Source organism: Actinoplanes sp. KI2, from assembly GCF_025630775.1.
In the GTDB taxonomy this organism is placed as follows: Bacteria; Actinomycetota; Actinomycetes; order Mycobacteriales; family Micromonosporaceae; genus Actinoplanes.
The window spans coordinates 57,672-106,460 of record NZ_JAOSZE010000039.1; the positions used below are offsets into that span (position 1 = coordinate 57,672).

General features: G+C 73.1%; 27 protein-coding genes (1 of these 27 cut by a window edge). 15 read left to right on the top strand and 12 right to left on the bottom strand.

Annotation, left to right across the window (positions count from 1 at the left end; translation table 11 throughout):
- Positions 1-2,413, top strand: partial view of a CHAT domain-containing protein gene (locus tag ODJ79_RS34560; protein WP_263027853.1) — the 3' portion only. It extends 392 nt beyond the left edge of the window; the window shows 2,413 of its 2,805 coding nt (coding positions 393-2,805); its start codon lies beyond the left edge, outside the window; the stop codon is at positions 2,411-2,413.
- Between the two features lie 16 nt (positions 2,414-2,429).
- On the opposite strand, the gene ODJ79_RS34565 is transcribed toward ODJ79_RS34560, so the two are convergent.
- Positions 2,430-6,104 carry a CHAT domain-containing protein gene (locus ODJ79_RS34565; protein WP_263027854.1) on the bottom strand — a complete coding sequence of 1,225 codons (3,675 nt, stop codon included), beginning with the start codon at positions 6,102-6,104 and terminating at the stop codon, positions 2,430-2,432.
- Between the two features lie 118 nt (positions 6,105-6,222).
- Here ODJ79_RS34565 and ODJ79_RS34570 point away from each other — a divergent pair, with 118 nt between their 5' ends.
- From ODJ79_RS34570 to ODJ79_RS34605, 8 genes are all read left to right on the top strand, one after another.
- The gene (locus ODJ79_RS34570; protein WP_263027855.1) at positions 6,223-9,075 is read left to right on the top strand and encodes an ATP-binding protein; all 2,853 of its coding nucleotides are present in this window, start codon (positions 6,223-6,225) and stop codon (positions 9,073-9,075) included.
- Positions 9,076-9,102: 27 nt separating this feature from the next.
- The gene (locus ODJ79_RS34575; RefSeq protein WP_263027856.1) at positions 9,103-11,619 is read left to right on the top strand and encodes a caspase domain-containing protein; all 2,517 of its coding nucleotides are present in this window, start codon (positions 9,103-9,105) and stop codon (positions 11,617-11,619) included.
- A gap of 29 nt (positions 11,620-11,648) precedes the next feature.
- Positions 11,649-11,873: a hypothetical protein gene (locus ODJ79_RS34580; RefSeq protein WP_263027857.1), complete on the top strand. Its 225-nt coding sequence runs from the start codon at positions 11,649-11,651 to the stop codon at positions 11,871-11,873.
- A 167-nt stretch (positions 11,874-12,040) separates the two neighbouring features.
- Positions 12,041-13,051 carry a hypothetical protein gene (locus tag ODJ79_RS34585; RefSeq protein ID WP_263027858.1) on the top strand — a complete coding sequence of 337 codons (1,011 nt, stop codon included), beginning with the start codon at positions 12,041-12,043 and terminating at the stop codon, positions 13,049-13,051.
- A gap of 8 nt (positions 13,052-13,059) precedes the next feature.
- Entirely contained in the window at positions 13,060-14,856 is a 1,797-nt protein-coding gene (locus ODJ79_RS34590; RefSeq protein ID WP_263027859.1) for a WD40 repeat domain-containing protein, read from the top strand.
- A 46-nt stretch (positions 14,857-14,902) separates the two neighbouring features.
- Complete coding sequence (locus ODJ79_RS34595) at positions 14,903-17,056, top strand: CHAT domain-containing protein (protein ID WP_263027860.1); 2,154 nt, start codon at positions 14,903-14,905, stop codon at positions 17,054-17,056.
- Between the two features lie 272 nt (positions 17,057-17,328).
- The gene (locus tag ODJ79_RS34600) at positions 17,329-18,390 is read left to right on the top strand and encodes a hypothetical protein (RefSeq protein WP_263027861.1); all 1,062 of its coding nucleotides are present in this window, start codon (positions 17,329-17,331) and stop codon (positions 18,388-18,390) included.
- Positions 18,387-19,082, top strand: coding sequence for a Crp/Fnr family transcriptional regulator (locus ODJ79_RS34605; RefSeq protein WP_263027862.1), 696 nt, complete (start codon positions 18,387-18,389; stop codon positions 19,080-19,082). The genes ODJ79_RS34600 and ODJ79_RS34605 overlap by 4 nt, the downstream gene beginning before the upstream one ends.
- Before the next feature lie 25 nt (positions 19,083-19,107).
- On the opposite strand, the gene ODJ79_RS34610 is transcribed toward ODJ79_RS34605, so the two are convergent.
- Entirely contained in the window at positions 19,108-20,361 is a 1,254-nt protein-coding gene (locus ODJ79_RS34610) for a hypothetical protein (RefSeq protein ID WP_263027863.1), read from the bottom strand.
- Positions 20,362-20,892: 531 nt separating this feature from the next.
- Between ODJ79_RS34610 and ODJ79_RS34615 the strand changes: the two genes are divergently transcribed.
- A complete protein-coding gene (locus ODJ79_RS34615) occupies positions 20,893-21,999 on the top strand; it encodes a hypothetical protein (protein ID WP_263027864.1) in 1,107 nt (368 codons plus the stop codon).
- Here ODJ79_RS34615 and ODJ79_RS34620 read toward each other — a convergent pair.
- Positions 21,916-22,146: a hypothetical protein gene (locus ODJ79_RS34620; protein WP_263027865.1), complete on the bottom strand. Its 231-nt coding sequence runs from the start codon at positions 22,144-22,146 to the stop codon at positions 21,916-21,918. The two genes, ODJ79_RS34615 and ODJ79_RS34620, sit on opposite strands and share 84 nt — an antisense overlap.
- 221 nt (positions 22,147-22,367) lie before the next feature.
- On the opposite strand from ODJ79_RS34620, the gene ODJ79_RS34625 reads away from it, so the two are divergent.
- The gene (locus tag ODJ79_RS34625) at positions 22,368-23,582 is read left to right on the top strand and encodes a hypothetical protein (protein WP_263027866.1); all 1,215 of its coding nucleotides are present in this window, start codon (positions 22,368-22,370) and stop codon (positions 23,580-23,582) included.
- A gap of 24 nt (positions 23,583-23,606) precedes the next feature.
- Here ODJ79_RS34625 and ODJ79_RS34630 read toward each other — a convergent pair whose 3' ends face one another.
- The gene (locus ODJ79_RS34630; protein WP_263027867.1) at positions 23,607-24,752 is read right to left on the bottom strand and encodes a tetratricopeptide repeat protein; all 1,146 of its coding nucleotides are present in this window, start codon (positions 24,750-24,752) and stop codon (positions 23,607-23,609) included.
- 164 nt (positions 24,753-24,916) lie between these two features.
- Here ODJ79_RS34630 and recC point away from each other — a divergent pair, with 164 nt between their 5' ends.
- The 3 genes from recC to recD are packed head-to-tail and all read left to right on the top strand — an operon-like array spanning position 24,917 to position 33,173.
- Positions 24,917-28,150, top strand: coding sequence for an exodeoxyribonuclease V subunit gamma (gene recC, locus ODJ79_RS34635; protein ID WP_263027868.1), 3,234 nt, complete (start codon positions 24,917-24,919; stop codon positions 28,148-28,150).
- Entirely contained in the window at positions 28,150-31,404 is a 3,255-nt protein-coding gene (locus ODJ79_RS34640) for a UvrD-helicase domain-containing protein (RefSeq protein WP_263027869.1), read from the top strand. Before recC ends, ODJ79_RS34640 begins: the two co-directional genes overlap by 1 nt.
- Positions 31,401-33,173 (top strand): exodeoxyribonuclease V subunit alpha, encoded by a 1,773-nt coding sequence (gene recD, locus ODJ79_RS34645; RefSeq protein WP_263027870.1) that lies wholly within the window; start codon positions 31,401-31,403, stop codon positions 33,171-33,173. Before ODJ79_RS34640 ends, recD begins: the two co-directional genes overlap by 4 nt.
- On the opposite strand, the gene ODJ79_RS34650 is transcribed toward recD, so the two are convergent.
- The 8 genes from ODJ79_RS34650 to bglS all read right to left on the bottom strand — a co-directional run bounded on the left by ODJ79_RS34650 (position 33,174) and on the right by bglS (position 47,310).
- On the bottom strand, positions 33,174-34,664 hold the full coding sequence (locus ODJ79_RS34650) for an ADP-ribosylglycohydrolase family protein (protein ID WP_263027871.1): 1,491 nt from the start codon (positions 34,662-34,664) through the stop codon (positions 33,174-33,176).
- A gap of 87 nt (positions 34,665-34,751) precedes the next feature.
- Positions 34,752-39,800, bottom strand: coding sequence for an AAA domain-containing protein (locus ODJ79_RS34655; RefSeq protein WP_263027872.1), 5,049 nt, complete (start codon positions 39,798-39,800; stop codon positions 34,752-34,754).
- 105 nt (positions 39,801-39,905) lie between these two features.
- Positions 39,906-42,107 (bottom strand): putative bifunctional diguanylate cyclase/phosphodiesterase, encoded by a 2,202-nt coding sequence (locus ODJ79_RS34660; RefSeq protein WP_263027873.1) that lies wholly within the window; start codon positions 42,105-42,107, stop codon positions 39,906-39,908.
- Positions 42,108-42,376: 269 nt separating this feature from the next.
- Entirely contained in the window at positions 42,377-43,213 is an 837-nt protein-coding gene (locus ODJ79_RS34665; RefSeq protein WP_263027874.1) for a hypothetical protein, read from the bottom strand.
- A 3-nt stretch (positions 43,214-43,216) separates the two neighbouring features.
- Complete coding sequence (locus ODJ79_RS34670; protein ID WP_263027875.1) at positions 43,217-43,567, bottom strand: S-adenosylmethionine decarboxylase; 351 nt, start codon at positions 43,565-43,567, stop codon at positions 43,217-43,219.
- A 180-nt stretch (positions 43,568-43,747) separates the two neighbouring features.
- Positions 43,748-45,349 carry an MFS transporter gene (locus ODJ79_RS34675; RefSeq protein WP_263027876.1) on the bottom strand — a complete coding sequence of 534 codons (1,602 nt, stop codon included), beginning with the start codon at positions 45,347-45,349 and terminating at the stop codon, positions 43,748-43,750.
- 99 nt (positions 45,350-45,448) lie between these two features.
- A complete protein-coding gene (locus ODJ79_RS34680) occupies positions 45,449-46,462 on the bottom strand; it encodes a LacI family DNA-binding transcriptional regulator (protein WP_263027877.1) in 1,014 nt (337 codons plus the stop codon).
- A gap of 80 nt (positions 46,463-46,542) precedes the next feature.
- Positions 46,543-47,310 (bottom strand): beta-glucanase, encoded by a 768-nt coding sequence (gene bglS / locus ODJ79_RS34685; RefSeq protein ID WP_263027878.1) that lies wholly within the window; start codon positions 47,308-47,310, stop codon positions 46,543-46,545.
- Between the two features lie 214 nt (positions 47,311-47,524).
- On the opposite strand from bglS, the gene ODJ79_RS34690 reads away from it, so the two are divergent.
- Positions 47,525-48,562: a glycoside hydrolase family 26 protein gene (locus ODJ79_RS34690; protein ID WP_263027879.1), complete on the top strand. Its 1,038-nt coding sequence runs from the start codon at positions 47,525-47,527 to the stop codon at positions 48,560-48,562.
- The last annotated feature ends 227 nt before the right edge of the window (positions 48,563-48,789 follow it).

A 48,789-nucleotide genomic window follows, 5' to 3' on the forward strand; every position in this document is an offset into this window, starting at 1 on the left:
GGTGCACGAGGTCGAGGGTCTCGCCGCGACCGCGGCCGGCGTGCGCCCGCAACAGGACCTGGTGGAGATCGCCCGGATCGGGCTGACCATGCATCGCGACTTCGCCGAGGCCAGTCCCAGCGAAGTGAGCAGGATGCCCGGGCGGATCCGCGAGCTGCTGACCATGCTGGAAGGCAGCGGTGCGGCCGACACCACGACGATCCGGATCAAGGGTACGGCCATGGCCGGGGTGGCCGAGGCGTACGCCGCGGCGGTGCGGGGCGACTTCACCGCGGTGGCGCCCGAGATGCGCAAGGCACAGGAGATCATCGGAGGGCTGCCGCCGGGCGACCCCGCCCACCAGGAGATGGCCGACCTCGTCGAGAACTTCGCTTCGGTCCTGGACCTGAACGACTCCGTCACCACCGCGGTCCCGTCGCCGAACGCGAACGGGAACCTGGCCTCGCTGCGCGACCGGGCCGCGGCGCCGGGGTTGGCGCCGGCCGAACGAGCCACCCGGCTGCACAGTCTCGGCTTCGCCGAGATGGGCTACGGGCTCGACTCGGACGCCATGCTCGACTCGGCCGTCGAGCATCTGCGCGAGGCGGTCGTCCTGGCCGGGGAGGACGACCCTCGCCAGGCCTTCTACACCTCCGCGCTGGGGACCGCCCTGCTGCGCCGGGTGGAGATGCTGGCCGGCCGCGCCGACCTGACCGAGGCGATCCAGCTGCTGGAGAAGGCGCGGACGATGGCCGGCTCGGAGTTGCACGGGCACTGGACCAACCTGAGCAACCCGCTGGCGCACGCCTACCGTCTCGCCGGGCAGCGGGCGCGGTGCCGCGAGGTGGCCCTGTCCGGCCTGCGGGGTCACGCGTGGAACGTGCTGCTCCAGTCGGACACCGCGGCCGTCCAGGTGGCGGCCCGGAACGCGGCCGGCGACGCCATGGACGTCGCGTCGTGGTGCATCCAGGACAACGATCCCGAGTCGGCGGCGATGGCCCTGGACGCCGGCCGGGCCCTGATCCTGTACGCCGCCACCGAGACCCGGGACCTGGCCGCCCGCATGATCGACGAGGGCCGGCCGGACCTGGCGCAGCGGTGGCTCGCCGCCCCGGCCGACGCCGCCGAGGTCTCCGGTGAGCTGCGACGCGAGATGATCAGCGTGATCGCCCACATCCCGCTCGACGCGGCCGGCACCGCCCAGGTGCCGCTGGACGCCGGTTCGGCGCGCCTGCTGGCGCCGCCCGACCTCAACGAGGTCCGGGCCGCGCTCACCTCCCTCGGCGTCGACGCCCTGGTCTACCTGATGCCCGGCCGGGACCGCTCCGGCGCGGCGGTGATCGTGCCGGCCGCGGAACCGCCGACCTGGCTGCCGCTGCCGCAGCTGACCCGCGGCTGGGGAGCCGCCTTCGACGCCTTCCTCACCGCGGCCACCCGGACGAGTCGCCGGCGAGACGTGGACGCGGCGTATCCCGCCGACGCACAGGTCGATGCCGGCCCCCTGGAGGATCTGTGCGAACGGGCCTGGACCGCGGCGATCGGCCCGGTCCTCACCCGCCTCCCGGACGCCTCCCGGATCGTGTTGATCCCGATGGGGGAGCTGGTCCGGATCCCCTGGCACGCCGCCCGCCGGACGGTCGACGGCCGGTGGCGCTATGCGATCGAGGACGCGACCTTCTCGTACGCCCCGTCGGCCCGCCTGCTCTGCGACCTGGCCTGGCGAGGCGCACCGCCGCCCGCGGAACGATGCCTGATCGTCGCCGACCCGGACACCGCCGGCGCCGCCGTCGAGCTGAGCTCGGCCCGGGCCGAGGCGTGGGCGATCCGCGAGGCCTTCTACCCGGCGGCCCGCTACGTCGGCCGGGTCCCCGACGGCTCGACCGGTCCGGACGGCGCCGGCACCCGCAACGACGTGCTGAGCTGGCTGACCGATCCCGGCGAGGCGGGCGCCCTGCTGCACCTGGCGTGTCACGGCATGGTCGAGCCCGGCACGGACACCGCGGACACGTCCTACCTGCTGCTGTCCGGCGGCGAACGGCTGTCGGCCGAGGAGGTGGTGTCGTCGGCGGCCCGGGTCGGCCGCCCGATCGCCCTGGCGGTGCTGGGTGCGTGCAGCAGCGGGGTCTGCGGCCGCGGCGACGACGAGGCATTCAGCCTGAGCACGACGTTGCTGGCCAACAACGTGGCGGCGGTGGTGGGCACCCAGTGGAGCGTGCCCGACGCGGCGACCTCGGTGCTGATGTTCATGTTCCACCACTACCTGCGGCGGGAGGGCCTGCCACCGGCCGAGGCCCTGCGCCGGGCCCAGCTGTGGATGATCACCCCCGACCATCAGCCACCCGCCACGATGCCCGCCCAGCTTCGGTCGCTGACCGCCCGGTCAGACCCGGCGGCACCCACCGAGTGGGCGGCGTTCCTCCATTTCGGCCGTTAGTGCCGAGCCCCGGCCGTTACCAGCCGAGGTGGACGAAGCCGGCCCAGGCGTCGAGGGAGCTCCGGTCGCGCATCGACCGCTGGGTCGCCCGCAGGGCCTCGTGCGGGCGCGCGGCGCGGCCGGTCAGGTTGTCGTGGAAGGCGACCATCAGGCGGGCCGTCTCGCGGTCGGGTACCGGCCACAGCGAGCCGATCGCGGTGGTGGCGCCGGCCACGAGGAAGGCCGTGGACAGGGTGACGGCCTCGTCGTAGGCGCGCCCGGCCCGGTGGGTCGTGCACGCCGCCAGCGACACCAGGCCCGGCGACCGGCCGTCCGGGCGGGCCGCGGCGGCCCGGATGATCTCCTCGGCCGAGAGCCGGGACCCGTCGGCCAGCAGCAGGTAGGACGAGGCGGGGCCGTCGGCGCGGACCACGCCGTGGCAGGCCAGATGGAGGACGGTGGCGGGCGGTGTGCCGGTCGCGGCCAGCCAGGCGAGCACGTCGTCCGGGGTGCCGCGGCCCGTGGCGGTGACCGCCGGACCGTCCGGCCGGCCGCAGTAACGGCCGGCGGCGTAGTGCGTGCGGAAGATCGTGCTGGCCTCGGCGCCCGCGTGCGGCAGCGCCTGCCCGGGGTCGCCGGTGTCCGGGTTGCCGATCACCAGGCCCACGCCGCCGTACGCGGGGGCGGTGCGCCGGGCGACCTCGACGAGCAGGCGGGCCGACGCGATGTACGAGAACGCGGCCTCGTCGATCGCCCAGCGACCGTCGCCGTGCGTCGCGTGCCACGGCACGGTGGCCAGGGCGCCGCCGGGCACGAGCACGAGATGCGGCGTCCCGGAGTGGCCGAGCCGCCAGCGGTCGAGCAGCGGGCGGATCGCGGCGTCCCAGCCCGTACGGCACACGTCGGTGAGGGTGCGGCCGACCGTGGAACGGTCCGGCGCCGGGCCCAGGTCCCGGGTGCCGACCGCCTGCTGGACGGCCGAGGCGAGGGCCCAGTCGCCGGTGAGCGCCGGCAGGTCGAGGGCGTGGACGTGGCCGCCGGGCTCGACGACGAGGGCCAGGCCGGCCGCATCGTCCGCACCGGGGCAGAGGTACACCAGCGCGTCGGCGCCCACGGCGGTCAGCGCGTCGCCCAATTCCGACAGCGACGGTGGTTCGAGGAGCCTCGACTGGCCGCCGAGCACGCCGAGCGCCCGGAAGCGGGCGTCGCTAGGCATCGCCGGGGCGGCCGAGCGCCAGCCGGCGCCGTCCCCGGCCGGCAGCGGATCGGCGTTCCACCGGCGGGCGAGGTCGGACTCGCCCGCCCGGCGCAGCAGCTCCGGAACGGTGGCGGCCACCGTGGCCGCGTGCAGGACCAGTCCACGGCCGGTCTCCAGGGCCGACCAGGCACCGGCCGGGTCGCCGGCGCGCAGCGCGGTCCGGGCCACCCCGAGCGCGTCGGCGGCGCTCTGCCGGGCGGCGGTCATCGCGTCCTGGGTGCCGGATTGCAGCAGCACCTGCCAGGCTCGGGCGCGCAGGGCGGCCCGGCCGGTCTCGGCCGCGGCGGCCGGGTCGCCGGTCGCGTCCAGCGCGGCGGCGAGGACCAGCCCGGCCTCGGCCGCGCCCCGCTGCCCCGGTTGCCCGGCGGCGAGGTCGCGGGCCTCGCGCAGCGCCCGGACGGCCCGGTCGAGGTCGCCCGGTCGGGGTTCGCGCCGGTGCAGTTCGAACAGCGCCGTGCCGTATCCGGTGAGGTAACGGCCGCGGAGCAGGTCACTGGCCGGCTCGCGGACGGCGGCGCCGATGACATCGGTGCCCTCGCGGACCAGCCCCAGGTCGTTAGACGCCCGGCCGGCCAGCAGCAGCAGGCCGCCTACGCTCCACCGCATCAGGCCGGTGAACGGGGCGTTCGCCGGCACCGCGGCCCTCAGCTCGCGTGCGTAGCGGACCGCGTTGTCCCAGTCCTCCCGCCGTCCGGTGAGCTGAGCCCGCATCGCATGGCCGGCGGCGAGACTCCGCAGGGCCTGGACCCGCCGCGGATCGTCCGGCAGCGCCGCGGACACCACACCGGTCAGCAGCTCCAGGGTGTCGTCCGCGGGCGCCTCGCCGCTGACCTCGCACCACAATGTCTGCGCCTGGGCCAGGTTGAGGGCCAGCTCGTGGTGGTGGGGATCGTCGGCCGCCTCGCCGCGTGCGTCGGTCAGCAGCTCGAGGGACCAGCGGAGATCGGCGAGGTCGCCGCGGATCTCGTAGCGCAGCAGCAGCGCGGTGGCCACGGCGGCGGCGATCGCGACCCGGTTCATGTCGTCCGGGCTGGTTGCCCGCAACGCCTCGGACGCCTGGGTGATCGCGTTGTCGACGGCCGAGAGGCTGCCGCCGGTGTAGTAGGCGCGCGCGGCGGCCGCCGTGGCCAGCTGCGCGGTGGCGACCGTCCGCACCTTGGGCGACGTGCCGGGGCTCGCGACGACCTGCTCGAGCAGCGTGATGCCGCGCTCGGTGGCCGCCGGGTCGGCCGTCCCCGCCTCCGCGCGGGAGATCAGTTGGTACGCCAGGTGATAGCGCACCTCGGCCTGCTCCGGCGAGCCGTTGGGCAGCCGGCCGAGCGCCTCGGCGGCGAAGGTCTCCGCCTCGGCGCCGTCCCGGCGCAGGCCGGAGCGGCGGGCCCGCTCGGCCAGCACCCGGGCCAGCTGCACGTCGACGGAGCGCCGCAGCGCCGGGTTGACCTGCGGGCCGACGTCGGCAAGGTCGGCCAGGACCGGGTCGAGGTCGGCCATCCGATCGCGGGTGATCGCCGCGAGGTCGAGCCGGGCCGTCGCGCGTATCACCCGGGCCTCGGCCCGCAGGCCGGGCTCGGCGAGGGGATGCGCGATCAGACGGCCGGCCGCCTGGGCCGCGGCGCGCAGATCGGCGGCGGTGCGCCGGCTGTCCACGGCCGCGCGGCGCAGATGGGCCATCATCACCAGGTAGTGCCACTGCGGCTGGATGCTCGGCACGATCGAGCCGAGCTCGACCGTGTCCGCCAGGGCGACGACGAAATCCAGATCGGCCGGCTCGGCCGCCGTCCCGGAATTGATCACCACATCGGCGTACGACAGCGCCAGCATCGGATAGTTCGAGCCTTCCGCCCATCCCGCGCGGAGGCTCGCCAGCGCCCGCTGGTGGTCGGCGAGCTCGCCGCCGGCCCGGAACCGCTCCTCGTGGAGCGAGCCGAGCCGCAGCCAGAGGGAGGGCCGGTCGGGCCAGCCGACGTCGAACAGGGTCGCCAGGGCCCGCTCGGCGGCGGCGAAGTCGTCGGCCCGATGCTCCCGCGTGTACCGCCCGAGGTGTCCGTTGGCGAGCGAGTTCATCAGGATGGCCCACTCCCGCTCGCCGGGGTGCACGCGGTCGATTCCGGCGGCCCCGACGTCGATCGCGCGGTCCAGGTCGCCGTCGGCGTCGCGGGTCTGCAACGCCTCGGCGAGCAGCTGACTCACCGCGGTCCGCAGCTCGGGCTGGTCGTCCGCCCGCAGCCCGGCCAGTGCCCGGTCACCGGCGCGTACCACCCGATCGAGGTCGTCCGGCGCCGATCGGCGGCCGGGATCGAAGGCGGCCTGGGCATGGCGGAGCCACCGCAGCCACGCGCGCACGTACCAGGTGAACGGATCGTCGTCCAGCGTGTCGACCCGGGCGATGCCCCGGTCGATCAGCTCGGGCGGCGTCTCCATGTCGTAGTCGAGGAACTCCTCGGGGTCGTCCACATCATGGGTCTGACGGACAGGGCCATTCCGTCCGGGTGCGGGCGGCGGGTAGCTTCGTCAGTCCGGTACGGGGGTAGCCGGGAGCCGGGCCCGTGGAACTCAACGCGATGGTGGTCGGGTGCCCCAGGAAACGGCGTTCATCGGCCGTACGGATCAGTTGGCACTGCTCGGGCAGCGGCTGGAGCAGGCCCGGGAGGGACAGGCCGGTACCGTCCTGATCGGCGGCGAGGCCGGGATCGGGAAGAGCCGGCTGGTGAGCACGTTCGCCGGGGCGACCAGGGCGACCGGGGCGCACGTGCTGGCCGGGGCCTGTGAGGAGTACTTCGGGGACCCGATGCCGTACGGTCCGCTGCTCGAGATGCTGGAGGCGTTCGGGCGGGAGTACGGCGCGGCGCGGGCGACCGCGTTGGGCGGCCCGGCGTACGAGCGCCTCACCGCCTTCTTCGACCTCGGCGGCGACCCGATCAGCTCGCCGCAGCAGGTGTTCCTGGCCGTCCGCAAGATGCTGGACGCGATCGGGGCGGACGCGCCGACCGTGCTGATCCTGGAGGATCTGCACTGGGCCGATCCGTCCACCCTCGACATCGTGCGGCACCTCGGTCAGGCCGGTGCGCAGGACCGCCGCCTCCTGACGGTGGCCAGCTACCGGTCGACCGAGCTCGACCGGGGCGATCCGCTGTGGCAGTTGCTGGCCAACGCGAGCTTCCTGCGGCGCGTCGAACGGCTCGAACTGCCCGCGCTGAACCAGCGCGAGCTGCGCGAACTGCTCAGCGCCGGCCGGCGAGGCGCGGTCGACCACGACCTGGCGCGACGGTGCTTCGAGTGGTCCGACGGCATCCCGTTCTACGCCGAGCAGCTGATGGCCGCGGGCGCGCTGGAGAATCCCGAGGACGTCCGGCTGCCGCCCGACACCCGGTCGGTGGTGCTGGCCCGGCTGGGTGTGCTCAGCGAGAACGCGCTCCGGGTGCTGCGGGTGGCCGCGGTGGCGGGTCGCGCGATGAGCCGGCGGCTGCTGCGCGAGGTCGGCGAGTTCCCACCGGACGTGCTGCGCGGTGCCCTGCAGGAATGCTTCGACCGGCAGATGCTGGTGGCCGGGCCGGGTGCGGATGTCTACCGGTTCCGGCACGCGCTGCTGCGCGAGGCGGTGTACCAGACGACCGTCCGGGACATCCAGGTCGACCTGCACATCGCGATGGCCAAGGCGCTCGCCGCGGACTCCAGCCTGTGCCTGACCGAGGGGTCGGCGGCGGCCGAGCAGGCCAGCCACTGGTACCACGCGGGCAGCCGGCCGGAGGCGCTCGCCTCGGCGGTCCAGGCCGGCGACGCCGCCGTCCGGCAGCTGGCCTTTCCGTCGGCGGAGGTGCAGTTCTCCCGGGCGCTCGCGGTCTGGCGGCAGGTCGAGGACGCGGAGCGGCGGGCCGGCCTGTCCCGCGTCGAGCTGCTGGCCCGGGCGGCCGACGCGGCGCGCTGGTCGGGCCACGTGGACCGGGCGGTGGCCTACATCGAGGAGGCCGTCGCCGAGGCGCCGGACGACGCCCGATGGCAGGAGCGGCTGGGCAGCTATCGGTGGGAGGCCGGGCGGTGGGCCGACGCGCAGGCCGCGTACCGCACGGCGGCCCGGCTGCTGGACGGATCGCCGGCCTCGGCGATCAAGGCGCGAAGCCTGGCCGGACTCGCCCTCGGCCGGCTGCAGGCCGGGCAGTACGCCGAGGGCGGCGACCTGGCCGAGGCGGCGCTGAACCTGGCGCGCGCGGCCGGAGCGGTGCCGGAGGAGGGCCGGGCACTCAACATCTCCGGGCTGGCCCTGGGCCTGCAGGGAAATCCGGAGGGGGAGGTCAGGCTGCGGCGGGCCCTGGAGATTGCCCGCGCCGCCGACCACATCGAGGACCTTTTCCGAGCGTACGGAAACCTGGGTTTGGTCTTGGAACACGCCGGTCGGCTGCGCGAGGCGGCCGCGGTGACCCGGGAGGGCCTGGCGACGGCACGGCAGCTCGACCTCGCACACACCCGGCAGGGCACGGTGCTGGCCGGCAACACCAGCGCCGCCCTCGTGCTGCTGGGGGAGTGGGACGACGCCGAGGAGATCATCACCGAGCTGTCGCTGGACCGCCCGGTGGCCGAGAGCCTCTACCCGCGGCTCACGCTCGCCGAGATCAAGGTGGCGCGCGGCGAGTTCGACGAGGCGCGCGAGCTGCTCGCGGCGATCGAGGGCGTCGAGTACGGCCGGGATCCCCGGTTCCTCGGCCCGCTGCACGCCGTCCGGGCTGAGCTGGCGCTGTGGGCGGGCGACGCGCGGGCGGTCGGGGAAATTGCCGCGGGTGTGCGGGCCGTCCAAGCCGGGGAGAACACGCTCGAGCTGCTGCGCCTGTGCGCGCTGGGCATGCGGAGCGCGGCCGACCGCCGAGCGGTCCGCGACGGCGATGAGCTGGCTCGGCTGGCCGGGCGAGCCCAAGGCGAACCGTCGTCCACCGAGGCCGGTCAGCTCGTGCTGCTGTGCAAGGCGGAACGCCGGCGGATCCGGGGTACCGACCGGCCGTCGCTGTGGCGGGAGGTGGCGGACGGCTGGGTGGCGCTCGACCGGCCCTACCCGGCCGCCTACGCCCGATGGCGCCAGGCCGCCGCGGCGGGTGATCGGGACGAGGCCCGGGCGCCGCTGCGCGAGGCGTACCGGATGGCCGCCGCGCTGCGGGCGGAACCGCTGCGGGCCGAGGTGGAGCGGTCGGCCCGCCGACTGCGCGTCGACCTGACCGAGCGCCCGGCCCCGGCCGCCCTGCCGTACGGCCTCACCCCGGCCGAGTTCGACACGCTGCGCCACCGGTACGAAGGCCTGGACACCGCGGCCATCGCCGCCGAGCGCAAGGTTTCCAAGCGTACGGTCGAGACCCAGCTTCGCCGGGCGTACGAGAAGTTGCGGGTGCACAGCGCGGCCGAGGCGATCACCAAGGCCCGCCGGGAGCGGCTGTTCGACTGATCCGCCGGGTGTCCGTCAGAGACGGGCATGACGCGAAAAGCCCTCCTGATCGGCGCGCAGACCAACGGCCTGGGCGGCGTTCTCCACGATGTCGAGGCGATGGCCGGGGCGTTGGAACCGCGCGGCTTCACGGTGCAGCGGCTCATCACGCCGGACGCGACCCGGGCGGCTGTGCTCGACGCGTACGAGAAGGTCATCGCCGACGCGCAGCCGGACGACGCCATCGTTCTCTACTACAGCGGCCACGGCGGCCGCCTGCTCGCGCCGGACGGCTCGGAGCTGCAGTTCATCGTGCCCGACGACTACCACGACTCGAGCGACAGCGACTTCCGCGGCATCACCGGCGTCGAGCTGTCCGTCCTGCTGGCCCGCCTGACCGACAAGGCGCGCAACGTCACCGTCGTGCTCGACTGCTGCCACGCCGCCCACATGTCCCGCGATGCGGGCCTGCGCATCAAGACGTTGCTGCGGACCGCCCCCGAGCCTTGGCATCCGACCTACGAGGCGGTCCAGGCGCACGTCACCAAGCTGGCCGGGGCCGGTCTGGCGGTGGATCGGCGGTCCCTGATCAGCAACCCGTACGCGGTGCGGGTGGTGGCCTGCTCGCCCGCGCAGTCGGCGTGGGAGGGCGCCAACCGCGACGGCGTCCGGATGGGCCTGCTCACCGACGCCCTCACCCGGGCGCTGCGGGAGAGCGAGCGGGCGCGGGTCAACTGGGCGACGATGCTGGAGGCGGTCCGGCGCAGCGTGCAGGAGCTCGCGCCGACCCAGCGCCCGGAGACCGAGGGCCCGTCGACGCGGGAGCCGTTCGAGCCGACCGATCTCGACCCGCTGGCCGGCCTGCCGCTCCTGCCGGCCGAGCCGGAGCACGTCGAGCTGCTCGGCGCCCCGCTGCTCGGGGTGGAGCTGGGCGACGAGTTCGCCATCATGCGCAGCGGCGCCCGCGGACCGCAGGACGGCCCGGCGATCGGCACCGCGACGGTCGATCGGATTCTCCCGACCTCCGCCCTCGCCCGGCTGCGGCTCGCCTCCGACGACGCGAAGGTGCCGGTCGACGCCCGCGCCCACCGGACGCACTCGGCCGCGCCGAGGCTGCCGGTGCGGCTCCCGGCCGATCATCCGGTGGCCGCGGACCTGGGCGGCGCTCTGGCGTTGCGACCGCTGCTGGTCGCGGCCGAGGCGGGCGCGCCGGCGCCGGTCGAGGTGACCGTCGACGCGCAGGGCGGGCTGGTGGTGCGGGACGCGGCCGGGCCGTTGCACCGGCCGTATCCCGCGACGCCGCTGGGGATCAGCTCGATCGCCGACAATCTGCAGCGCATCGCCCAGGCGACCGCGCTGCGCCGGCTCGACGGGGATCCGGCCCGGCCGCTGGCGCACCGGGTAAGCATCGAGTGGGGCCGGGTGCGCGACGGCCGGGCCGAGCCGCTGCCGAACTCCGGGGCACTGCTGTTCGCGTACGCCGGGGAGCGGGTCTACTTCCGGCTGACCAATCTCGGCGATCAGCCGGCGTACGTGTCCCTCGTCGACATCGGCGTCGGGTTCCGGGTGGCGGTGCTCACCGCGGCCGATCCCGGGGGCGTGCTGCTCGAGAAGGGCGCCTCCTACACGTACGGCTGGGACGACGTGGCCCGGCGCCTGACCGGGGTGGCGATGACCTGGCCGGACGGGGTGGACACCACGTACGCCCGGCCGGAGACGGTGCTGGCGCTGATCAGCGACGGGCCGGTCGACGTGTCGGTGCTGCAACAGCAGACGGTCCGGGCGGCCCACAGGATCGCCGCCCGCCCCGGGCTGGAGAGCCTGCTGACCCAGATCGCGACCGGGGCCACCCGCGACGTCGACACCGCGCCGGTCGGGCAGGTCCGGTACGCCGTCGAGCCGATCGACTTCACGGTCAGCCCGAACCGGCCGCCGGCGGCCGAGCGGGCGACGTTCCTGGTCGACGACCGCCCGTCCGAGCCGGTACGCCTGCTGTCGGCACGCGGCGCGGCGCCGGGCGCGGTCGCGATCCGCATCGACGAGCTGATCGTGCACCGGAACCGGGCGCTCGGCAGCGCCGACATCCGGGTCGACACGCTGGTGCTCACCGGCGGGGCGGGCGACCGGCCGGCGTACCGCGCCGAGACGATGCGGTTCAGCAACATCCATGACGGCGAACGGCTGCCGCTCGAACGGGCGCTGATCTACCACGGCCCGGCCGTGGACTTCCTCGACATCGCCGTCTGGGTGTCCCGGGACACGGCCGGCAGCCAGGCGCTCGGCTCGTTGCTGGAGCACAAGCTGACCAGCCCGGTCGTCCAGTTCGCCGAGACCCAGGTGGCCGGCCTGGTGCTCAGCGCGCCGCACGCGGCGGCCGCGGTCGCCGTGGCGGGCGCGGCCGCCGTGCTCGTCAACACCGGCTACGAACTGCTGTCCGGCGTCGTGGGCCCGAGCATCGGCCTCTACCGGACGTCGCTGCTGGCCCAGGAACAGTTCGGGCTCGGCCGGCACGAGCGGCACCCGCAGGACTTCTCCTTCGCGTACTCCGTCGACGCGGTGATCTGATCACCGCCCCCTCCAGAAAGGTGCCGGACATGGCCAAGAAAATCATCATCGGACAGTCGGAGTGGACCATCAGGGACGCCGAGGCCGAGGCGGTCGTCGGCAAGGTGCGGGACGCCATGGCCCGGGGGGCCATGGTCGAGCTGCAGCTGGCCGACGCACAGGGCCGGGCGGTGAGCGTGTTCGTCAACGGCGCCGCGGTGCCCAGCCTGGTGCTCGACCTGGACGAGGGCCCACGCCCCAGCGAGATGTCGTAACAGCGCTCCGACCAGGGCCGGGCTCCGTCGCGGAGCCCGGCCCGTACGTATCCGGGGACCGGTTCGCGGGCGCCGTACGTAACCGGCGGTATCTCTTGCGGCGGCACTGCCCGCGCGGTCCTCGTGTCACGACCATCGACGCCAGGCGTCGAAACGGAGGACAGGTCGTGGCCGAGAACTCGTCAATCCGCAGCCTGGCCGAGGCCGGGCAGCTCGTGGCCCGCTATCGCGAAGCGTCGACGGCACAACGGCGGGCTCTCCGCGCGGCCGCCGCCGAGATCGCCGGCCGGATCGTCTTCAACCGGGTCACCAGGCCGATGGAGCATCGACGCCGGCATCCGGCGTGCGCCTCGGGCCTGCGGCAGATGGCGCCCGAGTGCCTGGACCGTTATCACGACGACGTCGACGCGGTCCTCGACGACCTGTTCGCCCACGCCGACCGGCCGATCGCGAACCTCGAGGGCTGGATCACCGCGCGGCTGCGCCGGTCCACCGTGGACGCGCACCGCCGCCGCCGCGGCGAACGGGGCGCGCAGCAGCGCCCGCGGCCGCCGGCCTGGCTGATCGCCGAGCTCGGCGGAGACCCGTGGCGCGTCGAGCTGGCTCGGGCGATCCTCGAGTGGGTGGGGGTCGAGGCGACGGCCGGCCGGTCGATCTGGCCACTGACCGCCTGGACCGAGCGGCGGACCGCGGTCACCGGGGCCTACGACGTCGGCGAGTCCGCGGTCGCGGCCGAGGTCGAGGCCGTCCTGGCCGCCATGCGGCGCCGCCGCGGCTGGTACGAGAAGAACGTCGAGCGACCGCTCGGCCGCAAGGAGGCGGCGGTCTGGTTCCCGGCCGGCGCCGACGACCGCGAGCCGGAATCGCTGGCCCTGGTGGCGCCGCACGAGCGGGACGACGCCGAGCTGCTGGCGCTGGCGGCGCGGGCGATCGAGCTGATCGCGGCCCGGATGGCCGGCGGCGAGAAGGCCGCCGGCGTCGTGCCCGAGGTCCTGACCGCCGTGTTCGGGGAGCTGCCGGCGGCGCACGGGCTGGACCGGGCGCCGGGGGCGGATCGGGGCGGGCCGGAGGAGGTGGTCGCCCTGATCGGCGAGCCGGCCCGGCTGCGCCGCATCATCGCGACGGTCGTGCACCTGCTGGGCGACGGGCCTTGGCCGGGCCGGCCGGATGGGTCATGATTCCGACGATGACCGCCGATCCCGCGCCGCACCTGCTCATCAAGGGCCATCGGGCGCCCGTACGCTGGGTCGGCGCGGGCGGTCCGGGACTGGTCCTCAGCCACGGCGGTGATGGCTACGTCCGTTTCTGGGACGCCGTGACCGGCGACGAGGCCGACACCCCGATCCGGTACGACTCGCCGACGGTCGCCTTCCTCGGACTTTCCGGCCCGGTATTGATCTGCGCCGACACCACGTCGGTGCAGCGGTTCGACCGGGCCACCGGTGAGCCGCTGGGCGACCGGCTGCGGCCGCCGAGCAGTTGGCAGGCCCGCGGCGGCCTGGGCCCGGTGACGATGGCCGCCGGGATGATCATTGCGGGTGACCTTCTCGGCGAGGTCCACCGCTGGGACGCCGCGACCGGCGAGCCGATCGGCACACCCTGGCGGGCGCACGGCGCGAAGGTGCTGGCGCTGACCGCGCTACGGTTGCCCGGCGGCCGGACAGCCCTGGTCACGGCGGGAGACGACGATCTGGTACGCCGCTGGGACGCCGCCACCGGCGAGCCGTTCGGCCCGCCGCTGACCGGCCACGACGACCCGGTGACGGCGTTGACCCACGCACGCGCCGGCGGCCGGGACGTCGTCTTCGGGCAGGTGTACGGCGGGCCGATCCACCGCTGGGACGCGCTCACCGGCGAACCCGCCGGGCGCGCCCTGCCACAAGAGGGCGCGCGGTATCAGCCGGGCCGTCTGGCGGCCGGCGGCCAGGCGCTGCTCTCGGTCGACTCCGCCGGTACGCCGTGGCTCTGGGACCTGACCCGGGAGGAACCCGTCAAGCTCCCGGCCACGCGGGTGAACGCCGTCGCGGTCGTGCCGTCGGGCCACGGGCCGGTCCTGGTGACCGGCGCCGAGCACGGCCGCCTGCGGCGCTGGGACGTCGCGGGCCGCGCGGCGGGAGCGGACCTGACCGGGCACGGCGCGCGGGTGTACGGCCTGGTGGCGGTGTCGACGACGCTGGTGTCGTCCGCGCGGGACGGCGTCCGGTGCTGGGACACGGTGACGGGCGCGGCCGTCGGCAAGAAGTTGCCCATGGCGTGCGGGGATCTGGCGGGGGTGCGGCTGCCCGACGGGCGGCTGCGCCTGGCCGCGGGTTTCGGGGAAGGGCTCCTGCTCGGCGATCCGCTCGCCGGCACGGTCGTGGAGATAGCCGGCGAGCGGGTCTCGGATGTCGCCGCGGGCGTGCTTGCCGGTGGGCGCGCGTTCTTCGCGGGCGCGTGCGCCGACGGCCGGATCCGCCTGATCGACGCCGCGACCGGGAAGAACATCGGCCTGGCCGGGCGTCGTGCGGGCCTGTCCGGCTTGTCGGGCGAGGCGTTCGCGGTGGCGATCGACGGGACGACCATAGCGGCCGGCGGCGAGGACGGCCTTGTCCTGCAGTGGAACGCAGCCACCGGCGAGCGGCTCGGCGAGCCGCTCGTCACCGGGAGCGAATGGCACATCATCGGCCTGCGGTTCCACCGCCTCGCCGACGGCCGCCTCCTGCTGATCTCGCACGACGGCGGCGGCCGGGTCCGCCGCTGGGACGCCCGTACGGGCACGGAGCTCGGCGAGCCGTTGCAGGCCGGCGGCGAGGCCGGCGCTCCCTTCGACCGGGCGGCCGTGAACCCGGACCATGTGCTGGCCGTAGCGTGCGAGGATGTCGTCCGCTGCTGGGACGTCCGCACCGGCGTCCACCTCGGCGACATCGCCGAAGCGGCGAGCGCCGCCCGGGTCGGCACCGCAATCGCGATCGGTCGCTGCGACGGGACCATCGACATCCGGTAGGAGACCGCCCCCGCTGTCCGTCAGACCCCGGCGGGAGGTGGGCGACATGTCGGTCGACGGGACGACCGTGGAGGAGCTCCTCGCGCGCAACGCCCGGTGGGCGGCGCTGACGGTGGCCGCCGCCGGTTCGAGCGAGATGCTGACGGCGGCGCTGCGGGCGCCCGGGGATCCGCCGGCGTTCGCCCGTGCGGCGGTGGCCACGCTGCAACTGGACCACGTCGCCGAGGAGCTGGCCGATCCGGACTGCTCGGAGCTCGCCGCCAAGCATCTCAAGACCTGCCACCGACTCGCTCTGGCGCTGCCCGCGGCCGCGTACCGGCACGAGGTGATCCGGGTCGCGGCGCAGGACGTCGCGGCCGCGTACCGCCGGATCGCGGCGTTGGCGTTGCGGCACCGGGCCACGCGGACCGAGAACGCGGGCCGGCCGGACGAGGGACACCGGCTGCGGGAGCAGGCGCTGCCGCGGGCGCCGGCCGGGTCGTACCTGAGGGCGGTCCTGCTGATCGAGCTGGGCCGCCTGGCCGAGGCACGCGGGGTGATCGACGAAACGACGGGCCTGGACGCGGTGGTCATGGCCGAGCTGAACGTCCGCGCCGGACGGCCCGCGGTGGCTCGGGAGATCCTCGCCCGCGCGGGCGCGACGCCGGCCGAGCACACCTGGGCCGACCTCGGGCGCCGAGCCGAGATCGCGTTGGCGCTGGGCGATGCCGAGCAGGCCGACGGGCTGGCCGCTCGGGCCGTGGACGCATTCGAACGCAGCCTGGGCGCGGTGCGGCAGGACTACTACCGCGCGCTGGCCGGTGACCATGTGGCGGTGGCCGGGATGTACAACGTCGCCGCCCGGGCCCGGCTCGAGCTCGGCGACGCCGACGGCGCGTTCGGCCTGGTCGACCGGATGCGAGCGGAGATCGTCCGGGCGGCCCCGGACCCGGCGGCCCGGCGGGCCGAGGCGCGCCTGGGCGCCACCCATGAGCGGCTGGCCGCGGCCGCGCTGCGCGGCGACGAACCGGCCTATGCGGACGTGGTCGCGCAGCTCGCGGCGGCCGAAGGGGCTGCCGAAGGGGCCACCGAGGCCGCCGACGGCTCCCGGTTCGACCCTGCCACCACCCTGGACGACGTCCGCCGGGCGCTGCCCGGGAACGCCGCGCTGCTGTACTACCAGTCGTTCGACCAGGATCTGATCATCTGGGCGGTCCGCCGCGACGGGATGCTCGTCGAGCGGCGCCACCGGCAGCGCCGCGACCTGGCCCGAGCGGTACGGGAACTGCACTCGGCGTGCTCCGGCTTCGCCGCCGACGGCGCCCGGGTACCCGATCTCGGGGCCCGGGTGGCGGCCGACCTGATCGAGCCGGTCGCCGCCACACTGACCGGGGTGGACCGTCTCTTCGTGGCGCCGCCGGGCAGCCTGATGCTGCTGCCGTTCGCCGTCCTCCCGCTCGGCGGCGTGCCCCTGGGCGAGCGGTACGCGGTGTCCGTCCTGCCGTCGGCCGCGCTGCTGACCCGCCCCGGCGCCGGCCGCCAACCCGACCCGGACGGCCCGGCGCTGCTGGTCGGCGATCCCGAGCACGCCGGCCTGCCCCGGCTGCCCGGCACCGGGGTCGAGGTTCGCGCGATCGCGGGCCGGTTGCGCTCGGCCGTCGCGCTCGTCGGCCCGGCGGCGACGGCCGAGGCGTTCGCCCGGTACGCGCCGGGCCGGTCGATCGTGCATCTGGCCACGCACGGTGAGGTGGACGAGCTCCGGCCGTACCTGAGCCGGCTGGCGCTGTCCGGGCGGGACCGGCTCGGGCTGCCCGACCTGGCCGGGCTCGACCTCGACATCGACCTGCTCGTGCTCTCGGCCTGCCACACCGGCCGCGGCCGGGCCACCGCCGGCGGGGACGTCCTCGGCCTGGCCCGGGCGGCCATCGCGGCCGGCGCCCGGCACCTGATCGTGTCGCTCTGGCCGGTCGACGACGTCGCGGCCTGTCTGCTGATGACCACGTTGTACCGGCGGCTGACCCGAGGTCACGGCGTCGCCGAGGCGCTGGCCTGTGCCGCGCGCCGGATTCGGGCGATGGACGCGGGGGAGCGGGCGGCGGCGTACGCCCGGCTGGCCGGCGCACCCGGCAGCGGGGCGGTGCGCGACGTCGGCGCCGTGGAGAAGGGCGGCCGCGGTGTCGGGCCCGCGTACTGGGCACCGTTCATCCACATCGGAGTATGAGGAATGCATCAGCTGATCGGGTCGCACGGGCGGCCCATGGTGACCGCTGCTTTGCCCCTTTGTTCGCAATGGCACGGCGAACCGGTGTAACCGCTCGTGCGCCCTGGAGCACGCAAGGTGTCTGCGTCAAGCTTCGACCATTGACGCCGATCACCTTTCGCGGTGTCGCACACGCCGTTTCGTATCGCCGAGCGAAGGTCGGAAGGAGTCCCATGGTGGGCGCTTCGGGCAGACAGCCTATTCGTCTGAGGAGTGACCAGGTCGAGGCCGCTATGCGCAGGTCCGGAAACGGCGGCGGAAGCCTGTACCGGTCCCGGACGGCCAAGGCCCGGCCCGACGATCGGCTCGGCGCCGACCGGTTGCGCCGGCTGGCCGCGGACGGTGACCTGGCCACCGAGGCCGCGGCCGCCCGCGGGTACGACCGGCTGGCACTGACCGGCGCCGCGTACGACCTGGTCTGGCCGATCGTCTTCCAGCGGCTCACCCGTCGTTTCGAGCTGCTGCGCGGTCACGTGGTCTGCGCCGCCGGCGTGGGCAACCTGGCCGACGAGTGTCTCGACCGGTTCCACGACGACGTCGAGGCGATGGTCGAGGACCTCCTGGCGCACGCCCGCCGGCCGATCCAGAATCTCGAGGCCTGGGTGGCGTCCCGGCTCGGCGCGGCGACCGTCGACGCCCACCGCCGGCGGCGCGGGGAGCGCGGGGCGTTGCAGCGTCCGCGGCTGCCCGGGTGGCTGGCCGAGGCGCTGGGCCGGGATCCGTGGCTGACCACGCTGGCGACGAACATCCTGGTCTGGGTCGGCGTCTCGGACACGGCCGGCACCGAGGTGTGGCCGCTGGAGTCCTGGGCGCTGGAGCGGGCCCGGTGCCTCGGCGACTGGCCGGGCAGCGACCGGGGCGCCGTCGAGCGCGATCTCGCGTTCGTGCTGCGGGCGATGCGGGGCCGCCCGGCCTGGTACGAGTCCTTCGTCGAACGGCCGCTGGGCAGCAAGCGGGCCCCGGTGGCCGGCACCCTCGCCGACGAGTACGGCGAGCCGGCCGTCCCGCTGGCGCTCGGCGAGCCGGACGAGGACGTGGACGGCGAGCTGACCCGGCTGGCCGGGCAGGCGGTACGCCTCATCGACCGCCGCGTCGGGCAGGGGGAGGACGCGAACACGACCGTGCCCGAGGTGATCCGCGAGGTCTTCGGCGGCCTCTTCACCGGCACGCTCGACCGGGCCCCGCACACCGCCGCCGACCCGCTCGGCGGCGTCACCGGCGCGCTGGCCGACCGCGGCCGGCTGAACCGGATCGTCACGACCGCGCTGTCCATCATCGCCGAGGAAGACTCATGACCGATGCCGACCCGGCCTGGGCGCCCGGCTCGTTCCTCTCGCTGATCAGCGCCGAGGACCGCGAGCAGCTCCTGGCCCTCGGCATCACGCGGCGGCTTCCCCCCGGCCGGCAGCTGCTGGTCGAGGGCCGCCTCGACGCCCATGTGGAAATCATCCGGCAGGGGCACGTCAAGGTCTCCACGTCGGTCGGCGGCATGCCGCGGCTGCTGGCCATCCGGCTGCCCGGCGACCTGGTCGGCGAGCTGGCCGCGGTCACCGGCAGCGGGCGCAGCGCCACCGTCACCACCTGCGGCGAGGTGGTGTCGACGGTGATCCAGCAGCGCGAGTTCATGGGCTTCATCGCCCGCCACCCGCACGTGTCGGCACAGGTCACGGCGACCGTCGGGCGGCGGCTGCGGTGGGCCAACGAGCGCCGCTCGGAGTTCTCGGCGTTCCCGGTGCACGTCCGGCTGGCCCGGGTGCTCAGCGAGATCGCGGCCAGCTGCGGTGAGGCGACCGGCGACGGGCTGCTCATCGGTGTCGAGCTCAGCCAGACCGAGCTGGCCACCCTGGTCGGCGCGCGCGAGGACACCGTGCAGCGCGGGCTGCGGATGCTGCGCCGGGACGGCCTGCTGCGGACCGGGTACCGGCAGATCGTGATCCTGGACGAGCCGGGCCTGCGCGCGCTCGCCGACCAGGCCGAATGGCAGTGATCGCCGCTCGGTGCGGGTACCGCGGTCATCGGGGGGTGCCCACGGTCAGCCAGGCGTGCTCGGCGAAGTCCTTCTCCGGCAGGTCCACGGTCATCGGCCGGAAGTCGGCGGGCAGCGGCGGTTCGACGGCATGGGCGATCACGTCGTGGTACAGCACATCGGGCAGGCCCAGGACGTACGGTGCCTCGGGGTTGTCCTTGATCGCGGCGCGCAGTGACGGGCTGTCCAGGAGGCGATGTACGGCGATGGCCGCCGTGCCGACCCAGCCGTTGGCCGTCTCCTTGACCAATCCGCGGTGCAACGCGACCCGTAGTCTCATCCGCTTGTCGCTCGCCCGGCCGCGGTCGCGGTCCAGCAGGGCCTCCCGGAGGGCGGCGATCATCCGCGGTATCACCACCGACTCGTCGATGCCGGTCGGGAACACGGTGAACTGACCATCGCCCTGCGGTTGCGGCCGGACCGCGGACTCGGCGATGCCGGCCGCCTGCCGCGCGTCGGACAACACCCGGACCAGGTCGCGCTGGATCTCCTCGGTCTCGGTGTTGCCGCGCCGGCTGTAGCCGACCACATCGGCGGCCAGGCACATCCGGACGGCCGCGCCGGCCGGCACGTCGGCGCCGGTGAACGGCTCGCGGAAGGTGACGGCCGTGGTCATCAAGGTCCGGTCGATCGTCTCGGCCCGCACGGTCAGGACGCCGCACAGGTCGGTTGCGGTGCCCGGCATCTCGACCAGGGCGTGCATTCCGTACGTACGGGGGAGCAGGGTCACGCCCCGGGGATCGTCGTAGACCCAGCCGAAGGTCCCGGACAGCACGCCCGTCGTCCAGGCGCGCGGCGTACCGGCCCGCCGGCTCAGGCGGCGCAGCAGGCCGGGGCGGGACCTGGTGGCGGACACCGTACGCAGCGCCGCGGCGGACGCCGCCTCGCCCCGGACCAGACCGAACTCGTCGCCGTCGGCGGCCAGCTGGACGGCCCGGGCGCCCGGATCGGCCAGCGTCACGTCGAGGCGGGCACCGACGTACCGCTCCCCGGACGGCAGCACGTCGAGGTCGAACGCGAAGATCACCCCGGCGTACCGCTCACCGCCCCGCTCGGCCCGGCGGCGGAGCACCGGCGGCAGATCCTCCGCCGGCACCGGATAAACCAGCGGACGTCCGCAGCGAACCCGGCCCAGCCGCTCGCCGACCGGCCCGGGATCGCGCCGGCCGTCCATCGGCTCCAGTGCACAGACGGCCAACACGTCGTCGTCCGGCAGCGATTCGTCGAGGATCATCGTCACTCACTCTCCCCCATGGACGAGCCCGTGCCGTGGGTACGGGCCGCGAACCGTGTGCCGGTCTCTGACGGACATCGCTCGGGGGTGTCGGATAGGCGACCGGTGGTCGACGGGACTTGATCTCGCCTTCGGTGGTATCGCCGAGCCGGAAACCGGCGTTGATCGCGACCTCGCGCGACCGGGCGGTGACCACGCGTCGACCCGCCACCGAGCGTGAAACCGACCCCGCTGAATGACGGAAAGTCACTCTTCGAGTTCGTCCAGGATGGCCAGTGCTCGCCGGGCAACGTGGACGCGGTGGGTTGATGGCTGACCGAGAACTGCGTTGGGGACCACCGAACGGGTTAACCCACCCGGCCGCCGTGGCTCCCCTGTCCGTCACTCATTCGGCACGGACAGCCATTCCTGTCCGTGGGGCATGGCGACCGAGAGCACCCAAATTCCACACTCGACCGGGCGAAATTTTTCTCTGCTTACAGGTAATTGACCGTATTGCCGGAATGGCGCGGTCTGAACGATCCGAGGACGGCAACGGTGAGCAATGCTGACGAGGCCGCGACGGCCTCCGGCAACAGGTACCGGCCCGGCTTTGCCGGGCCGGGGCTGCCACGCATCCCCAACCAGCGCCGCACGTACCGGCGCCCGCACGTGACCGATGACGTCTCCTGGCTGCGTGGCCTGGCCAAACGTGGCGAGCTGAGCGCGGCGATCGCGGCCGGGCACGGTCCGCGGCTGTGCCGGACGGCGTTCGCGGTGTGCCACCAGATCGTCTTCGACGTGGTCACCCGCCGGCTCGAGCTGAACACGCGCGGGCACTCCTGGTGCGCCCGCGGCATCCCGTACATGGATGGGCCGTGCCTCGACGGCTACTACGACGACGTCGAATCCGTGATCGACTACCTGCTGGCCGCCCGGAAGCCGATCGACGACCTGGAGGCGTGGCTGGCCCGCCGGGCGCTGAACGCGACCGTCGACGGTCATCGCCGCCGGCGCGGCGAGCGGGGCGCGCTCCAGCGGCCGCGGATGACCCGCGCCCTCTCCGCCGACCTGGGCGAGGACCCGTGGCTGGGCGAGCTCGCCCTGAAGATCCTGGAGTGGGTCGGCGTGCCGACCGGCGCCGGGGGCGGCCTGTGGCCGCTGGACCGCTGGGCGCAGCTGCGGGCCGAGCGCACCCGCGACGTCGCGGGCAGCACCCCCGCGCGGGTGGCCGCCGAGGTCGAGCAGGTGCTGGCCGCGATGCAGCGGCGGCCCCAGTGGTACCAGGACTACGTGGAGCGGCCGCTGGGCCTCAAGGTGGCGCCGGTCGCGCCGCCACCCGGCGACGAGGTCACCGATCCGCGCCCGCTGGTCGCGGTCGGCCCGGAGGACCTGGTCGAGGCGCGGCTCAGCGGTCTGGCCGGCGTCGCCGTCGCGGCCATCCGAGCCGGCATCGAGCACCAGCACGATCCCACCGCCACCGTCGTCGAGGTGCTGACCCAGCTGTTCCTCGGCGGTACCGGGTCGGACGAGCTCGACCGGGCTCCGTCGAACGGCGTCGACGGCCGCCATCAGCACCTGTCAGAGCGGCTGGCCGACCCCGTCGCCGTCGCCGGCCTCGTGGACCGCGTTCTGCGGGTCGTCCACGACGAATCGCTGCGCTAACGCCTCCAGCGCCCGGCGGCGGTCGGCAATCGCCGCGTCCGCGGCCTCCGGGGACACGCCGCGATCGAGCACCTCGGCGTACGCCTGCCGGAGCTCCTCCTCGAGGACCTGCCGGATCCGTTCCAGCCGCGCCGGGGTGAGTTCCATCAGAGCGGTCGTCCGGGGCCGACAGTGCGCGCGAAGGTACGGATCACACACCGATTGTGAACCCCGCAGGTACGGTCCCGCCTCCCCCGCGCAGCCGGTCGTGGCGGGACAAATGTCTCGATGGCCATGTCGATCCCTTCGGCGGTGACGGCTCGTATCCAGGCTCTGGCGGACGGGCGAGGGCCGGTCCGTCAGATAACGGCGACGGATGGGAGAAAGTCATGTCCAGGGACCGACTGGAACAGCTTCGCGCCAAGCTTGCCGGTCTGCGTGGACCGTCCCGGGTGGGGCCGTTGCTGGAGATCACCACGGAGCTCGTCGACCGGCACTGGCAGGTCGGGCCCGACCTGCCCGAGGCGCCGGTCCTGCTGACCGAGGCGATCGGGACCGCGGAGGAGGCGTACGGATACCTCGACGCCGGAGATCCCGGGCGTCGGCAGTCGGCCGCCCAGCTCGGGACCCTGCTCGGCACCCGGCACCTGATCCACGGCAGCCCCGACGACGATCGGGTCCGGGCGATCGCCCTGCTCGAGGACGGTATCGGCGCTCCGCGGCTCGCGCCGTCCCTGCGGGTCATGGGGCGGCTCACGCTGGGTCAGCTCCATCTGATCACGACGGCCCGGGCGCTGAACGGGGCCAACCTGGCCGCACCGACCGCCGGCTCGGCCCTGCCGCCCACCGCCGAGGCGGACGTCGACCGGGCGATCCGGTGCTTCGGCGAGGTGCTCGACCTGCCGGCGGTGTCGGCCGAGGGCCGGTACGCCGCCGAGTCGCTGCGGACGGTGGCGGAGGCCCTCGGCACGATCGTGGCGGCCGTTCGCGGCGGGCTGTCGCAGGAGAACATGAGTCAGTTCTTCGCGGCGACGATGGTCTTCCAGCAGTTCCACGAGGAGCAGTCGGCGCGTGCCGGTCGCGGATTCACCGGCGGCGTGGTCTCGCTGTACGACGCCGGTCGCCCGGCGATGACGATGGACGCCGAGCCGGCGACGCCGAGGCCGGGACTCGACCGGCCGGCCCGCGCGACCGATCGGGTGGCGGCGATGCGTGACCGCCTCCGCGACCTGATCGCCGGCGGCGTCGAGCTGTTCACCGCGATCGAGGGGCTGCTGGTGCCGGGTGCCCGCCCGCTGCCCGCCGACGAGGTCGACGAGATCGTGGCGCTGGCCGGGGCCGTCGTCGACAGTGGCCGGGCCAACCGTACGGATCATCTGCTTTACGCTCTGGGCCTTCTGTTCCGGGCCCGGACGCAGGGATCGCCGGCCGGCCGCCTGGACGTCGAGGACGCCGCCGATCATCTGCTGCGCGCGGCGGGGTCGATCCGTCCGGCACCGTCCGAGGTGGTACGGATCATGCGCGACCTGGCCGCCGCTCTCGATCGGCTCCAGCCGGGGATCGGGGTGACCGAGCGGCTGACTTCGATCCTGGCCGATGTCTAGGTCCGGGAAGTCATGGCGGCGGAGTCACGGTCCGCCCTCGGCCTCGGCCCGGGCGGCTGCCGCGTCCGCGGGGCGGTCTGCGGCGTCCAGCAGGACGGCGTACTCGAGGAGGGTCTCGGTGAACTCGGCCCGGCGCCGCGGCTCATGGCCGCTCAGGTCGCGCATCACCATGACCGCCTCGGCCTGGGCCGTCATCGCTGCCTCGAGGTGTGCCTCCCGGTCGCCGGGCCGGTCGGCGTCGTCGGCGAGACTCTCGTGGGTGCCGGACAGGTTGCGTAATGCTCGGGCCAGGTCGAGAACGTACCGGTCGGGATCGTCGGCGACCAGCTTGCGCCGCCACCGCACCACCCGGTCGAACGCGTCGCAGGCGGGTTCCGCCCGCTGCGCCTCGGCCAGCCGGACGCCGAGCTCGTAGCCGGTCTGGGCGGCCATCCAGCGGTATCCCGGCTCGGCCTCGGCCGCGGTGGTCAGCAGCGACTCCGCCTCGCTCAGCAGCGCGACGGCCTCGTCGATCGATCCCTGGTCGGCCCGGTCCATGCCGAGGTTGTGCAGCAGCTGGGCGTGCCGCACCAGGGAGCCCGGGTCGGCGGGGTCGAGGTGCTCGCGGGCCACCTGCAGCGCCTCGGCCAGCTTCTCGCTCGCCTCGTCGCCGCGCCCGGCCGCGCGCAGGGCATTGGACCAGTTGGTGAGCGCGGCACCCAGGTGGTTGACGGTGTCCTCGTCGCCCTCGCCGGTCTGCAACAGCCCGCGCAGCAGGGCAACCGCCTCCCAGGCCGGGGTCACCGCCTGCTCGGACTCGCGCTGCTGGGTGAGGTTGAGGGCGAGGTTGGTGAGCGCGATCGCCAGATCCTGACGGCCGGGTCCGTCGTCGGCGCAGGCGCGGTGAATCGCGACCGCCTCGGTCAGCGCGGCCTGGGCCTCGTCGTAGCGGTCGAGCCGGTCCAGCGCCACCGCCCAGTTGGACAGCGCCTTGGCGAGGACCCGGCGGTATCCGGGATCCTCGGCGGCGAGGTGCCGGTAGTGCATCACCGCCTCGCCGGCGCAGGTCAACGCCTCGTCGGCGTGGTTCTGTTCGCCGAGGACCAGCGAGCGGTTGGACAGCTCCCGCGCCCGGTCGGCGCACGCCGACGGGTCGAGGCCGTGTCCGGTGTCGGCGGGCCCATTCGTCATGCCGCCATCGTGCGTCCGGGGCGGAGCGTGGCGCAGCGGAACTCGTCTGAGCGGTGAATTTCGGCGTTCTGCCGGTTTCGCACCCTGGGCCGTTGAGGCTGGGCTGGTGCGCCATCACCGATGGGGGACGGTGGCGTTGCGGCACGGGGGCGTTGCGAGACCACATGTTGCTCATTCATCGCGCTGAGCGGACCGATCGGCTGGCGGATGCTCTGGCCGGCCTGCTGGCGGAGCCGCTCGGGGACCCGTTCGCGGCGGAGATCGTCGGGGTGCCGTCCAAGGGTGTGGAGCGGTGGCTGGCGCAGCGGCTGTCGCATCGGCTCGGTGCGGGGACGGGCGACGGCGGAGTCTGCGCCAACGTGCTGTTTCCCTCGGTTGCCGGGCTGTTGGAGCAGGTCGGCATGCCGGGTTCGGGTGACGATCCGTGGCGCCCAGACCGGCTGGTGTGGCCGCTGTTGACGGTCGTCGACGAATGCCTGGCCGAGCCGTGGTGCCGGTCCCTGGCGGCGTATCTCGGTGCGATCAACGGCGATCCGGTGCGGCGCGGCCGGCGTTATGCGACCGCCCGGCGCCTGGCCGAGTTGTTCGACTCGTACGGCCGGCATCGGCCGGAGATGCTGCGGGCGTGGTCGGCCGGTGCGGACGCGGATGGTGTCGGTGGTCGGCTGCCGGACGATCTGGGGTGGCAGGCCGAGCTCTTCCGGCGTCTGGCCGGGCGGATGCCGGTGCCGGCGCCGGCCGAGCGGCTGGCCGAGGTCTGCGCGGCGCTGCGGAACGATCCGGGCTGCTCGCCGCTGCCCGAGCGGCTGTCGGTGTTCGGGCCGACCAGGCTGCCGGTCGCGTACGCCAGGCTGCTGGACGCCCTGGCGGCGGGACGCGACGTGCATGTGTGGCTGCCGCATCCGTCGCCGGTGCTGTGGGAGCGGCTGCGCCCGTACACGGAAAGGGTGTTGCCCTTGGCCCGGGAGAGTGACCCGACGAGGGATCTGCCGCGGCATCCGCTGCTCGCCTCGCTCGGGCGTGACGTCCGCGAGGTGCAGCTGACGCTGGGTGCGGCCCAGGCGCGGCATCACCGCGGCCCGGCGTTCCCGGGCACTCTCCTCGGGCGGTTGCAGAGCGCGATCGCCGCCGACGAAGAACTGGGCGAGCTTGCCGCGGATCCGGCCGATCGCAGCGTTCAGGTGCATGCGTGTCATGGGCCGGACCGGCAGGTCGAGGTGCTCCGCGAGGTCATCCTGGGGCTGTTGTCCGCCGACCCGGGCCTCGAGCCGCGGGACATTCTGGTGATGTGCCCGGACATCGAGGTGTTCGCGCCGCTGATCTCGGCGTCGTTCGGGCTCGGCGCGGACGCCGAGCATCCCGCGCACCGGCTGCGGGTCCGGCTCGCCGACCGGGCGCTGCGGCACCTGAATCCGCTGTTCGGGGTGGTGGCCCACCTGATCGAGCTGGCCGACGCGCGGGTCACCGCGGCGCAGGTGCTCGACCTGGCGGGGATGGCGCCGGTGCGCCGCCGGTTCCGGTTCGACGACGACGATCTGGATCGGCTGCGGGAGCTGGTGGTCGAGTCGGGGGTGCGGTGGGGCCTGGATCCGGAGCACCGGTCACGTTTCCTGGTGCCGGCCCGCTCGAACACGTGGGTGGCGGGGCTGGACCGGATCCTGCTCGGCGCGGCGATGTCCGAGGAGGAACCGTGCTGGCTGGGCACCGCCCTGCCGCTGGACGACCTGGACTCCAGCGACGTCGACCTCGCCGGGCGGCTGGCCGAGCTGGTCGATCGGCTCGCCGCGGTGCTGGCCGGATTCACCGGCGAACGACCGCCGGCCGAGTGGTTCAGCGCGATCGGGGCGGCGGTGGACGCGCTCACCGCCGTACCGGAAAAGGATGCCTGGCAACGCGCGCAACTGGACGGTGAGCTGGCGGCCGCGGGCGAGCAGGCCGAGACCGCCGGCCTCGGCCTCGCGGACGTCCGGTCGTTGCTGGGCGAGCACCTGCGGGGCAGCCCGACCCGGGCCAACTTCCGCACCGGCGACCTGACGATGTGCACGATGGTGCCGATGCGGTCGGTGCCGCACCGGGTGATCTGCGTGCTCGGGCTGGACGACGGCGCCTTCCCGCGCGGCGGCGGAGTGGACGGCGACGATCTGCTCGGCCGGACGCCGTGCGTGGGGGAGCGGGATCTGCGCGGCGAGGATCGGCAGCTGCTGCTGGACGCGGTGATGGCGGCGACGGACACCCTGGTCCTGCTGTATTCGGGCGCGAGCGAGCGGACGAACGCGCCGCGCCCGCCGGCCGTCCCGCTGGACGAGCTGCTGGATGCGCTTGGCCCGATGCGCGACGTGGTGCTGACCCGGCATCCGCTGCAGCCGTTCGACGCCCGCAACTTCACCGGGCCGTTCAGCTTCGACACCGTCGCGCTGGCCGGGGCGGTCGCCGCGACGGGGGAGCGGCAGGAGGAGCCGCCCTTCCTGCCGGCGCCGCTGGCGCCGCCGGCGGGCGACGTGGTCGAGCTGGTCGACCTGCAGGCGTTCTTCGCCCATCCGGTACGGGCGTTCGTGCGTCGCCGGCTCGGGGTCGGCTACTTCGGCGACGACGGGGAGCCGGCCGACGGTTTGCCGGTCGAGCTGGACGCGCTCGAGAAGTGGTCGGTGGGGGAGCGGCTGCTTCGGTCCCTGTTGGACGGTGCCGATCTGACGCGGTGCGTGCAGGCGGAGTGGCGGCGGGGCATGGTGCCGCCCGGCCCGCTGGGCGCCCGCCTGCTCGACACGATCGCGGACGAGGTCCAGCCCCTCGCCGCGGCGGCGATGACGCACCTGGCCGGGACGCCGGAGGCGATCGACGTCACCGTGGCGTTGCCGGACGGGCGGAAGGTCACCGGCACGGTCGGCGACGTGCACGGCGACACGGTGGTGGCGGTCTCGTACTCGAAGGTCTCGCCGAAGCATCGCCTGCGGGCGTGGCTCAACCTGCTCGTCCTGACCGCCGCCCGGCCCGGGACACCGTGGCGGGTGGTGACGATCGGCCGGGGCGTACGCGGAAAACTGGCCCGCTCGTCGTTCGGGCCGATCGATGCCACCATCGCCGAGGAACACCTGGCCGCCTTGGTCGCGCTGTCCGACGAGGGACTGTGCGAGCCGCTCCCGTGGAGCGTCAAGGCTTCGCACGCGTACGCCAAATGCCGCATCGCCGGCGGGAATCCGGAAAGCGCGTTGGCGAAAGCCCGTGCCGAATGGACGCGGTATGAGGGCGGCGGCGAGGCCGACGATGCCGAGCACCGCCTGGTGTGGGGCCCGGACGCCGCGCTGGACCGGCTGCTCGACGGTGATCGGACCCGGTTTGGTGTGCTGGCCATGCGGGTGTGGGAGCCGCTGTGCCGGGCCGAGACGACGGAGCAGCTTTGATGACGGCGACCGCGTTCGACGTGCGCGGGCCGCTGCCGACCGGTACCACGATCCTGGAGGCCAGTGCCGGCACCGGCAAGACGTTCACCATCGCGGCGCTGGCCGCCCGGTACGTCGCCGAGGGCCACGATCTTCGCCAGTTGCTGCTGGTGACCTTCGGCCGGGCGGCCACCGCCGAACTGCGGCAGCGGGTCCGGGAACGCCTGGTCAGCGCGGAACGTGGGCTCGCCGACCCGGCCGGCGCGCGGGCGTCGGACGACCTGGTGCTGGGGTTGCTGGCCGACGCCGTACCGGAGGAGGTTGCTCTTCGCCGTCGTCGCCTGGCCGCCGTCGTCGCCGATTTCGATGCCGCGACCATCGCCACCACCCACCAGTTCTGCCACCAGGTGCTGGCCGGGCTCGGCATCGCCGCGGACACCGACCCGGACGGCGTCTTCGTCGAGGACCTCGACGACCTGATCACCGAGGTCGTCGACGACCTGTACGTCCGCAAGTACGCCACCCCGGACGCGCCGGATCCCCACTTCGGGCGGCAGACGGCCCTAGCCATCGCCCGGCAGGCGGTCACCGACGGGCAGGCGCGGCTGGAGCCGGCGGACGCGCCGCTCGACGACGTGGCGCAGGTGCGGTACCGGTTCGCGGCGAAGGTCCGAGACGAGGTGCGGCGACGCAAGCGGGAACGACGGCTGTACTGCTTCGACGACATGCTCTCCGGCCTCGACGAGGCGCTGCGCGATCCGGTCCGGGGACCGGCCGCCTGCCGGCGCCTGCGTGAGCGGTACGCGGTCGTGCTGGTCGACGAGTTCCAGGACACCGACCCGGTCCAGTGGAACATCGTGCGCACCGCGTTCCACGGCCACACCACGCTCATCCTGATCGGCGACCCGAAACAGGCCATCTACGCGTTCCGCGGCGCCGACGTGATCAGTTATCTGTCCGCGTCCGGCGACGCACCGGCGCACGCCACGCTCGCGACGAACTGGCGCAGCGACCGCGGTGTCCTCTCCGCCTTCGAGACGGTGTTCGGCACCGCGGCGCTGGGCGACGGCCGGATCACCGTACGGCCGGTGGGCGCGGCGCACGAGGCCGCCCGGCTGCCCGGCGCCCCGTTCCGGCTGCGGGTGCTGGGCCGCACCGGCTTTGCCCTCAACAGGTCCGGCCTGATCTCGGCACCCGACGCCCGTGCCGCGGTCACCGCGGATCTGGCCGCGGAAGTGGTGGCGCTGCTCGATGCGGGGTCGGTGGCCCCGGGCGACATCGCGGTGCTGGTGCGTACCCATCGGCAGAGCACCCAGGTTCAGCAGGCGCTGTCCGCGCTCGGGCTGCCCGCGGTGCTGGCCGGCACCACCAGCGTGTTCGGCACCGCGGCCGCCCGGGACTGGCTCGCCGTCCTGGAAGGCCTCGAACAGCCGCACCGCGGCACCCGGGTCGCGGCCGCCGCACTGACCGGCCTGATCGGATGGTCCGCTCAACGGCTGGCCACCGCCACCGAGGCGGAGCTGGACGAGCTTGGCAGCACCCTGCGGCACTGGGCCCGGCTGGTCGGCACCCGCGGCATCGCCGCCCTGCTGGAAGCGATCACCGCGACCGGGCTTCCGGCCCGGCTGCTCGCCCGCCGCTCCGGCGAACGCCACCTCACCGATCTGCGGCACGTGGGCATGGCCCTGCACGCCGCCGCCGTCGAGGGCGGACTCGGCCTGACCACGGTCACCGAATGGCTGCGCCGGCGCATCGAGGACGCCCCGCACGACGTCAGCGTGGAACGCAGCCGGCGGCTCGAATCCGACGCCGACGCCGTGCAGATCGTCACCGTGCACAGCAGCAAGGGCCTGGAGTACCCGGTGGTTTTCCTGCCGTTCGGCTGGGACCGGTTCGTCGCCGACCCCGACCTGCCGCGCCTGCACGACGACACCGGCGCTCGGGTGCTCGACGTCGGCGGCCCCGGCGGCCCCCGCTTCCAGGAGTCCCTACGCCGACATCGAGCCGAGGAGGACGGCGAGGACCTGAGGCTGATGTACGTGGCCCTGACTCGCGCCGCCTGCCAGGTCGTGGCGTGGTGGGCGCCGACCGCGAACACCCGGTCGTCGGCCCTGCACCGCTTCCTGTTCGGGCGGCCGGCGGACGCACAGAACCCCGACGCTCAGTACGACGTGCCGGACGACGCCGCCGCCCTGCACCACCTGCAGGGTCTCGCGTCGGTGGACTTCGCGGTGAGCCCGGTGCCCCCGGCCGGGCCGCCCGTCACCTGGCAGGCGTCTCGCTTCAGCCCGCCGCATCTCACGGCGGCCCGCTTCACCCGCCACCTCGACCTCGGCTGGCGTCGCACCTCGTACTCGCGCCTCACCGCCGGTGAGCACGACGGCCCCGGCGTGGACAGTGAGACCGGCCTCGAGGACGACGACGAGACCATGCCGCCGCTGCCATCCACCGGGGACGGATCCGGTCTGCCCTCACCGATGAGCGCCCTCCCGACCGGAGCCACCTTCGGCACCCTTCTGCACGCCGTGCTGGAACGGGCCGACTTCACCGCCGGTGACCTCGTCACGCACGCCGAGACCCTGCTCGGCCCGGCGTCCAGTTTGGATGCGCATGAGCTGGCAACCGCCCTGACGCCCGCACTGCACACCCCGCTCGGGCCGCTCGCCGACCAGCGGCGGCTCGCCGACTTCGGGCCCGGCGACCGCCTCAACGAGCTGGACTTCGAGCTGCCGCTGCACGGCGGCGACCGGCCGAGGCCCGGCGCCGGCAGCACGCTGAGCGTCATCGGTGACGCCCTCGCCCGGCACCTCGACCCCGCCGATCCGATGGCCGGCTACGCCGAACGGCTCCGCACCCCGCCGCTCGGCCCGCAACCATTGCGCGGCTACCTCGCGGGCAGCATCGACGCCGTGGTGCGGCTGCCCGGCCCGCGCTACGTCGTCATCGACTACAAATCCAACTGGCTCGGACCACCCGGGTCCTCGCTCACCGCGTACCACTATCGGCCGGAGGCCCTCAACCAGGCGATGATCGCCGCGCACTATCCGCTCCAAGCCCTGCTCTACGCGGTCGCCCTGCACCGATATCTGCGCTGGCGTCAGCCCGGCTACGACCCGGCCGCGCATCTCGGCGGCGTGCTCTACCTCTTCCTGCGCGGCATGTGCGGACCCCAAACGCCAATAACCGACGGCATCCCGTACGGGGTATTCAGCTGGCGTCCCCCGCACACCCTGATCACCGAATTGTCCGACCTGCTCGACAGCGGCCGCCCATGACCGTCGTCATCGAGCGCGCGCTGCGAGCCACCGGCCTGCTGGCTTCATTCAACGATGCCGGTGTGCTCAGCCTCGCCGACGTCCACATCGCCCGGCGCGTGGCGATGCTCGGCGGCGAGCCGGACGAGACCGTCCACCTCGCCATCGCCCTCACCGTACGGGCCCTGCGGCTGGGCTCGGTCTGCATCGACCTGGCCACCGCGCACCACACCACCTCGGCCGACGAGGACATCGACGTGAGCACGCTGCCGTGGCCCGATCCGCTTGCCTGGCTGGTCGCCTGCGCCCTCAGCCCGGTGGTGTCCGCGGCCGGCGAATCCGGCCGGCCGATGCGCCTGGTCCGCGGCCTGCTCTACCTCGACCGTTACTGGCGTGACGAGGAACTGGTCCGTCGGCACCTGCAGCAACGGGCCACCGCACCGCCGGTCGACCTCGGGCGGTTGCGCGCCGACCTCGACCACCTCTTCGACGCCGACGCGGACCGGCAGCGGCTCGCCGCCGCGGTTACCGCGCTGCGCCGCGTCGCCGTGCTGGCCGGCGGACCCGGCACCGGCAAGACCACCACCATCGCCCGCCTGCTGGCCGTGCTGTGCGCGCAACCCGGCGACCCGCCCCGCATCGCCCTGGCCGCACCCACCGGCAAAGCGGCCGCCCGCCTGGAAGAGGCGGTCCGGTCGGCGGCCCGCGATCTTCCGCTGCCCGACCTGCACGCCTCGACCGTTCACCGGCTGCTCGGCCGCCGCCCCGGCTCCCGCACCAGGTTCCGGCACCACCGCGGCAACCATCTCCCGTACGACATCGTGGTCATCGACGAGACGTCGATGGTCTCGCTCACCCTGATGGCCCGGCTGATCGAGGCGGTCCGCCCGAACGCCCGGCTCATCCTCGTCGGCGACCCCAACCAACTCGCCTCGGTAGAAGCAGGCGCCGTCCTGGGCGACATCGTCACCGCGGCCGGACCGCCCGAACCGGCCCTGGACGACGCCCTGAGCTCGCTGGGCTTCCCCGCACCGACGGTCGCCAACGGCGTCGTCACGCTCGACCGGATCTGGCGCTTCGGCGGCGACATCGCCCGGCTCGCCGCATCCGTCCGGGCCGGCGACGACGACGCCGTGCTGACCCTGCTGCGCTCCGGCAGCGCGGAAATCGAGTTCGTGGAGTCACCCGCCGACGAATCGCCGGGCCTGCGCAGCGACGTGATCGCCAGCCTGTCCCTGGTTACCTCGGCGGCCGAACGCGGGGACGCCGCGGCCGCCCTGACCGGCCTGGAAGCGCACCGGCTGCTCTGCGCCCACCGGCACGGCCCGCACGGCGTCACCCACTGGACCACCCAGATCGAAAGCTGGCTGCCCGCCGGCCAACTGACCGAACCGGCCCCCGGCCGCCCCCTGCTGATCACCGCCAACGACTACGACACCGGCCTCTACAACGGCGACACCGGCGTGGTGATCCAGACCCCGGACGGCCTGCGCGCCGCCTTCGCCCGCGGCGGCGACATCGCCCTGATCCCGCCGTCCCGGGTGTCCGAGGCCCAGCCGCTGTACGCGATGACCGTCCACCGCAGCCAGGGCAGCCAGTTCGACCGCGTCTCCCTCGTGCTGCCGCCGGCCACCTCCCCGCTGCTCACCCGAGAGCTGTTCTACACCGCGGTGACCCGGGCCAAGAGCGGCCTGCGCATCCTCGGCAGCGAGGAGGCGGTGCGGGCGGCGGTGAACCGGCCGATCGCCCGAGCGAGCGGTCTGCGCGAAAGCCTCTCCGTGGGCCTCTGACTAGCCAAATGCTTCGACGATGCGCCGGAGCTCCTCGTTGACGTAGTAGCCGTGATCGGCGAGCAGAGCCCGCATCTCGCCGAGCGCCGCCTTCCCGTCCACGCCCCTGCGGAGCATCGCGTATCGCGCGCCCACGGCCGGCGTCCGGCTCTGCCCCGCCGCGCAGTGCAACAGCACCCGATGACCCTCGTCGCGCAGGGCGAGCACGATCCGGGCCGCCTGGTCCAGCGCGAACGCGGTGTTCGCATTGGCCCCCGGCTGATCGACCAGCCACACCTGCACCTGATTTGCCGCGGGCACACCGGCGAACTGCGACCGCCCCACCCGGCACAGCGAAACCACCGCCGTCACCCCGGCCGCGACCGCATCGGTCACCAGATTGCCCAGGATGACACCGTCGTCGTCGGGGTGCGCGACCATCAACGCCTGCGAGATCGGCGGCTCCATCCGGTCACAGCCCGGCCAGCCCACCCGATCCGGCTTCCCGCCCGCGGCGGTCAGCAACCCCAACGCCATCAGGTCCGCGGCTCGCTTGCGCTCCCAGCCGTGCACGGCCCGCTGCCAATCCAGACGTACGCCGGAAGAGCCCCACCGCGCGCCCAGCAGCATGCCCGCGATCGCCGCCACCGTGTCCGTGTCGTTGCCCGCGCCCACCGCCGCATACAGCGCGTCCCGCAGGTGGTCGCAGGCGAAAACACCGCTACCTGGATCGTCACCCGGCACCGCCGTACCCGAAATGGCCGACCACGCCGCCTGCAGCGCCGTGACCACGAACCCGTTGTTGGGAAAATGCGCCGGCGGGTGCCGCTCCGCCTCGTCGAGCCACCCGGCCCAGTGCCCCCGGCGCTCGTCCGGAATCAGCTCCAGCCCTTCACGCAGCCCGTCGAACGTGCCATCGAGCACGGCCCGGCGGATCGCCGCGCACCACAGCACACAGCCGTCCCCCGCGAGCGGATCGAAATGGGTCAGATCGCTGACGGCCCGCGCCGCCTCCGCCATCGTCACCGGATCCCTGAGATACGCGAGCGCCACCACGCCCGTACGCATCAGCGAGCCGTTGCCGGCGCTCTTGCCGGTCTCCTCATGCAGGGCGCGAGCAGCATCCCGTACGGCGGCGCCGAGGCCGTCCGGCCGGTGCCCCTTGACCGCATCCAGCACCCGACGGGTCTGAATGCCGATGTCGGTGGCCCCCTCGGTCCGCCACCGCACAAAGTTCGCCGCGATCCGATCGAGCGCCGCGGCCTCGCGAAGGTCCACGCCGGTCGCCGCCACCTCGGCGATGCACACGGCCATCTGCGTGTCGTCGCTGTACTCGCCGGGCGCGTAGTCACCGAGCCCGCCACCGCTCATCCGCGGCGCCTCCCCGCCCGGCGGCGGAGCCGCGAACTCATACGGCACGCCGAGGGCATCGCCGCACGCGGCGCCCAGCAACACCCCGGCGGCACGGTCACTCTGTATGGCGGTCAGTCGTACGGGCGCGCTCAGGACCATGCCTTCGATTGTCGGCTGGGCGAAATCCTTCGCCCAGCGATTCACGGATTCTTGCCCACCCGCCAGTCACGGTGCCGAAGATTCGGGTCAGGCGACTGCCCAGCTGTGGGAGGTTCCCACGACACGGCCTTGCTTCCGGTCGCCGGGCTGCTCGGCTCGGTTCGCCTCGGCGACGGCCGCGTCGATCCGGTCGAGCAGTTCGTGGGGGTTCTGAATCCAGCCGGGCAGCCAGAAGCGCTCCACCGCCGACCAGCCCATCAACGACTGCAGCAGAGCCGGCGCCAACTCGCGGTCGGCGATGGTCGGGCGGGCGTTCCAGGCCGGGCCGTCCGCCATCACGGCCACCTGCCAGCGGGCGGACCCGGGCGCGCGGACGGCGATGTCGACGGTGAAGTGGGAGCGGCCGTACCGGATGGCCACCTCGTGACCCCGCGCGCGGATCGCCGTTGCCACCGACTCCAGCAGGGCATCCGATTCCCGCTCCGGCGAGTCGATCCGGTCACTGGTGGCCGACGGGCCGTGGGCGGCCAGCTCGCAGTACTCCCGCAGGTGCCGAATGCCGAGCGAGGAGTCGTGTTTGGCGTCGATGGCCTCGGGGTCGAAGGACGCGAACAGCAGCACCTCCCGGCGGGCCCGGGTGATGGCGACGTTCCACCGGCGCTCGCCGCCCGCCCGCGCCAGCGGGCCCAGGTGCAACGGGACCTTCCCGGTCGTCGGGTTGGTGGAGTACCCCAGCGAGAAGAGGATCAGGTCACGTTCGTCGCCCTGGACGGTTTCCAGGTTCTTCACGAAGATCGGTTCATCGCCGCCCATGCGGGCGATGACGCCGGGATCGGGGCTGGTCTCCAGCAGGTTGAGGATCAGGTCCCGCTGCTCGATGTTGAGGGTCACCACGCCGATCGAGTCGCCGGCGGTGGCCGGGTCACCGACCCGGCGCTGGATCTCCGCCACGATCGCCTGGGCCTCGCGGGGATTGTCGCGACTGCCGCCGCGGTCGTAGTGGCCGTCGACCCGGCGCCAGCCGATCGCCTGGTTGTTGAGCGCCGGTGGGGGCAGCGTCCGCAGTTCCCCGTCGTAGTAACGGTTGTTGGAGAAGTCGATGAGGGACTCGTGCTGACTGCGGTAGTGCCAGGAGAGGCGGTGCCGGGGCAGTCCGACCTCCACGGCACCGTCGAGGATGCTGTCCGGCTCGGCCGATCCGTCGCCGCTCGCATCGAGCCGGGCGGTCTTGATCACGGTCGTCGGCGGCATCTGCTTGGCGTCGCCGACGATCACGGTGGTCCGGCCGCGGCCCATCGCGCCGATCGCCTCCGCCTCCCGCACCTGGGAAGCCTCGTCGAAGACCACCAGGTCGAACGTGGCCGCACCCGGAGCGAGGTAGTTCGCCACCGCGGCGGGGCTGGCCAGGACGCACGGCGTGGTGGCCAGCACCAGGTCGGCGAACTCCTGGAAGAGGTCGCGGAACGAGGGACCGACGCGGGGCCGCAGCTGCTCGCGCAGCGTCGTCACGTCGGCTGGCCGCTGCCGGAACAGATCGTTGCGACGCGTGACGAGGCGGCCCGCGAGGCGGCTTGGCAGATGCTCGCGCAGTTTGGCGCCGGCGGTGGCCAACTCGTCGATGTGCCGCGTGTGTGCCTGGGAGTCGAACGAGTCGATGAGCGCCGACCAGTCTTGGAGGACGTCGTAGGAACCCTGCGCGTCCAGCCAGGCGGACCACAGCGACTTTCCGCCGGGACCGGGGCGGTAGACCAGCCCCTGATACTCCGTCAGCTCGCGCACGCTGTCCCGGTACGCCGACTCGAGTGCCGGATAGGCCGGGTCCACCGCGCCGGTGGTGTAGCCGATCGCGTCGTGCAGGCTCCGGCGGATCGTCCGGCTCGTCTGCTTGACCCCGTACAGGTCCAGGATGAACGGTGCCAGGCCGGTCCGCTCCAACCGATGCCGTACGACGTCGAGCGCGGCCTGTTTCTCCGCAACGACCAGCACGGTTTTGCCCCCGTCGAGGGCGCCGGCGATGAGGTTCGTGATCGTCTGCGATTTCCCGGTGCCGGGCGGGCCCTCCAGCACGAACGATCGACCCGCGACGGCGGCCGCGGCGGCCTTCAGCTGGGAACCGTCCGCGGGCAGGGGAAGTACCAACGCCGTTTCATCGACGGCCACGTCGTCCAACTGCCGGGCCGAGATGTCCGCGGCCATCCGGGCGCCGGTGATGAGGCGCTCGACGACGGGGTTGGTCGCGAAAGTGCGCCAATGTTCGGTGAGGTCGCGCCACAGCCCGAACGCGCCGAACTTCAGCGGGCGGAGGCTGGCGGCCTCGGTGACCTGGTACGGGATGCCCCGCTCGAGCAGGCTGTCCCGGATGGCCTGCAGGGTTTGCGGGATGTCGATGCCGGAGGCGTCGGTCTGGGGGTTCTCCAGCGCGGGGATGCGCAGACCGTGCTTGACGCGCAGCCATTCGATGAGGCACTGGTTGGGTACGGCAAGCTCGGAGGTGTCGGCCACGATGGTGTACGGCCGGCCGCCGATGCCACCGTCGATGTGTACCGGCAGCAGGAACAGCGGCGCGTGCGCGGGCTCCCCGGTCGACTTGCGGTGCACGAGGCTGCCGAGGGTCAGGTAGAGGTAGCTGCTTCCGGTCTCCTGACGCATCGTGAGCGCGTCGCGCTGCAGCCCGCGCAGCTTCTTGGTGATGTGGTAGCCGGAGACGTTGGTGACCAGGCGGCCGGCGTTCAGGTGCGCGATGGCGGTGGCGACCTTGTCCGGCGACGCGTCGCCGCGCGCGAGCCGCGGATCGTCCGCGGACAGGAGCTCGAGCGCCGCACCGTCGTGGATCAGATCATCGAGTACGGCGAGGGCCCCGCCGGGCAGGTCCAGGCGCAGACCCGTGCCGCCGGAGGGGAGGTTGAGCAGGGGGTTGCGCAGGCTCAGGTCGATCAGGCTACGAGTCCACTGAACCACCCGGGCCGGGGTGTCGTCCGGCGGCGGGTCGAGCAGCGGAGGGTGTGCGGTCTCGGGACCGCCGAGCAGGCCGGCCACGTGCGCGATGACGGCGTCGCGAATGGCCGCGCCGGCCAGCTCGTCGACTCGCTTGCGGCATTCCTCCGCGACCAGCTGAGCGATCTGCTCGACCAACGCCGAGTGCTGCCGCTCACCGGTCGCCGGAGGCTGACCCGCGGGCTCCGGCAGGTTGAGGTGGTCGACGTTCGCGTCGCTGTACACCAGGTCCAGATACTTCGTGGAGCGGGTCATGGCGATGTAGAGCAGCCGGTGTCCGCGCGGGTCCGACCGAATGATCTCCGCCGGTTCCACCACCACGGTTGCGTCGAACTCCAGTCCCTTCACCGCGTTCGGGCTGGCCAGGACGATCGGTGTGCCGAACTGATCGCGGTCCACGTCGGACCAGCGGATCCCGGCCTCGTCCAGGGCTCGGACGATCACGGCGCGCTGCGGCTCCGCGCAGACGATGCCGACGAAGTGCCCGTCCCCGGCCTGAGCCCGGGCCACCTCGACCACCTGGGCGGCCAGATCGGCGCCGCTGCGCGGGTGCAGACCCGGCTCGGCCGGCCCCGTCCGTACCACCTGTGCCGGGGGCACATTGGCGGCCGCGGAGGCGAGCAGCGGGGCGGCGAGCGCGAAGATCTGACGCGGCACGCGGTACCCGTACCGCAGGTGCTCTACCGTGTGCGGCGCGAGGACCGGCATGTGCGCCAGAACCTCGATCCAGCTGTCGCGGGCGTGCGGACCGGTCGACTGGGCGATGTCACCCACCAGCGTGACGGCGCCGGAGCGGGAACGCCGCGCCACGGCCCGCAACTGCATCGCGGACAGATCCTGGGCCTCGTCGACGACGATCAGGTCGTACTGGTCGGGGTTGCCGCTCAGGCACGCCTCGGCCTCGTCCCACAGTGCGACGTCGGCGACGCTCCCGGACGTCTCGGCGCCCGCGGCCAGCAGATCCCGCTCGGTGTCGTCGAACAGGCGCCGACCGGCGTCGGAGTGCAGGGTCTCGGTGAGCGCCCGGCGCACGAGGGCCTCGGCCGAGAACGTCGGCCAGAAGCGGTTCGTGAGCGAGGTCGCCGCCGCCTCCACGGTTCGCTGGGGGATCCAGGCGGAACTGCGCTCGATCACGCCCAGCAGGCGCTCACGCAGCGTACGTCGGCGTACCAGGTAGGGACCGTTCTCCGCGGCGAGCCGGGCCACCGCGTCCCGGATCGGGGCGGCCTCCAGGCGCAGGTTGCCCTCGCTGACCGAGATGGTCGGCTCGGCGCCGGGACCGCGAACGGCGGAGTTCAGCGCGGCGACCATCAGCCTCGCCATCCGTGCGTCGCCCTTGAGGCGGGCGACGTCCGGGGTGTCGTGTCCGCGGCCGGCCGCGCCCCGGAAGAACTGATCCACCGCCAGGTGCCGGACGTCGTAGTCGCCGAGCTCCGGCAGGATGTCGCGGATGTACCGGGAGAAGGCGCGGGTCGGGCCGACCACCAGCACGTCGCGGGCCTGCAGCCGGTCGCGGTGCTGGTGCAGCAGCCAGGAGATGCGGTGCATCGCGATGGCGGTCTTGCCGGTTCCCGGGCCGCCCTGGATGACCAGCACCCGATCCAGCGGCGCGGTGATCAGGTCGTACTGGGCGGCCTGAATGGTCTGCACGATCTCGCGCAGTTCGCCCGAGCGGGACCGTTCCAGGTCGGCCAGGAGCGCGGCGTCCACGCTCAGGTCCGGCCGGCCCTCGAGCGCTGCGATGTCGTCGACGAGTTGCTCGAAGACGACCTCCTGGAACGAGGTGAGGACGAGGTCCTCGTCGAAGTCGAACTTCCGGCGACTGATCACGCCCAGCGGATTCCGGTGGTCGGCTTCGAAGAACCGGCGCGCCGCGTCGGCCTTCCAGCTGACCGTGAGAATCTCGCCGTCCGGGCCGATCAGCGTGGCCGGACCGATGTAGAGCGGACCGTCGGGGTCGACGATGCGTCCGACCGCCACCGGCTTGTCCAGGTTGCCGAGTTCCCCGTCCATGCGCAGACGCGCCGGTTTGCCGTCGATGTCGTAGTCGATGTCGCGGTGCGCCCGGTGCTTCTCCGCGCGGAACTTCAGGATGTCGAGCAGGTGTTGCCGCTCGCGTGTCAGCTCGGCATCGGAGTCCATCGTTCTCCCCGTCGACAGTGTCTACATGACCTCGACAGTCCCTTCGGCGGTGACGCCGGGCAGTTGAGTCCTCGACGAGTTGCGACGCCGGCGACGGCCGGGAAGTCACGCCGTTTTCAGGCTCTCCTCACGGAGCGGTGCGAGCATGTCGCGGAAGTCCTCCGCGGCGACCGGCTTGCTGAAGAAGTAGCCCTGGATCGCCGGGCATTCGGCGGCGCGCAGCGCCTCCCAGTCCGCGAGCTCCTCGACGCCCTCGGCGACCACGGACATGTTCAGCGAGCGGGCCAGCCAGAGCACCGCGGAGATGATGGATTCCTTGCGCTGGTCGTGTGCCAGGCCGGCGACGAAGGAGCGGTCCAGTTTGACGATGTCGGTGGGTACGGACTGCAGCCAGGTCAGCGAGCTGTACCCGGTGCCGAAGTCGTCGAGGGCGATGCGTACGCCGAGCGCCTTGATGGCGTCCAGCCGGTCGCGGATGTCGGTGGAGTTCCCCAGCAGGGCGGTTTCGGTGATCTCCAGGACCAGCCGGGACGGGTCTTCGAGGCCGCTGTCGGCCAGCAGCTTGGCCACGGTCGGGACGAAGTCCGGCTCGTTCAGCTGGCGCGGGCTGACGTTGACCGACACGTAGCCCAGCTCCTGCTGCCACTCCTGGAGGCGGTGCAGGGCCGAGGCGAGCACGTGCTCGCCGAGCGGCACCACGAGACCGGTCTCCTCCGCGGCCCCGATGAAGTGACCCGGCGCGAGAATTTCGCCCTCGGCGGTCCGCATCCGGACCAGGGCTTCCGCGCCGAGGATGGTGCCGGCGGCGGAGACGATCGGCTGGAACCAGACCGGCAGGGTCGTCGCGCGGTCACCGTCCAGGGCCTTCCGCAGGCGCGTCTCCGCGGTGATCCGCTGCTGCACCGTCACCTGCATCTGCTCGTTGAAGATCTCCAGGCGGTTGCCGCCGGCGCGCTTGGCCGCGTACATCGCGGTGTCGGCGGCCCGGACGGCCTGCTCGGCCTGCCCCCGGCCCTCGGCCATGGCCAGGCCGATGCTCAGTTCGACCTTGACCTGGCCGCCGGCGAGCGGCAGCGGCTGGGCCAGCGAGGTCAGCACCTCCCGGCCGATGTCGAGGCCGCTGTCGGGGGAGCCGGGGTACGCGATCACGAACTCGTCGCCGCCGAGGCGGGCGATCACCGCGTCCCGCGGCACGATCAGCCCCAGCACGGTGGCGAGGACCCGCAGCACGTCGTCGCCGACGGTGTGGCCGGACCCGTCGTTGATCGTCTTGAACCGGTCCACGTCCAGGTAGAGAACGCACACCGGGCCGTCGGTCGCGTCCAGGAGCTCGGCCAGGTCGACCTCGAACGCGGACCGGGACAGCAGGCCGGTGAGCGAGTCCTGGCGCACCTGACGACGCAGCGCGGCCTCGTGCTCCTGCTGCCGGGTGATGTCCCGGTGGTGAATGAAGATCGACTGCAGTCGGTCCTGCCGGTCGTACAGCCCGTTGGTGATGGTCTCGAGCCAGATCAGCGAACCGTCGTCGTGGCGCTGGAACGCCTGGGTGCTCGTGGTGCAGGCGTTGGGGGCGCGCAGGATCGTCGGCAGCAGCTCGTCGGCCTCGTGACCCACCCAGGTCAGCGGCAGGTCGGTGATGGCGAAGTCGGGCGGCAGCTCGTCGGGCAGGCCGAGCCAGCTGCGGTACGCCGTGTTGCACCGCTGGATCCGGCCGTCCGGCGCGAACATGACCATCGGTACCGGGGTCTCGTCGAACGCCATGCTCAGCTGCGCCTGGCTGGCGTCCAGGCTGTCCTGCGCCCGCCGCTCCTCGGCCTCGACCACGCGCCACAACACCACGTGGATGGCCGCGGCACCCAGCACCGCCAGACCGTACTGCAGCACCCAGGCCCACGGGTGCGTCATGGCGCTCTGCTCGTAGGCGATGTGACCGGCCAGGGCGGTGACCAGGAACACGCCGAAGGGCGTCCAGTCGTGGTAGAGGGCCAGCGCGGCGGCGACGACGAAGAACGAGAAGTGCGCCACGGTCAGGCCGTCGGACATGACCAGGAAGCCGTCGCAGGCGACGGCCAGCCCGGCGGCGACGAGGATCGAGGGCAGCCGGCGCGGGCGCAGCAGCACCGCACCCACCGCGCAGGCGAGGATCGCGGCGACGGACAGCAGCCAGACCCGGTCGAGCCCGGTGTACGCGAGACCGAAGACGGTCAGCGTCACCGCGCTCGCCGGCAGCAGCACCGTCAGCAGCCGGTGGCGGCGCTTCCAGTCCTCGTCGCGCAGGCCACCGCTGGCCGGAAACCATCCGCGCATAGTCGTCCCCCTGACCGTCGCCATCAGTAGGAATCTCGGTGTTCTCGGTAGCGCCGGCAGTGATCGCGCGGTTGTCGTCCGGTTGCCGAACCCGATGCGCGGTCAGATCGCCGCGGCCAGACCCCGGCGTCGTACACCGGGAAGCCGTGCTCGCCGAGGCTCTTGGCCTGGTACCTGGCGATGTCTGCGCGGCGCACTGCTCGCCCTGCACGGCAGCTGACGCGGCCGGCCGAGGACGGGGCGAACGCTTCGGAGCTTGACTGATTTCCTCAGCCCGGCAGGATGATGTGCTCGTCCAGCCCGGCGCCGGTGCCGATCTGCTCGCTCACCCGGGCGGAGACCGGCCTGGTGGGCAGCCCGCTCAGCTTGCGCGCCAGGTCGTCGTCGCCGATCGGCCGCCGCCCGGACAGGCGCTCACCGCGGGCCGCGATGTCCGAGGCGATCTCGGGGAAGTCGCAGTAGATCGCGCGGTTCTCCGCCGAGCCGAGGTACACGAACGGTCCCGAGCCGGCGAGCGGCTGCAGCCTCACGCCGAGCGTCGACATGTTCTCGTACACGCGGCGGTCCAGCATGGTCACGATGTGCCGTACCTGGGCGCGGGCGCCGCTGAGCAGGAACGAGCGGTACAGCAGTGAGCTGACCATCAACTGCGACGGTCCGCCCCGATACTGCGGCAGCACCGTGACGGTGGCGAAGTCCCACGCCTTCTCGCCGGTCATCCCGTGCGCGGCGAGGATGGCCTCGGCGTCGACGCCGATGTGCGCGGGCGCGTCGTCGACGGTCTTCAGGCCGATCCCGGTGCCCTCGATGATGCGTCCGGCGCCCGCCGGGACGCCCTGCTCCCGATCGATGATCACGAAGAACAGACTGCGATCCTCGTACGGTCCGTACTCGGCGGTCATCACCGTGGTGTCGTTCCCGAACGCCTCCTCGAAGGTGAGCCGCTCGACCATCCGCCCGACGTTGGCCAGCGGGTGGTCATGTCCGACGACCGCGGAGATGAACCGGCTGGTCCGGCCCGGGTGGGCGGCGAGGAAGTCGGCGATGCGGCGGCGCGCCTCGGTGGTGTCGAGGTCGTAGCCGGCCTCGGTGGTCGTCGTCGGCACGGCTCAGAACTCCTTGGCCACGATCTCGGTGGTCCGGAAGTACTCGCGGGTGAACTCGACGACGGCCTCCGGGTCGAACTGCTTGCAGGTGTAGACGTCGACGCTGAAGAACTGGACCGGGCGCTCCCACGAGTAGAAGTGGGCGCCGGACGTCTCCCAGTGGATCCAGCCGGCCCAGCCGTACAGGTCGCTGATGTGGGTCACCGGCTCGATGAGCGTGATCATGTCGGTCACGACCGAGAGCTTCTGCAGGTACTCCTTGATGTGCTCATCGGTGATCACGAATGTCGGATACCCCTCGACGACCAGGCGCTGGCGGTGGATGGACGGGGCGAGGTCCTTGAACGCGATCACGGAGGGGCCTTTCGAGGGGATGAATCGGTGGAAAAGCAGCATAGCTGGCTTAGTAAGCAAATCTAGCAATTCGGTACTTAGCGTCAACCGCCGGAAGTCCGCATGGAATGACACAAGAGGATGGAATGGTGCGGAATTTCGCGCACAGTTACCAACAACACAAGCGGTCGGCGGACCGGCTCAAGCCGGGTGCAGTTCGGCCCCCGCGGCCCGGTCGTACGAGACCGTCAGGACCCGGTCGGCCTGCAGGTAGATCGAGAGGTCGGCGGCGACGCCCTGCCGCCGGGCCGCCGAGGTGACGGCGATCGCGAGCGAGCCGGCCTCGACGTGCTCGCCGAGCCGGAGCGCGTCCCGGCCGAGCAGGTCGGGATGCTCGTCGATCGGCATGACGACGACGCTGTGCCGGGGCAGCCGGGACCGGAGGCCGGACGCCAGGCCGGCGGCGCTGAGCCCGAGCCGCGCGGGCTCGTCGACGCCGTAGACGACGACCAGCTCGTCGCTGGTCGCCAACTCGGCGAGCTCGGCCACCACGGCCGCGGCACACGACCGGGTCTCCGGCTCGCCGAGGACCGCCACGGTCGTCGCGGTGGGGCTGGGCCCCGGGCGGAACCCGACGGCGAGACCCAGCCCGACGTGGAGATCACGCGACCGGACGTACAGCGCCGCGGCCAGCAGGATCGCCGCCAGCAGGGCCCAGGCCGGCGTGTAGGAGCCGGTCAACCGGTGCAGACCGGCGATCAGCAGCGGCGGGATCAGCGCGCCGAGCGCGCCCGCGGCGCCGGCCACCCCCATCACCGCGCCGATGCTGTACGGCCGCGCGGCCTTGCCGATCAGGGCGAGCAGAGCGCCGCCCGCCACCGCGTCGCAGACGGCCATCCCGCTGATCGCCACCACCGCGACCCACCACCGGGGCGCCACCGCGACGACCAGGCACAGGCCCGCGGCGATGCCGTAGCAGACCACCAGCAGCCGGGCGGTCGGATGGCGGTCGGTACGCCAGCCGCCGAGCAGCCGCGCCGCCGACGCCAGCGCGACCACGAACCCGGTGACCAGCAGGGCGGACGGCCACTCGAGGCCGAGCGCCGTGGTCAGGTAGACGGGCAGGAACAGGGCGACCGACAGCATCCCGCCCAGCGCGACCAGATACAGCAGCGACACCGACGAGGTCGAGGCCAGCCGGACCAGCGCCGCGCACTCGCGCAGCGGCGACCAGGCGCGCTCGACCGGGACCGGCTCCCGGATCACCACCGCCGCCAGCACGGCGAAGCCCACCAGTGACCCGCCGAGCAGCACTGCGGTGAGCCGCCCCGGGTGGGCGATGTGCCACGACACCACGGAGAACAACGCCCCGAGCCCCGCACCGAGGCCGAACACCCCCAGGGCCAGGCCGCGCCGGCCGTACGAGAACGTCTTCGACACCAGCGCGGCGCCCACGACGAACGCCGAGCTCCCCGTTCCCGCCACCGCTCCCGCGACGGCCGCCGCCGGCACCGAGTCGGCCAGGCCGAGAGCCACCACCGACACCGCGGCCACCAGACTGACGGCCGGCAACATCACCCGTACGCCGTACCGGTCGGTGAGCACCCCCACCGGCAACCGCACCACGGCCGCCACCAGCACGGGCAACCCGATCAAGGCCAGGTACGAGCCCGGGGTGACACCGAACCGCTCGTGCAGGTGCGGGCCCAGCAGGACCGACGCACGCAGGTTGAGCCCCAATCCCACCGTGACCAGCGCCAGCGTCGCTCCCGCGCGCGGCAATCGCTTCATCCCGACGGTCATCGCCCAACACACCCGATCAAAGCCCGGTCCAGCCCATCAAAGCAGCCACTCCGGCCGCAGCCAAGGGCGTATCTGGAACGACTCAAGTCCTGATTGGGGTCAGGCCGACTCCCGCACCACGACCTTCGTGGGCAGGATGAACGGCTCGGGCCGCCCGCCGTCGAGCAACTCGATCAGCATGCGGGCGGCCTCCCGGCCCAGCGCCAGCACCGGCTGATGAATCGTGGTCAACTTTGGCTCGGTCTGCAGCGCGATCGGCAGATCGTCGAATCCCACCACGGCCACGTCGCCGGGCACCCTGCGGCCGGCGTCGCGCAACACCCGCACCGCGCCGGCCGCCATGTTGTCGTTCGCCGCGAGCACGGCGTCGAGCTCCGGGTGCGTGCTCAGCAGCGTACGCATCGCCGCGGCGCCGCCGGCCTCCATGAAATCCCCGGGCTCGGTGGCGTACGGCCGGAGCCCCGCCAGCGTCAGCGCCTCGGTGAAGCCGCGCCGGCGCTCCCGGCCGACCGCGGTGTCCTCCGGCCCGGTGATCATGGCGATCCGGCGCCGCCCGTCGCGCAGCAGGTACTCGGTGGCGGCGCGCGCCCCGCCCGCGTTGTCGGTCTCGACGTAGAACGGTGGCGTCCCGTGCATCGGCAGTCCGATGAAGACGGTGGGCAGTCCCGAGCGCGCGGCGATGTCGATCAGCGGATCGTCACCGCGCAGCGCCACCAGCATCACCCCGTCGGCTCCCCGGGTCTGCAGGAAGTTCTCCAGCCGCCGCTGGCCGTGACCGGTGGTGGCCAGGCTGAGCACCAGGTGCAGGTCGGTCTTCTCCAGGGCGGTGGACGCGCCCATCATGATCTGCCCGAAGAACGGGTCGGCGAACACTCCGGGCCCGTCACCGGAGACCGCCAGCACCACCACGCCGGTCTGGCGGGTCGCCAACGCCCGCGCGGCCCGGTTCGGCGTGAAGCCGAGCTCGCGGATCGCCTTCTCCACCGCGTCGCGTTTCGCCCGGCTCACGTGCGGCCCATTGTTGATCACCCGGGACGCCACCGTGCGCGACACCCGAGCCCGCTCGGCGACCTCGTCGAGCGTCGGTGGCCGCGGCGGGACCGGCGACGACATACCCGGGCCCCCTCCGCTCGAACCGACCACCAGGGTAGCGGGTCGATCCGAGCAGACGGGGCCGCGTCGACCCGCGAGCATCAGTACTTCGTGTATCTGGCCCAGTCGTAGGTGGCGGTCAGTTTGCCGGGGTAGGTGAAGGGCTGCAGCCAGCTGTCCACGCCGATGCCCGGCCAGAGGTTCATCATGATGCGCTGCGGGTGCGTGGGAAGCGGCCCGCGCGAGCCGTTCTCCTGGTGAACGAGCGCGCCGTCGACGAACCAGTTGATGGTGCCGCCGTTCCACCACTCGAAGGCGTAGTTGTGGTAGCCGGTCGAGGCGTCGAAGCCCAGGTTGAGCACGGTCTCGTGGCCGCCGACGCCGTTGGTGAAGTAGTTGAGCTGCACCTGGGTGGTGTTCTTGCCGAGGATCTCCACGTCGATCTCGTCCCAGGGCTGGCCGTCGCTGGGCCCGGTGTAGGTGAAGAACGACGTCACGGTGCCCGGGTTCTTGACCGCCTTCAGGCGCGCCTCGAACCGGCCGTAGGAGTAGAGGTCGGTGGTGCGGTACTCGCCGGAGGCGTACGGCTTGCCGGAGCAGCCGCTCGGGCAGGGCTGGTTGTCCAGGTTGAGGCCCATCACGCCGCCGCTGAACCAGACGTGGTCGGCACGCCAGCCGTTGTTGAACACGCCGCCGTTGCTGTAGCCGTCGGCCTTGTACCAGCGGCTCGTGACGAACCCGTCGAAGTTGTCGACGAAGCTGGGGCCGATGGCGGCCTCGGCCGGCGCGGCGGCGGTCGCGGTCAGGGCGGCGACCACGCAGAGGATCGCGGCCAGGGCCTTCGGGGCCCGAGATCGAGTGATGATCACTGAAGTCTCCAGTTCTACCGGGATGGGGGAGTGAGACTGGAAGCGCTTCCATACATGTCCGTGACAATTTTGTAACCGTCCCGCTAAATCCTTGTCAAGGATGGAGCCACAATCGTGCACGGGCGGGACGCCAGCCTTTACATCGATGAACCTGAGCCGTACGTTCTGACCGGAAGCGCTTCCAGTCCGAGGGGCGCCCGTCTTGGAGGCACGGATGCGAAGGCGAACACTGCTGGGTACGGCCGCAGCCGCGGTGGGGCTGGCGATGTCGGATGCCGCCGGCGCGCAAGCAGCGCCCGCCTGCCGGAGGTCACCGACCCGATACCTGGGCGTGTTCCGGGAGGAGGCCCCCACGGCGATCGCGGCGAACGTGGAAAGCCTCTACGGCGTCACCCCGGCCAGTGTGATGTGGTTCGACAGCTGGGCGAGCGGCCTGGCCTTCCCGGTGAACGAGGCCAAGGCGCTCTGGCGGCACGGCATCATGCCGCACTACACCTGGGAGCCCTGGAACACCGCGCTCGGCCCGAACGACCCCGGGCAGATCCACCTGGCCGATATCGTCGGCGGCGCCTGGGACACCTACATCCGGGCCCGGGCCGTCGAGTTCGCCGCCGTGCGGCTGCCGATCCTGGTCCGCTGGGGGCACGAGTTCAACGGCAACTGGTACCCGTGGGGCATCGCGAACAACAATGCCGACCCTTCGCTGTACGTGCGGGCCTACCGGCACGTCCATGACCTCGTCGTGACCGCCGGGGCGCGCAACGTGCAATGGGTCTGGGCGTACAACAACGGATCCTCGCCGGATCTGCCGTACAACGATCCGGCCGGTGCCTATCCCGGTGACCGGTACGTCGACTGGGTCGGCATCGACGGATACAACTGGGGCTTCGGGCCGTCGTGGGACCCGACCGGCGACCACTGGACCAGCTTCGACGCGACCTTCGCCACCGCGTACGCCAAGGCCCGCGCCGTCGCGCCGCACCGGCCGGTGATGCTCGGCGAGTTCGCCTCCACCGAGGACGGCGGCGACAAGGCCCAGTGGCTCGACGACATGGACGCGACGCTGCGCTCGGGCGCGTACCCCGACCTCAAACTGCTCACCTACTTCGACCTCACCAAGGAGGAGGCGTGGTCGCCGGGCTCGTCGCCGGCCGCGCTCGCCGCCTTCGAGTCCTGGGTGCGGCAGCGGTACATGGCCGGCCGCGGCCACGAGCTGGCGCGCGTCGCCGGAGACTACGCCCGGCGGGCATAGATTTCGATCCGATCGCATGGCCAAGGCGTACCGCAAGGCAGGAAACCGACGGCCCGGGTCTCCAGGACCCGGGCCGTCGGCGTACCTGCGGTTTGGGGCCGGCCGTCCGGTGTCCGCTGCCGGGACCTTGTCCCGACGTAGGGTACCGAGTACCGTCGTCACGATACTGAGTATCGGAGGTGTTGTCGGGTCGCGCGCGGCCGCCTCCCCGGTGACTCGCGGAGGGT

Coding starts and splice junctions, on each gene's coding strand:
- recD (WP_263027870.1), top strand. CDS start 31,401: ATGACCGTCGTCATCGAGCGCGCGCTGCGAGCCACCGGCCTGCTGGCT.
- ODJ79_RS34660 (WP_263027873.1), bottom strand. CDS start 42,107: ATGCGCGGATGGTTTCCGGCCAGCGGTGGCCTGCGCGACGAGGACTGG.
- ODJ79_RS34595 (WP_263027860.1), top strand. CDS start 14,903: ATGTCGGTCGACGGGACGACCGTGGAGGAGCTCCTCGCGCGCAACGCC.
- ODJ79_RS34590 (WP_263027859.1), top strand. CDS start 13,060: ATGACCGCCGATCCCGCGCCGCACCTGCTCATCAAGGGCCATCGGGCG.
- ODJ79_RS34600 (WP_263027861.1), top strand. CDS start 17,329: ATGCGCAGGTCCGGAAACGGCGGCGGAAGCCTGTACCGGTCCCGGACG.
- ODJ79_RS34605 (WP_263027862.1), top strand. CDS start 18,387: ATGACCGATGCCGACCCGGCCTGGGCGCCCGGCTCGTTCCTCTCGCTG.
- ODJ79_RS34620 (WP_263027865.1), bottom strand. CDS start 22,146: ATGGAACTCACCCCGGCGCGGCTGGAACGGATCCGGCAGGTCCTCGAG.
- ODJ79_RS34655 (WP_263027872.1), bottom strand. CDS start 39,800: ATGGACTCCGATGCCGAGCTGACACGCGAGCGGCAACACCTGCTCGAC.
- ODJ79_RS34575 (WP_263027856.1), top strand. CDS start 9,103: ATGACGCGAAAAGCCCTCCTGATCGGCGCGCAGACCAACGGCCTGGGC.
- recC (WP_263027868.1), top strand. CDS start 24,917: ATGTTGCTCATTCATCGCGCTGAGCGGACCGATCGGCTGGCGGATGCT.
- ODJ79_RS34630 (WP_263027867.1), bottom strand. CDS start 24,752: ATGACGAATGGGCCCGCCGACACCGGACACGGCCTCGACCCGTCGGCG.
- ODJ79_RS34680 (WP_263027877.1), bottom strand. CDS start 46,462: ATGTCGTCGCCGGTCCCGCCGCGGCCACCGACGCTCGACGAGGTCGCC.
- ODJ79_RS34580 (WP_263027857.1), top strand. CDS start 11,649: ATGGCCAAGAAAATCATCATCGGACAGTCGGAGTGGACCATCAGGGAC.
- ODJ79_RS34690 (WP_263027879.1), top strand. CDS start 47,525: ATGCGAAGGCGAACACTGCTGGGTACGGCCGCAGCCGCGGTGGGGCTG.
- ODJ79_RS34640 (WP_263027869.1), top strand. CDS start 28,150: ATGACGGCGACCGCGTTCGACGTGCGCGGGCCGCTGCCGACCGGTACC.
- ODJ79_RS34675 (WP_263027876.1), bottom strand. CDS start 45,349: ATGACCGTCGGGATGAAGCGATTGCCGCGCGCGGGAGCGACGCTGGCG.
- ODJ79_RS34625 (WP_263027866.1), top strand. CDS start 22,368: ATGTCCAGGGACCGACTGGAACAGCTTCGCGCCAAGCTTGCCGGTCTG.
- ODJ79_RS34650 (WP_263027871.1), bottom strand. CDS start 34,664: ATGGTCCTGAGCGCGCCCGTACGACTGACCGCCATACAGAGTGACCGT.